46 protein-coding genes and 1 pseudogene (2 of these 47 only partly in view) are annotated in these 57,671 nt (G+C 61.9%); 34 read left to right on the top strand and 13 right to left on the bottom strand.

What is annotated here, in order from left to right; genetic code table 11:
* Both WKV53_RS04040 and WKV53_RS04035 read right to left on the bottom strand, forming a co-directional pair.
* Positions 1-2,027: the 5' portion of a serine/threonine protein kinase gene (locus tag WKV53_RS04040; protein WP_341403069.1), read on the bottom strand. 193 nt of this gene lie to the left of the window's left edge; the window shows 2,027 of its 2,220 coding nt (coding positions 1-2,027); its start codon is at positions 2,025-2,027; its stop codon lies off the left edge, out of view.
* Between the two features lie 12 nt (positions 2,028-2,039).
* The gene (locus WKV53_RS04035; RefSeq protein WP_341403068.1) at positions 2,040-2,591 is read right to left on the bottom strand and encodes an ECF-type sigma factor; all 552 of its coding nucleotides are present in this window, start codon (positions 2,589-2,591) and stop codon (positions 2,040-2,042) included.
* Positions 2,592-2,800: 209 nt separating this feature from the next.
* On the opposite strand from WKV53_RS04035, the gene WKV53_RS04030 reads away from it, so the two are divergent.
* On the top strand, positions 2,801-4,753 hold the full coding sequence (locus WKV53_RS04030) for a hypothetical protein (RefSeq protein ID WP_341403067.1): 1,953 nt from the start codon (positions 2,801-2,803) through the stop codon (positions 4,751-4,753).
* On the opposite strand, the gene WKV53_RS04025 is transcribed toward WKV53_RS04030, so the two are convergent.
* Together WKV53_RS04025 and WKV53_RS04020 are read right to left on the bottom strand one after the other, a co-directional pair.
* Positions 4,750-6,261: an FAD-dependent oxidoreductase gene (locus tag WKV53_RS04025; protein WP_341403066.1), complete on the bottom strand. Its 1,512-nt coding sequence runs from the start codon at positions 6,259-6,261 to the stop codon at positions 4,750-4,752. The two genes, WKV53_RS04030 and WKV53_RS04025, sit on opposite strands and share 4 nt — an antisense overlap.
* A gap of 125 nt (positions 6,262-6,386) precedes the next feature.
* Positions 6,387-8,603, bottom strand: coding sequence for a serine/threonine protein kinase (locus WKV53_RS04020; RefSeq protein ID WP_341403065.1), 2,217 nt, complete (start codon positions 8,601-8,603; stop codon positions 6,387-6,389).
* 475 nt (positions 8,604-9,078) lie between these two features.
* Between WKV53_RS04020 and WKV53_RS04015 the strand changes: the two genes are divergently transcribed.
* The 5 genes from WKV53_RS04015 (at position 9,079) to WKV53_RS03995 (ending at position 22,945) form a co-directional block, all read left to right on the top strand.
* Positions 9,079-9,219 carry a hypothetical protein gene (locus tag WKV53_RS04015; protein ID WP_341403064.1) on the top strand — a complete coding sequence of 47 codons (141 nt, stop codon included), beginning with the start codon at positions 9,079-9,081 and terminating at the stop codon, positions 9,217-9,219.
* A 103-nt stretch (positions 9,220-9,322) separates the two neighbouring features.
* Positions 9,323-13,870 carry a beta strand repeat-containing protein gene (locus WKV53_RS04010; RefSeq protein WP_341403063.1) on the top strand — a complete coding sequence of 1,516 codons (4,548 nt, stop codon included), beginning with the start codon at positions 9,323-9,325 and terminating at the stop codon, positions 13,868-13,870.
* A 431-nt stretch (positions 13,871-14,301) separates the two neighbouring features.
* Entirely contained in the window at positions 14,302-17,559 is a 3,258-nt protein-coding gene (locus WKV53_RS04005; protein WP_341403062.1) for a hypothetical protein, read from the top strand.
* A gap of 99 nt (positions 17,560-17,658) precedes the next feature.
* On the top strand, positions 17,659-22,362 hold the full coding sequence (locus WKV53_RS04000) for a PQQ-dependent sugar dehydrogenase (RefSeq protein WP_341403061.1): 4,704 nt from the start codon (positions 17,659-17,661) through the stop codon (positions 22,360-22,362).
* Positions 22,363-22,390: 28 nt separating this feature from the next.
* Entirely contained in the window at positions 22,391-22,945 is a 555-nt protein-coding gene (locus WKV53_RS03995; RefSeq protein ID WP_341403060.1) for an RNA polymerase sigma factor, read from the top strand.
* On the opposite strand, the gene WKV53_RS03990 is transcribed toward WKV53_RS03995, so the two are convergent.
* Together WKV53_RS03990 and WKV53_RS03985 are read right to left on the bottom strand one after the other, a co-directional pair.
* Positions 22,942-23,595: a DR2241 family protein gene (locus tag WKV53_RS03990; RefSeq protein WP_341403059.1), complete on the bottom strand. Its 654-nt coding sequence runs from the start codon at positions 23,593-23,595 to the stop codon at positions 22,942-22,944. The genes WKV53_RS03995 and WKV53_RS03990 overlap by 4 nt on opposite strands.
* Positions 23,582-24,403: a CbiX/SirB N-terminal domain-containing protein gene (locus WKV53_RS03985; RefSeq protein WP_341403058.1), complete on the bottom strand. Its 822-nt coding sequence runs from the start codon at positions 24,401-24,403 to the stop codon at positions 23,582-23,584. The genes WKV53_RS03990 and WKV53_RS03985 overlap by 14 nt, the downstream gene beginning before the upstream one ends.
* A gap of 89 nt (positions 24,404-24,492) precedes the next feature.
* Between WKV53_RS03985 and WKV53_RS03980 the strand changes: the two genes are divergently transcribed.
* Positions 24,493-25,134, top strand: a complete 642-nt coding sequence (locus WKV53_RS03980) for a lipoate--protein ligase family protein (RefSeq protein ID WP_341403057.1) — start codon at positions 24,493-24,495, stop codon at positions 25,132-25,134.
* A 46-nt stretch (positions 25,135-25,180) separates the two neighbouring features.
* Here WKV53_RS03980 and WKV53_RS03975 read toward each other — a convergent pair whose 3' ends face one another.
* On the bottom strand, positions 25,181-27,643 hold the full coding sequence (locus tag WKV53_RS03975) for an FtsK/SpoIIIE family DNA translocase (RefSeq protein ID WP_341403056.1): 2,463 nt from the start codon (positions 27,641-27,643) through the stop codon (positions 25,181-25,183).
* Between the two features lie 161 nt (positions 27,644-27,804).
* Between WKV53_RS03975 and WKV53_RS03970 the strand changes: the two genes are divergently transcribed.
* Positions 27,805-28,737, top strand: coding sequence for a type I phosphomannose isomerase catalytic subunit (locus tag WKV53_RS03970; protein WP_341403055.1), 933 nt, complete (start codon positions 27,805-27,807; stop codon positions 28,735-28,737).
* A 4-nt stretch (positions 28,738-28,741) separates the two neighbouring features.
* On the opposite strand, the gene WKV53_RS03965 is transcribed toward WKV53_RS03970, so the two are convergent.
* Positions 28,742-29,149: an HIT family protein gene (locus WKV53_RS03965; protein ID WP_341403054.1), complete on the bottom strand. Its 408-nt coding sequence runs from the start codon at positions 29,147-29,149 to the stop codon at positions 28,742-28,744.
* A gap of 91 nt (positions 29,150-29,240) precedes the next feature.
* On the opposite strand from WKV53_RS03965, the gene WKV53_RS03960 reads away from it, so the two are divergent.
* From WKV53_RS03960 to WKV53_RS03940, 5 genes are all read left to right on the top strand, one after another.
* Complete coding sequence (locus WKV53_RS03960; RefSeq protein ID WP_341403053.1) at positions 29,241-30,218, top strand: YheT family hydrolase; 978 nt, start codon at positions 29,241-29,243, stop codon at positions 30,216-30,218.
* Positions 30,219-30,228: 10 nt separating this feature from the next.
* Positions 30,229-30,738, top strand: a complete 510-nt coding sequence (locus WKV53_RS03955; RefSeq protein ID WP_341403052.1) for a TPR end-of-group domain-containing protein — start codon at positions 30,229-30,231, stop codon at positions 30,736-30,738.
* A 66-nt stretch (positions 30,739-30,804) separates the two neighbouring features.
* On the top strand, positions 30,805-31,743 hold the full coding sequence (locus WKV53_RS03950; RefSeq protein ID WP_341403051.1) for a beta-propeller domain-containing protein: 939 nt from the start codon (positions 30,805-30,807) through the stop codon (positions 31,741-31,743).
* A gap of 19 nt (positions 31,744-31,762) precedes the next feature.
* Complete coding sequence (locus tag WKV53_RS03945) at positions 31,763-32,167, top strand: DUF6157 family protein (RefSeq protein WP_341403050.1); 405 nt, start codon at positions 31,763-31,765, stop codon at positions 32,165-32,167.
* A complete protein-coding gene (locus tag WKV53_RS03940) occupies positions 32,164-32,595 on the top strand; it encodes a VOC family protein (RefSeq protein ID WP_341403049.1) in 432 nt (143 codons plus the stop codon). The genes WKV53_RS03945 and WKV53_RS03940 overlap by 4 nt, the downstream gene beginning before the upstream one ends.
* 8 nt (positions 32,596-32,603) lie before the next feature.
* Here the strand turns inward: WKV53_RS03940 and WKV53_RS03935 are convergent, their stop codons facing one another.
* Complete coding sequence (locus WKV53_RS03935) at positions 32,604-33,059, bottom strand: group III truncated hemoglobin (protein WP_341403048.1); 456 nt, start codon at positions 33,057-33,059, stop codon at positions 32,604-32,606.
* A 152-nt stretch (positions 33,060-33,211) separates the two neighbouring features.
* Between WKV53_RS03935 and WKV53_RS03930 the strand changes: the two genes are divergently transcribed.
* Positions 33,212-33,622, top strand: a complete 411-nt coding sequence (locus tag WKV53_RS03930) for an RrF2 family transcriptional regulator (RefSeq protein WP_341403047.1) — start codon at positions 33,212-33,214, stop codon at positions 33,620-33,622.
* A 17-nt stretch (positions 33,623-33,639) separates the two neighbouring features.
* On the opposite strand, the gene WKV53_RS03925 is transcribed toward WKV53_RS03930, so the two are convergent.
* A complete protein-coding gene (locus WKV53_RS03925) occupies positions 33,640-33,957 on the bottom strand; it encodes a UPF0158 family protein (protein WP_341403046.1) in 318 nt (105 codons plus the stop codon).
* Between the two features lie 22 nt (positions 33,958-33,979).
* Here WKV53_RS03925 and WKV53_RS28665 point away from each other — a divergent pair.
* Positions 33,980-34,086, top strand: a pseudogene (locus WKV53_RS28665) (SEC-C metal-binding domain-containing protein); the annotation flags it as partial.
* 63 nt (positions 34,087-34,149) lie between these two features.
* On the opposite strand, the gene WKV53_RS03920 reads toward WKV53_RS28665, so the two are convergent.
* Positions 34,150-35,352: a hypothetical protein gene (locus tag WKV53_RS03920; RefSeq protein ID WP_341403045.1), complete on the bottom strand. Its 1,203-nt coding sequence runs from the start codon at positions 35,350-35,352 to the stop codon at positions 34,150-34,152.
* A gap of 104 nt (positions 35,353-35,456) precedes the next feature.
* Between WKV53_RS03920 and WKV53_RS03915 the strand changes: the two genes are divergently transcribed.
* Positions 35,457-37,649 (top strand): excinuclease ABC subunit UvrB, encoded by a 2,193-nt coding sequence (locus WKV53_RS03915; protein WP_341403044.1) that lies wholly within the window; start codon positions 35,457-35,459, stop codon positions 37,647-37,649.
* On the opposite strand, the gene WKV53_RS03910 is transcribed toward WKV53_RS03915, so the two are convergent.
* On the bottom strand, positions 37,646-38,209 hold the full coding sequence (locus WKV53_RS03910; protein ID WP_341403043.1) for a shikimate kinase: 564 nt from the start codon (positions 38,207-38,209) through the stop codon (positions 37,646-37,648). The genes WKV53_RS03915 and WKV53_RS03910 overlap by 4 nt on opposite strands.
* Positions 38,210-38,308: 99 nt before the next feature.
* Between WKV53_RS03910 and WKV53_RS03905 the strand changes: the two genes are divergently transcribed.
* From WKV53_RS03905 to bioA, 6 genes are all read left to right on the top strand, one after another.
* Entirely contained in the window at positions 38,309-39,343 is a 1,035-nt protein-coding gene (locus WKV53_RS03905) for an L-threonylcarbamoyladenylate synthase (protein ID WP_341403042.1), read from the top strand.
* A gap of 58 nt (positions 39,344-39,401) precedes the next feature.
* Positions 39,402-40,019 carry a hypothetical protein gene (locus tag WKV53_RS03900; protein ID WP_341403041.1) on the top strand — a complete coding sequence of 206 codons (618 nt, stop codon included), beginning with the start codon at positions 39,402-39,404 and terminating at the stop codon, positions 40,017-40,019.
* A complete protein-coding gene (locus WKV53_RS03895) occupies positions 40,016-40,549 on the top strand; it encodes a type II secretion system protein (RefSeq protein ID WP_341403040.1) in 534 nt (177 codons plus the stop codon). The genes WKV53_RS03900 and WKV53_RS03895 overlap by 4 nt, the downstream gene beginning before the upstream one ends.
* 6 nt (positions 40,550-40,555) lie before the next feature.
* The gene (locus WKV53_RS03890) at positions 40,556-41,449 is read left to right on the top strand and encodes an ABC transporter ATP-binding protein (RefSeq protein ID WP_341403039.1); all 894 of its coding nucleotides are present in this window, start codon (positions 40,556-40,558) and stop codon (positions 41,447-41,449) included.
* A complete protein-coding gene (locus WKV53_RS03885; RefSeq protein ID WP_341403038.1) occupies positions 41,446-42,294 on the top strand; it encodes an ABC transporter permease in 849 nt (282 codons plus the stop codon). The genes WKV53_RS03890 and WKV53_RS03885 overlap by 4 nt, the downstream gene beginning before the upstream one ends.
* A 213-nt stretch (positions 42,295-42,507) precedes the next feature.
* On the top strand, positions 42,508-43,752 hold the full coding sequence (bioA, locus tag WKV53_RS03880; protein WP_341403037.1) for an adenosylmethionine--8-amino-7-oxononanoate transaminase: 1,245 nt from the start codon (positions 42,508-42,510) through the stop codon (positions 43,750-43,752).
* A gap of 3 nt (positions 43,753-43,755) precedes the next feature.
* Here bioA and WKV53_RS03875 read toward each other — a convergent pair whose 3' ends face one another.
* On the bottom strand, positions 43,756-45,057 hold the full coding sequence (locus WKV53_RS03875) for an NAD(P)/FAD-dependent oxidoreductase (RefSeq protein ID WP_341403036.1): 1,302 nt from the start codon (positions 45,055-45,057) through the stop codon (positions 43,756-43,758).
* Positions 45,058-45,142: 85 nt separating this feature from the next.
* On the opposite strand from WKV53_RS03875, the gene murI reads away from it, so the two are divergent.
* From murI to WKV53_RS03815, 12 genes are all read left to right on the top strand, one after another.
* The gene (gene murI / locus WKV53_RS03870; protein WP_341403035.1) at positions 45,143-45,940 is read left to right on the top strand and encodes a glutamate racemase; all 798 of its coding nucleotides are present in this window, start codon (positions 45,143-45,145) and stop codon (positions 45,938-45,940) included.
* Positions 45,941-45,998: 58 nt separating this feature from the next.
* The gene (gene deoC, locus WKV53_RS03865) at positions 45,999-46,922 is read left to right on the top strand and encodes a deoxyribose-phosphate aldolase (RefSeq protein WP_341403034.1); all 924 of its coding nucleotides are present in this window, start codon (positions 45,999-46,001) and stop codon (positions 46,920-46,922) included.
* Between the two features lie 15 nt (positions 46,923-46,937).
* Positions 46,938-47,324 carry a hypothetical protein gene (locus tag WKV53_RS03860; RefSeq protein ID WP_341403033.1) on the top strand — a complete coding sequence of 129 codons (387 nt, stop codon included), beginning with the start codon at positions 46,938-46,940 and terminating at the stop codon, positions 47,322-47,324.
* 37 nt (positions 47,325-47,361) lie between these two features.
* Complete coding sequence (locus WKV53_RS03855) at positions 47,362-48,840, top strand: aldehyde dehydrogenase family protein (protein WP_341403032.1); 1,479 nt, start codon at positions 47,362-47,364, stop codon at positions 48,838-48,840.
* A gap of 34 nt (positions 48,841-48,874) precedes the next feature.
* Positions 48,875-49,705, top strand: a complete 831-nt coding sequence (locus tag WKV53_RS03850; RefSeq protein ID WP_341403031.1) for an aldehyde dehydrogenase family protein — start codon at positions 48,875-48,877, stop codon at positions 49,703-49,705.
* A 40-nt stretch (positions 49,706-49,745) separates the two neighbouring features.
* A complete protein-coding gene (locus tag WKV53_RS03845; RefSeq protein ID WP_341403030.1) occupies positions 49,746-50,321 on the top strand; it encodes a hypothetical protein in 576 nt (191 codons plus the stop codon).
* A 507-nt stretch (positions 50,322-50,828) separates the two neighbouring features.
* Positions 50,829-51,938 carry a thrombospondin type 3 repeat-containing protein gene (locus WKV53_RS03840; protein ID WP_341403029.1) on the top strand — a complete coding sequence of 370 codons (1,110 nt, stop codon included), beginning with the start codon at positions 50,829-50,831 and terminating at the stop codon, positions 51,936-51,938.
* A 50-nt stretch (positions 51,939-51,988) separates the two neighbouring features.
* Positions 51,989-53,461 (top strand): hypothetical protein, encoded by a 1,473-nt coding sequence (locus WKV53_RS03835; protein ID WP_341403028.1) that lies wholly within the window; start codon positions 51,989-51,991, stop codon positions 53,459-53,461.
* A 260-nt stretch (positions 53,462-53,721) separates the two neighbouring features.
* A complete protein-coding gene (locus WKV53_RS03830; RefSeq protein WP_341403027.1) occupies positions 53,722-55,236 on the top strand; it encodes a ShlB/FhaC/HecB family hemolysin secretion/activation protein in 1,515 nt (504 codons plus the stop codon).
* 11 nt (positions 55,237-55,247) lie between these two features.
* Positions 55,248-57,074, top strand: coding sequence for a DUF2341 domain-containing protein (locus WKV53_RS03825; protein WP_341403026.1), 1,827 nt, complete (start codon positions 55,248-55,250; stop codon positions 57,072-57,074).
* 3 nt (positions 57,075-57,077) lie between these two features.
* On the top strand, positions 57,078-57,476 hold the full coding sequence (locus tag WKV53_RS03820) for an ExbD/TolR family protein (RefSeq protein ID WP_341403025.1): 399 nt from the start codon (positions 57,078-57,080) through the stop codon (positions 57,474-57,476).
* Positions 57,477-57,484: 8 nt separating this feature from the next.
* A protein-coding gene (locus WKV53_RS03815) for an ExbD/TolR family protein (RefSeq protein WP_341403024.1) crosses the window boundary here: on the top strand, positions 57,485-57,671 show its beginning. The gene runs 224 nt beyond the window's last position; 187 of the gene's 411 nt are visible here — the first part of the coding sequence; its start codon is at positions 57,485-57,487; the stop codon falls past the right edge of the window.

The raw sequence follows: 57,671 nt of genomic DNA, 5'->3' as shown, positions 1-57,671 counted from the left end.
GCGGCGACGGCTTCAAGGGATGCCTGGCAGGAGCTCTTGCACTCGGGGCTGGTGATGCCCATTTCGCAGGCATCAAGAGCCTCATCGTAGTCGCCGTTCCGGAGGCAATAGAGCGACAGTGATAGTGAAGACCAGGCAGGGCAGGGCGTTTTACGGGGATCGCCCATGGTGTCCACGTCCTTGCGTAGCTTCTCCAGAATGGCGGAGTCCGCAGGCTGGAGGAGGCAGACTTTCAGGAGGTGCTCCGCCTTCTGTTGCCCTTCGGCGGGAGTGTAGCGATCCATCATTTCATCGCGAAACTCCCGGTATTGTGCTGCATCTTCCCGCAGCAGTGCGGCGGAGATGGCCATGAGGTCGTCACCTTGCAGGATCTTCTGCGCGTTATCCTGGCGATTGGCCTGGCGAAGAAGCTGAAAGCATTGGTGGGATTGATTCCAGCGGCCGTGCTCGGAATTCCAGTCACCGAGGGAGCGGAAGACGGCGGCGGCTTCGAGCGAGGGCTCGATGGATTCGAGGGGGTAGTCTCGTCGCAGGGCGTCCGCCTCGTCGATGCGTCCCTGATCGAGTAGGAAGGCTGCACGGGCGACATTCGATCTGGCATCCGCCTGTTTGCGGAGCCGGCTTTCCTGATTGCGGGCGGCTTGGGCTTCGTTCTTCAGCCGGAGTTGTTCGATCGCGGTCTTTCGCTCGCTCTCGTACATGGCAGCCGTGATGGCGAGGCCGGTGATGAGTAGCATCACGAGCAGCACTCCGGCGCCGAAAGCGAAGCGATTGCGCTGAACGAACTTGGTCAGCACATAGGCACCCGAGGGTGGCCGCGCTGCGATGGGCTGATGGGTGAGGAAGCGCTTGATGTCGGTCGCAAGCCCGTTGGCGGTCTGATAGCGACGCATGCGGTTCTTCTCGAGCGCCATCATCACGATCCAGTCGAGATCGCCTTTCACGAAGCTCACTAGAGAGGAGGAGTCAGTGCTGCGCTCGGCGGCGAGCGTGCGCAGGTTCTCGGGCGGCAGCTTCGAGATGATCTCGGATGGCCGGAGCGTTTCCCACGTCAGCAGAGATTTCCGGATCTGTGAAAAAGTGGGTTCCGCGGTGGTGGAGCGATCGATGGGCGTGGCTCCTGTTAGTAGCTCGTAGAGCAGCACGCCGAGGCTGAAGATGTCGCTGCGGGTATCGACGTCGATGCCGGTCAGGGCGACCTGCTCGGGACTCATGTAGGCGGGAGTCCCGAAGAATTGGTCATGCGCCGTGATCGCTTCGCCTCGGGTGACGCCGGATGACTTGGCGATGCCGAAGTCGATGATCTTCGGGACGTGCGTGCCGTCCTGCAGGGTGACGAGAATATTCGACGGCTTGATGTCGCGGTGGATGACGCCTTTCTGGTGAGCGTGCTGGATGGCATTGCAGACGAGCACGAACAGCTCAAGGCGTGCGACGCAATCGAGCTTGTGGCGATTGCAATAGCGGACGATCGGCTCGCCGGTGACGAGTTCCATCGCGAAGAACGGTTTTCCCGACGGTGTGGTGCCGGCCTCGAAGACCTTGGCGATGTTCGGGTGATCCATCAACGCGAGCGCTTGCCGCTCGATGTCGAAGCGGACGAGCGCGCCCGGGTTCTCGGCATCCATGCGGACGATCTTCAGGGCGACCCGCCGGCGGATGGGATGTTCCTGCTCCGCCTCGTAGACCACACCGCCGCCGCCTTCGCCGAGGCGTGAGATCAGGCGATAGGGGCCGAGTTTCTCGGGCATGCTTTCCTCGTCGGGAAAGCGGGCTGGCAGCGTCGAGGGGGGCTTGGTTTCGGATAGGATATTCGCGGTGACCTGGGCTCGCTCTTCACGGGCTTCGAGGAAGAAGGTTGCCGCGCCATCGGTGGCTTCGAGGAGCCTCGTCATCTCGTGCCTGGCGGCATCACGGTTCTCGAAGACGCGATCGAGGAAAGCCCGGCGCGCATCCGGATCGTCCAACGAGAGGGCAACTTCCAGAATGGCGCTGCTGATTTCCTCGTCGTGGCCGTTCGCGTTCATGGGCACCGGAGGCTATTCCTTCTGCTGATCTTCCTGAATCAGGCGATAGAGCTTTGCCTTGGCGAACATCCATTGCCGTTCCACCGAGCGCATACTGCGGCCGGTGACCTCGCTGATCTCCTCGCTGCTCAGTCCGCCGTAGAACTTCAACAGCACGACCTTCGCGGAGTAGGGGTCGATCTTTTCCAACTTGGTCAGGCAGTCGTGGATCAGGAGGATGTGCGAGTCGTCTTCGAACACGCCGGCGTCCAGGTTCTCGGGGGGGCGTGTCCGCTTCTGCCGCGATTGGGCCCGGACGCGGTCCACGAGGATGCGTCTCATGGCCTGCGCGGCGGCATTGAAGAAGTGCTCCTTGCTCTGCCACATCTTCCCATCGATCTCGGAAAGCCGGATCCACGCCTCGTGGACGAGCGCGGTGGGCTGGAGCGTCTTGCTGGCGCTATCGCGATCCAGGCGGAACGCGGCCAAGCGCCGCAGCTCGTCGTATACGACGGGCAGCAATTCGGCGGAAGAGAAGCAAAACTCGTCCGCTCTGATTTCGGGACCTTGGGTCGTCGTTCCCATCCCTTGTTCGGGTAAGTCGCTGGGATTTCGGGCGCAAGCGGAATCGTAGCCCCGCTCGCGGGGAAGGGTTTAGTCGGGAAATTTCGTGCACTTCAGATTTTTTTGGCGGGTTTGGTAGCGGGATGGCGAAATCTTCTCATGGCCTGATGTCCGGGCCGGTCCGACGCGATGATCCCGAGTTTCCTGAAACCCCGTCTCTTGCCCCGCCCATGAATGGCAAGATTCTTTGTTCCGTGGCGATTTGCGGGGCTGGCCTTCCCTTGCAGGCGCAGCTGATCGGGACCGAGGCTTTCGCCTATCCCAATGGACCGATTGCCAATCGAGCGGGCGGCACCGGGTTCAATCGCGACCAGTTCGACAAGACGGTGACGGCGGGCACCTCGGACTGGGACAATGTCGTCGGCGTTCCGCTGGTCGTGGGCAACGTGCTCACAACCGAAAACAGCAGCGCGAAGCGCGAGTACAATGGCCCGGTGGAGGGCATCGGAAAGGGGGAGAACGATGGTCAGGATGATCACGAGCGCAGTGGTGCGATCCGGAACGTCGGCCGCGTCTTCTATCGCTTCACCATGACCCGCGGGCCGGAGACCACGTGGAGCGGTGCGAGCAGCTATGATTTTGGCGCCGAGAGGGTATTTTTCGGTGTGCCGGGAGGCAATGGTCCCACCACGGGATCCGTGGAATTCGGGTGTGTCGCGTGTGTCGGCAATGGAAACTACTACTTTACCGGGATCCCTGCCGACACGGCTCCGCACACGATCGTGACCGTGATCGATTTCGACCATGACTTCATCGGCATGTGGGTCGATCCCACTGCGACGGATTACTACGATTCGGTGGATGGCTCGAGCTCGGTGGATGCGGGTGGTCCCTATACCGCGGAGCTGTGGTCCACGGCGGTGCGACTCGGCTCGAGTCCCGGCGGTCCCACAGCGTGGGATGACCTTTCGGTAGCGCTTGATCCGATCTCGGTGGGTCTCAGGGATGGCAGCGATGTGGACGGAGACGGACTGCCTGCCTCATTCGAGGCTCTCCATGGTTTGGACGATCACGACGACGGGACCTCGGGGGAAAGCTCGCCCGGTGCGAAGGACGGCCCGAATGGTGCCTTGGGCGATCCCGATGGAGACAAAATCGGCAACCTGGTGGAATACGATGACGGCACCTTCCCGAACGAGGCTGATTCCGATTTGGACGGCTTGGACGATGCCCGCGAAAAGGCGTTGGGGACGGATCCGCTCAATCCGGACACCGACCGCGATGGGCTTACCGACAGCGACGAGGTCAATGTCCATGCGACCGACCCACTGCTCGCGGACAGCGATGGCGACGGCACCGCGGACTTCACTGCGATCGCATTGAAATTGGCACCGCGGAAGACGGGAGATGCTCCCGCGTCGCATGGGAACAAGGATCTCGTGGGGATCGAGTTCTTCGATGACTACACGGACGGGACGATTGCCGGTTTCTCGGGTGGCCGGGGCTGGGACTACGACAACGTCGCCCGTGATGAAACCTTCACCGGACATACCACTCTGAAGTCACCGTGGACCAACGTGGTCGGTGCTTCCGCCATCAAGTCGGGGGCCTTGTTGACTCGCACGGGTTCGGCGAAGCGCGCTTTTCATGGAGGCTCGGCCAACACGAAGGCGGTGGTAGGTGAAAGGTCCGGCTCGTGGCGGGAGGATGCCGCTGCCACAGGGATCAATGGAAGCAATGTGCTTTACGTGAAAGTGAGCCTCACGCGCCAAGAGGGAGTTTCGTGGAGCGGACTCAGCATTTACGAGTTCGAGAGGGAGCGGATTTTCCTCGGTGTGCCAGCGGCTGCCAATGTCCGGTCGGGCAAACAGGAATTTGCCATCGAGCAGACATCGACCGGGGCGCGTGCTTTCAGCGGAGTCGCCGCCGTCTTCGGGGCTCCCTTCACCCTTGTCGCCAAGCTCGATTTCGCGGACTCGCGGGTGGACCTCCGCATGGATCCCGATCTTTCGATTCCCGAGGCGTCTTCGCCCATTGCGGCCACGCTGCGAATCACACCGATACAGATGAATGCCACGGGTGTCCGTCTCGGGTCCGGTGGCACGGGCGCGGCCGTGTGGGATGAATTGGTGGTTGGGACGACTTGGGAGAGTCTGCGTGCGCAGCCTTCGGAGGGCGACTAAGCAACCTGCGATGTTGCGGCTGCCTGCCAATAGGCGGGGTCGTCAACGATCGCGAGCGCCTGTTCGGTGGTGAGTGACATTTGCACTGCCCGCTCGAGCCGTAGCTGGCGCTCTGCCCAGCGTTGGCGCTCCTGAGGTGAGACCGGTTGGTTTTTCCACGGCACGCGTTGTCCGACGAGTAGTGCCCACCAGCCTTCGATGCCGAATTGGGAGGCACGGGGCAGGAGCATATCGTGCGCGAATGAACTCGGGCCGTTCTCCTGGTAGAAGGTCACCATGCGGGCGGCGTCCGGCGACAGGGGTAGTTCATGGCAGTGCTTCCAGAACGGCGTGTCCATCAGCGTATTGAACTTGTAGTGGATCATCAGGAAGGAACGGATTTCCTCCCAGACGCTTGCAGAGAAACGGTTGTAGAGATCAGCCAAGGTTTGTCTCACTTCCAGCCGGCCCTCTAACAGACTGGCGGCCAGAGCGCGCAGCTCCATGCAGAGCACCATCAGCGCGGTGGCTTCCATGGGTTCCACAAATCCGGCGGAGTTGCCGACGGCGCAGACGTTTCCCACCCACGACCGTCGGTAATGACCGGAGATAAAGGGAACCACACGCGTCTGTTTCACCAAGGGATTCCGCTCCCGGAAGACGCGCTCGGCCTCCTCGTCGCTGGTGAAGGCGGAGGAGTAGACGTAGCCGCGGTTGACGTGGTGCCGGTGATCGATCCGCCAGCTCCATCCCGCGGGCATGGTCTCGGCCGTGGTGAATGGCTGGATGGGATCGCCCTCCTGACGTTCCCAACCGCCCACCACCGCACGGTCGCAGATCAGGCTGTCAGCGAAGGATTCGAAGGGCTCTTCCAAGATGCCGCGCAAGAGTTCGCTGCGGAAGCCTGAGGCATCCACGTAGAAGTCCGCCTGTACGGTGCCGCCATCTTCGAGCGTGAGATGAGTGATGTGTTCGCCATCCCGGGCAGCATCGGTGATTTCCGCATCGGTGATCGTCACGCCGGCCCGCTTGGCTTCGCCTTCCAGCCAAGCAACGAGGCGGGGATTCTCCAGATGAAAGCCGTATGAATCATCGATCCTGGGCTGGTTGTTTTCATCCGGCAGGAATACCTTTCGCTGCTGCATGAGACGGCCGATGAAGCCGGATTCGTAGGGCTTCTCCCACGAATAAAAGCCATTGGACCGGCTGAAGCCGGTGTCCGAGACGCTGTAGTGATTCCCGAAGGCATAGGGGAACTCACCGCGGGGTCCCCAGATGAAATGGATGCCGCGCTTCCAGACGGGATGCACTTCGCGAAAGAACCGCTCTTGATCGAGCTTCAGGTAGTCGAACAAAAAGGACGGGAAGTTCGGCGTGGTGCCTTCGCCGACGCCGATGATGCCGATGCGGGGACTGCGCAGAATCCGCACCGTCACCATTGCCGGCAGCTTCTTCTTCAAGGTCAAGGCGGCTAGCAGTCCTGCGGATCCCGCGCCCAGGACGACGATGGTGGAGATGGGTTTCTGCATGGCGTGCTACGGGAGGCGGCACGCCGGAGTCGCGGCAAGCACGGGAGGTGTGGGCTTCATGGGTTTATCGAAAAGAATCCGTCAATGGCGGGAGAAACCCGCCAAAGAATTTGCAATGATTCCGCTCAGCGCGAGAGAGCCTGAACCCTCAGGCCCGCTTCCTTGATCAACAGCTCCGCGATCTCCCAGTCGAACCAGCACGGGCCGACCGGCACTCCGCGCTGGAAGTCCTTGCCATCGCAGCGCTTCGCCAGATCGCGAGCGCGGGCGAATGCTTCCTTCGCCGGCCCGACGCTACCCATCCTCGCGAGGGTCAGGGCGGAGACTGCTTCGAGCGAGGCCTCGCACGAGCTCTTGCGTTCCGGGCTGGTTAGGCCGAACTGGCAGGTTCTGAGGGCATGGCCGCAGTCTCCGTTGCGGAGCTGGTACAGCGAGAGGGAGAGTGCCGTCCAAGCGGGGAATGTGGCGCTGCGTGGATCGCCCAGCGTGTCCACGTCGGGACGGAGAGCTCCGAGGATTCTTGAGTCCGCCTGATGAACCAGGCAGACCTTCAGCAGATGCTCCGCGTTGACGGTGCCAACGGCAGGCGCATAGGTCCTCAGCATTTCATCGCGAAACTCCGGATACCTGTTAGGCTCCTTCTTGAGCAGTGCCGCGGTGATGGCCATCAGATCCTGTCCGTTCAGGATCTTCTGAGGGGCCCCGGAAAGATTGGCCTGTCGCAGGAGCTGATAGCACTGGAGTGCCTGGGTCCAGCGGCCGTGCTCGGCGTTCCAGTCGCCGAGTGAGCGGAACACCGCCGCTGCTTCGAGCGATGGCTCGATCGAGGTGAGGGGATACCGCTGGCGCAGCGCGTCCGCTTCATCAATGAGGCCCTGATCGAGCAGGAAGGCAATGCGGGCGACATTCGACCTCGCATCCGCTTCAACGCGGAGGCGGCTTTCTTCATGGCGTGCCGCCTGGGCTTCGTTCTTGAGCCGGAGCTGCTCGACCGCGGCCGAGCGCTCGCGTTCATAGAGCGTGGCGGTGGTGGCGAGGCCTCCGACGAGCAAGGTCACGAGCAGAACCGAGGTGCCGAATGCCAGGCGATTCCGGCGGACGAACTTGGCGAGCACGTAGGTCTTCGATGGCGGATGCGCGGCGATCGGCTGTTGGGTCAGGAAGCGCTTGATATCGACGCCCAGGCCGTTGGCGGTCTGGTAGCGGCGCATCCGGTTCTTCTCGAGTGCCATCATCACGATCCAGTCGAGATCGCCTTTCACGTAGCCGGTGAGGCCAGCCGGCTGCGTGCCCCGCTCGTCCGCAAGCGAACGCAGCTTTTCCGGGGCGAGCTTCGCGAGGTGCTCGGAAGGGCGGAGCATTTCCCAAGTGAGCAGCGACTTGCGGATCTGGGAAAAGCTGAGGTCGGGACAGGTCGAGCGATCGAGCGGGGTGGAACCTGTTAGGAGCTCGTAGAGCAGGACGCCGAGGCTGAAAATGTCGCTCCGGGTGTCCACGTCGATGCCAGTGAGGGCCACCTGCTCGGGACTCATGTACGCCGGGGTTCCGAAGAACTGGTCGTGCGCGGTGATCGATTCGCCCGTCTCGGATTTGGCGATGCCGAAGTCGATGATCTTCGGGACGTGTACGCCGTCCTGAAGCGTGACGATAACGTTCGACGGCTTGATGTCGCGGTGGATGACGCCCTTCTGGTGAGCGTGCTGGATGGCATTGCAGACGAGAACGAAGAGTTCGAGACGAGCCACGCAATCCAGTTGGCGGTGGTTGCAGTAGTTCGTGATGGGCTCGCCGGTGACCAACTCCATCGCGAAGTAAGGCCTCCCCGAAGGCGTGGTGCCTGCGTCGAAGACCTTCGCGATGTTCGGGTGATCCATCATCGCGAGTGCCTGGCGCTCGATGTCGAAGCGTGCCAGCGCGCTCTTGTTCTCGACGTCCATGCGGACGATCTTGAGGGCGACACGCCGGCGGATCGGGTGTTCCTGCTCGGCCTCGTAGACCACGCCGCCGCCACCTTCACCGAGCCGGGCGATCAATCGGTAAGGGCCGAGTTTCTCCGGTGGCGCATCGCCATCGATGAAGCGGCGCGGTCCGGGTGGGCGACCTTGCTGTGTTTCGGAGAGGATCGTTGCGGTGAGGTTGGCCCGCTGTTCGCGAGCCTCGAGGAAGAACGTTGCCGCCTCGTCGGTCGCCTTGAGGAGGAGGGTCATTTCCTCCTTCTCAGCCTCGTTGTTCATGAAGACCCGCTCGAGGAAAGCCTGTCGCGCGGTCGGATCGTCCAGCGAGAGTGCGACCTCCATGATCGCCCCGCTGATCTCCTCGTCGTGATGGCTTTCTTCGTTCACGGGCTGCAAGCCGGGAATGGTTCCCTTTTTTCTGGGGTAGGCATCGGGGTTTCGTCGCGCAAGCTCAATCGACGGCGGCTCCGTTGATGACGAACCGTGGGGAGGAAAATTGTCAGCGCGGTGTTTTGTTGGCGGGAGATGCTGCCGGATGGCGGACTCATGGAGTAGATCCCCGGCGATCGCGTGGAAGCGGTATCGCTTTCGCGCGAGCGTCCGTGCACTGGATCACGAGTTTCCCGCGTCCGGCAAATTGGGTTCTGCCAGAGGTCGGGCGGATGCGCGGGCGGATCGGGTTTCCGCCCGCGCATTCACCTTCGGATTCCGCAAGGCGGAGGGTTTCTCAAAGTTCCCGCATTTTTTTGGCGGGGTTCTTTCCGAAACGTCGGACTTCGGAATGGACGCGCACGACCCATGCGCTTTCCCGGGCACGCGGAGACGCGTCTGGTCCGGGCCAACCCAAGTTGAACGAACCCAAGTGAAGAACCCTCAGCTCCCCACCTTGATCATCTCCGGCCTGCTGCCCGTGACGAGTCAGGCCGTGCCGTCTGCCACCGTGTTGGTGACGAGTGATCATGGCGCGCACCGCGGCCACATGGCCATGTGCCGGCGCATTTGAGCCGACTTTCCGTCACCGCTCCGCCGATCGCCCGCTTTGGGTGCGAAGGGTGGCGGTGGCTTTCCCTCTCTCTCCCAACCCCGACCCAGAACCTTTGAATCGCATGAAGCCCACGAAAATAAACCGCCGAGCAATCCTTTCCGCGTCCTCCGTCGCCATCATTTACACCGGGATCTCGGCACCCGTTGCCTTGGCTGCCAACTGGCTCAATACCGGCACCGCGGATTGGAACACGGCGACCAACTGGAGCACGGGCCGCGTGCCCATCAAGACCGGCTTCAACGATCAGGCGGTGATCATCACCAACACGGGTGCGATCGCCACCATTTCAGCGAACATTTCGGCAACCCCGACGGACATTCTGGTCGGCAACGGCGCCGGAATCAGTGGCCGGGTGGACCACACTGCAGGCACGGCGCAGAGCGGTACCGGGAACTGGATCAAAGTCGGCAACAATGGCGGCACCGGCGTTTACAACCTGGCCAATACCGCCGTGGTGGGTACGGGCATCTCCGGATTCGCCCAAGGCACCGGCAGCTTGACGGCGGGTGCCACCGGGAATTTCGGCCAGATCCGCGTGGGGGCGGGAGATGGTGGCACGGGCAATACCGGCACCTTCAACATGAACACTACCGGCTCCATCACCGCCGCTCAGGTCCATGTGGGTGCAACCACCAATAGCAATGGACGCTTCAATCTCGAAAGTGGCACGATCACCAGCAACGGCGATATTTATGTGGGCAATGCTAACGCCGGTGGCAGCGGAAGACTTGATATCTCGGCTGGCACCGTCACCAGCACCGGCTGGATGAAAGTGGGCCACAATGGTGGATCAGGCATCATCAACCTCGCCAACACCGGAACGACCGGCGGCACTCTCACGGGATTCGGCCTGAGCTCGGGAAGCATGAATGTCTCGGGGAACTACCGTCTCGGCGGTGGTGATGCCGGCTCGGGCGGCTCCGGGACGATGAACATGAACACTTCGGGAACGCTCACCGTCACCGGGCCGCTCCATGTCGGCACCCAGGCTAGCACCGGTGTGCTGAACCTCGATAGTGGCACGATTGCCGTCGCCAACTCATTCTTCATCGGCAACGCCGCCAGCGCGACCGGAACGGTCAACATCTCGGGTGGTACCCTGAACAAGACGAACAACGCCACTGCATTTGCGGTGGGGAACGGAGGTGGCGGCACCCTGAGCCAGACGGGCGGGGCGATCACCGTGAACGGCGAGTTCTGGGTGGGCTCCACCTCGACCGCCACCTACACCATGAGCGGAGGAACGCTCAGCTCCGACACGTGGTTCGTGGTCGGACGCAACGGAAGCGGCGTGGGAACCCTCAACATGAGCGGCGGGACGATCACCAAGGGTGGATCGAACAACGTGGTGATCGGTGCCGATAGCGCCACCGCCAATGGAACCGTCGCGATGACCGGCGGCCTGTTCAATGTGACCGGTGGTATCACGGTGGTCGGTAACAATGGCGGGATCGGAGCCTTGACCCTGTCGAACACGGCGGAGTTCCGCACCACCCAGCTGGTCCTTGCGACGGGCACTGGTACGGGCACGGCAAACTTCAACGGAGGCACCCTCGAGGTGGGCACGATTACCCGAACCGCCGGCACCGGAAATGCCTATTTCAACGGCACCAAGATCGTGCCCAAGGCGGACTCCGCCACTTTCATCAGCAACCTGTCCACCGCTGAAATCCAGGGCGGCGGCCTGAAGATCGACAGCAGCGGCAAGTCTCTCGTGGTTCCCCAGGAACTGAGCGGCACAGGAACTCTCATCAAGTCCGGCGCTGGTACCCTGGCACTCAGTGGTGTCAACGCGGCCTTTACCGGCAGCGTCTCGGTCAACGGTGGTACGCTGGCGATCGAAGCCGCCAAATACGGCGGTGCGAACTACACGGTCGCGGATTCGGCTGCACTCAAGGTTTCCTCCATCACCAATTTCGACGTTCGCGAATTGAACTCGCTGACCTTGGGCTCCAGTGGAGCTACCACGCTGAGCTTCGATCTCGGGAACGAACTCGACAATCCATACTATGCTCCGCTCAAGGTGGCATCGCTGGCTCTCAACGGCCCGGTCACGATCAATATCGCGGACAGCAACATCACCCTCGGCAGCATCCCGCTCGTGGAGTATACCTCCAAGTCCGGCTCCGGAAGCGTCTTGGTCACGCCCGGCTCTCTTCCCAATGGAGTCACGGCAACCGTGGTTGATAACGGCACGGGTCTGATTTCGCTGCAAGTCACCGGCCTCGCCCAGCCCAAATGGGATGCCACCGTCAACGGCATCTGGGACACCTCCACGGTCAACTGGCTCAACGCGGGAAGCCCGACGGCCTACACCAACGGACGGGTCACGCAGTTCGACGATGGTGTCACCGGCCTGACCCAAGGCGACGTGACCCTGAACATCGGCGTCACGCCGACGTCGCTGACCTTCGACAACACCCTGGTGCCCTACACGCTCAACGGCACTGGAAGCATCAACGGCACCACGGGAGTCCTGAAACGGGGAACCGCATCCCTGGTGCTCAATACCACCAACGGCTACACCGGCGTCACCGAGCTCAAGGGCGGCACCACCTCGATCAGCAGTATCGCCAACGCTGGCAGCCCGAGCTCCATCGGTGCGGCTTCCGCGAGCGCTGCCAACCTCCTCCTCACCGGAGGCAGCCTCACCTACACCGGTTCCTCCACCACCACCGATCGCGGCTTCACGCTCGGGGCGATCGACACGGCCATCACCACTACGGCTGACATCCGCTTCGATGGTGAGGTCGTTTCCAATCCGACCTCCAACCTGATCAAGACCGGCGCGGGCAAGCTCGGCTTCGGCGGCACCGCGGCGAAGGCCATCGGCACCGTCAACAAGGGTCTCCGGATCTATGAAGGCACGGTTTCCTTCACCGGTACCGGCGCGAACAGCGTGGCGGCCGAGCTGTGGCTCGGTAATCCGGCTTCCACGATCAACTCCGCGCTTGAGGTCACTAACTCGAACCTCACCACTGGAAACTGGATCGCCATTGGCATCGGAAACGGAAGCACTGGACTTCACTCTGATGTGACCTTTACCGGCTCCACCATCACCGCCAATGGCGGTGGCATTTCGCTCGGATACGACGGCGGGGTTGTTGGCTACTCGGCGATCTCCTCGCTGACGATGAACAATTCCACGTTCAGCGGGCCGACCGGAAACTTCGGCGAGAGCAATGGTGCCACGATCAACGTGACCCTGAACGGAACTTCCGCCCTCAACCTCCAGCAGGTGAACGTCGGCATCAACAGCGGCTCCATCGGAACGATGGTGATGAAGGACAGCTCCACGGCCACCGTCACGAACCGTGTGTATGTCGGAGGAAATGCCGGCTCGGTCGGCAATCTGACCGTGCAGGACTCGGCTTCGATCACTCTCCCAGGCGAGCAGGAATTCCGGGTCGGAAGCGGGGGTCAGGGAACCGTCACGCAGACCGGCGGCACAATCACCGGCAACGGCTGGATGGCCATCGGGCGCGTTGCTGGCGGCAGCGGCACGCTTTCGATTTCCGGCGGCACGTTCACACAGGCTGCGGCCGCTCGTTTCATGCACGTCGGCGAATTGGGAAGCGGCACGCTGACCATCTCGGGCACCGGTTCCTTTGTCGCGGCATCCACCACCGGTCTCCTGATCGGGGACGCAGCGGACAGCAGTGGCACCGTGAACCTCAACGGCGGCACGCTTACCGCCAATGCCATCCTCGACAGCGCCTCGGGCACCAGCGCCTTCAACTTCAATGGAGGACTGCTCAAGGCTGGCTCCGCGGCGAACGCCGTCTTCATGAATGGCGTCGACACCGTGACCGTCAAGTCCGGCGGCGGGGTCATCGACTCGGATGGCCATGACATCACCATTAATCCGTCACTGCTCGATGGCGGCACGGGTGGCGGGCTGACCAAGCAGGGGGCGGGCATCCTTTCCCTTGCTGGAACCAACACCTACACCGGGAACACCACCGTCAACGGTGGGACGCTCACCCTGTCTGCTTCAGGCCAGCTGCGATTTGTCATCGGGGCGAACGGCGTCAGCAACAAGGTGACGGGAACGGGTTCGGTGCAATTGGATGGCAGCTTCAACATCGACACCACCGCGGCCAACACGACCGCTGGCAACAGCTGGACGCTCGTGGACGTGGGATCGCTCACCGAAACCTACGGTGGCACCTTCAGCGTCGCTGGCTTCACTAATAGCTCCGGCGTCTGGACCAAGACTGCCGGTGGAAACCTGTGGACCTTCACCCAGAGCACTGGCGTCCTGACCGTCCAGGTGGCGACTGGCGGATACAGCTCATGGGCTGCGACCAATGCCGGTGGGCAGACGGAAAGCCAGGACTATGACGGCGACGGGGTGCAGAACGGCATCGAGTACTTCATGGGTCAAACGGGATCCGGGTTCACCGCGAATCCAAGCGTGGTGGCTGGTCAGATCACCTGGCCGAAGTCCGCGGGCTTCAGTGGCACCTACCGCGTCGAAACCTCCACCAATCTCACTAGCTGGACCGACGTGACCGGTTCCGCGGTGGATAATGGAAGCTCGGTTTCCTACACGCTGCCCACGGGCAACGCCAAGCTGTTCGTTCATCTCCTGGTGACTCCGAACTGAGCCGGTGTCTCTGCTCGAAGCCGGGCCGTCGCTGGCGGCCCGGCGTTAAGGCAAGGTGGATCATCATAAGTTTCCCGCTTCCGGCAAATTGGGTTCTGCCGGAGGTCGGAGCGGATGCGCGGGCGGATCGGGTTCCGCCCGCGCATTCACCGCTGAGCCTGCGGTTATGAGGGTTTAGCAAGTTCCTGATTTTTTTTGGCGGGGTTCGTTTCGAAACGTCGGACTCCGGATGGGAGACGCACGAACCCACGTGCCCTCCCCGGCATGTGGAGACGTGCCGGATCCGAGAAACCCATTCCGAACGAACCCGATGATGCGCCGTCGCGCCTGATCTTCCGTTTCCCTGCCACCGTGCGGTCGCCCTTTCCCGGCGCCGATGTCCGCGGTGGCTTTTCCCATTTCCTCCCAAAAAACCCCGAAACCCAAAACCCATGAAAAAAACGATCCTTCCCGTCCTCCTGTCAGGGGCGGCGGCCGTTCCACTCCACGCCCAGGTGGTCGGAACCGAGAACTTTACCTACGCCAACGGCAACATCGCCAACCAGACCGGAGGCACCGGCTTTGACTTCAACAACCTCACCAAAGCCCACACCACGATCAAGTCCGACTGGGACAACACCGGTGGAACGCCGACGGTCGCCTCGAATGCCCTGACCACCAACAACAGTGGAGCGAAGCGCGAATATAACGGCACGACCGAGGGCTCGGCTGGTGGTGATGGCAATGAGACCGAGCGGGCCGGTGCGGTGCGCGGTGCGGGCCGGGTCTTCTACCGCTTCACGCTGACCCGTGGCGCGGGTACGACTTGGGCCGGTGCCAGCAGCTACGACTTCGGCACCGAGCGGGCGTTCTTTGGATCACCCGGTGGAAACGGTGTCTCGGGGCAGATCGAATGGGGCTGCCAGATCGCCGGAAGCACGACTTATCGCAGCGGGATTCCTGCCGATAACCTGACCCATACCTTCGTCGCGGTCCTCGACTTTGATCGCGATTACATGGGCCTGTGGGTCGATCCTTCCGCCACGGACTACTACGATCCGGTGGATGGCTCCAACTCGGCCGATGCCGGCGGCGCCTACACGCCTAACAACTGGTCGACCGCGGTGCGCCTTGCTTCCAGCAATACCTGCACTTGGGACGATCTTACGGTGGCTCTCGATCCGGTGAGCATTGGCCTCAAGGATTTCGTGGATGCGGACCAGGATGGTCTGCCAGCATCGTGGGAAGCGCTCTACAACCTGGACGACCATGACAATGGGACCGTCGGGGAAACCTCGCCGGGTGCCAAGAATGGCCCGAATGGCGCCTTGGGCGATCCCGATAGCGATACGATCGCCAATTCGGTCGAGTTCACTGATGGGACATCTCCCACTGCCGGGGATACGGATGGAGACGGCTTGGACGACAAGAGGGAAAAGACCGCCGGCACCAACCCGACCCTCGCGGACACGGATCGCGACAATCTCACCGATGGTGAAGAGGTCGACGTGTATTTCACCAACCCCTTGAACGCCGATACCGACGGTGGCGGGACCGCCGACTCGACGGAGATCGCGCTCGGAACCTCGCCCTTGACGGGCCACGCCGGCGATGATCCGACGACGAATGGCAACATGGACCTGATCGCACTGGAGTTTTTCGACACCTACGCCGATGGCCCGGCCAATGGACTCTCCGATGGCTTGGGCTGGGACTACGACAACAGCGCGCTTGGTGAAACCTTCCTCGGTCACACCACGATGAGCAGCAGTTGGACCGCATTTGCCGGGAATCCGATGATCCAATCCGGCACGCTGCTGACCCAGGAGAGTTCCTTGAAGCGTGCCTTCCACGCCGGCTCTAACAGCAATCTGGCTGTGGTGGGGGAGAAGTCCGGCTACTACCGTGAAGACGCGGCCGCGACAGGAGTCAATGGCAGTGATGTGCTCTACGTGAAGGTGAACATCAACCGCCAGGCGGGTGCCTCGTGGAGCGGCTTGAGCCTTTTCGACTTCGGTGCTGAGAAGATCTTCCTCGGGGTGCCTAACGGAACGAGCCCGATCTCGGGAGTGCGTGAGTACGGCGTCGAGCAGACAGGAGTCGGCACGGTTTATTCCGGAGTCGCACCGATCACGGGAACCCCGGCGACGTTGGTCGCGCGATATGACTTCGTGGCGGACCGCGTGGACCTTTGGGTGAATCCCAATCTCAATCAGCCGCAGGCCTCCTCTCCGATCCTGGCCACCTTGAACGTGACGCCGGCCGGAATGAGGGCGACGGCCCTCCGCCTCGGCTCCGGTGGCACCGGGACGACCGGCTGGGACCAACTCGTGGTGGGTAACACCTGGAGCACGCTGACTTCGCTGCCTTCCGACAGCGATGGCGATGGCATGCCGGATGCCTACGAGATCCTGTGGGGCTTCGATCCCAACGTGAATGACGCTGGTGCGGATGCGGATTCAGACGGTAGCACGAACCTCCAGGAGTATGTGGCTCAAACCAATCCCACGGATGACGACAGCGATAACGACGGACTGAAAGACGGTGCTGAAGCCGCCGCGGGAACCTCTCCGCTGAATGCTGACACCGATGGCGACGGAGTGAACGACGGAGACGAAGTCCTCACCTACCACTCCGATCCATTGAAGGTGGATACCGACAATGACGGTCAGACCGATGGTGGCGAGGTCCAAGGAACCGGTGGCAATACCTCCAGCCCCACGAATCCGAACGCGACGATCGGCGCACCGCTGGGACTCATCGGAATCGAGAACTTCTCCTATTCGGATGGAGCTGTTGGTGGTCTCACCGGCGGCACCTATTTCGACTACGAGAACGCGGTCTTCAATGGACCCTTTTTCGGTCACGACTCGACCCCATCCGACTGGGATGGCACGGCGACAGTCACGGGGGGCAAACTGGTGACGCGCGAAACCAACGCGTATCGCGACTTCAATGGTCCGGAAGAAGGAGCAGGCTCCAATGCGTCTCCCACCGGAGCACGATTGGGCGCATTCATCGATGACGCGGCGAACTTCAAGTCCGCGGTCGTCTACTTCAAGACGACGATGACCCGGCGCGCGGGAGCGACGCTGAGTGTCTTCGGTCCCGATGACTTCAATCAGGAGCGCCTGGCCTTTGGCATCGTGGACAATGCAGGAGTCCCGCAGTGGGGTATCCGCGAAGGAGCGGCAGTGAGCACCGATGGTGGCGCGCTGGCGATTGCGACGGATCAAACCTACACGGTGGTGGGCAAGCTGGATCATCCCGGAAACATGCTGACCCTCTGGGTCAACCCGAGTCTGACAACACCAGAAGCGTCCAACGCTGCCCTGGTCACCCGAACCTATGCGGGCACCAACTGGGCCACGGGCATTCGCCTCACCTCCACGGGCACCGGCGACACCGAGTGGGATGACGTGGTGGTGGCGACGACCTGGGGGCAGTTGATTGGCGAGCCACCCAGCCCGGTCCATCTCTCGGTCGCAAACCTGAATGCTGGAGCCGGTACGATGAGCATCACGGCGACGGGTATCCCGGCGGGCAAGACCTACCATCTGAGCAGTTCCACGAACCTGCAGTCGTTCGTGCCGCTGGTCCCGGCCTTCAACTTCGACAGCACCACGCCGCAGCCGTTTGTGATTCCGGTGACTCCCGGCACGACGCCGAAGGTGTTCTTCCGCGCGGAAGACGGTCCGGCCTCGCCGTAATCAAAGCGAACGGTTACTTCATATGGCCCGCCTTGCTCGATGCAGGGCGGGCCTTTCGTCCAAACGTCACGTCTTCCCGATATGCCTTGCCTGCATCCGATGAGATTCCTTCTTTTGCCGCTGCTTGTTGCCGCGCCGGTTCACGCGCTCGAGATCGGCAAGGAGGATTTCGCCTATCCAGACAACAGCGCCATCGCGGGAAAGACCGGTGGCACGGGATTCAACCGTGATCTCTTTCAAGGAACTGCCACCGCGTTTCCGTCGGACTGGGACAATGTCGTCGGCGCGCCGGCCGTTGTTTCGGGAAAGCTCGTGACGGCGAATTCGGGAGCCAAGCGTGAGTATAACGGGACCATCGAAGGAGCAGGCAATGCTTCCAACGATGGCCAGGACAATCACGAGCGCAGCGGCGCGGTACGCGCGCAGGGGCGGGTGTTCTATCGCTTCAATCTGACGCGTGTTTCCGGTGGTTCGTGGAGCGGCGCCAGTTCGTATGACTTCGGCACGGAACGGGTTTTCTTCGGCGTTCCCAGCGGAGCCACGGAATATGGTTGCGAGATCACCGGGGCCGGGACGCGCTACTCCAGCGGCATTCCTGTCAGCAATACGACGCGCACCATCGTGACGGTGCTTGATTTCGACCGGGACTTCATCGGCCTGTGGGTTGATCCCGACGCGAACGACTTTTACACCGATGCGACGGGGGCCAACTCGTGCGACGCGGGTGGCGCGTACACGGGAACCAACTGGTCGACCGCTGTCCGTCTGGCCTCGGGCGGCACGTGCCAGTGGGACGATCTCACCGTGGCGACATCGTGGAATGATTTCCAGTTCACCGATCCTGATACGGATGATGATGGGATGCCGGATGCGTGGGAGGCCACGCATGGCCTGGTGGTGGGTACGAACGATTCGCTCCTCGATGCCGATTCGGACGGCCTTTCGAACATCGACGAGTATCTCCGCGGGACAGAGCCGCAGGACCCGGATTCCGATGACGACGGCTTCTCCGATGGAGCGGAGGTCACGGCCGGCACAAATCCGCTCAACCCGATCATGTACCCTGGTGCCGTCCATCCGCCGGGTCTCGTCGGCGGGGATCGGTTTGACTATGCCGATGGTCCGATCGCGGGGAAGAGCGGAGGGCTTTATTGGGATGCCGACAATTCCACCGAGAACGATCCCTTTCTCGGTCACGCGGGTGAGCCCTCTGATTGGGATGTCACTGCGGGTTCGCCACAGGTGACATCGGGGGTGCTTGTGACTCAGGAGAGCGGTGCGAAGCGGGAATACAATGGCCCGGTCGAAGGTGCTCAGGCGGGATCGGACGAACGCGCCGGTTCAGTGAACCAAGAGGGGAACTACGTGTCTCACGTGGTCTACTACAAGTTCGAGATGACCCGCTCGGCGGATACCACGTGGAGCGGTGCGAGCTCGTATGATTTCGGTACGGAGCGTTATCTCTTTGGGGTTCCCGGCGCGACGAACCCGGTCTCAGGTGTCCGCGAATTCGCGATTCACGATCTTAATACGAACCAGTGGTCTTACTCCGGCATCGCCCCCGTTCCCGGGGTGAAATACACGCTCGTGGGCAAGCTGGACTTCGACGCGAATGTGGCGGCGCTCTATTTGAATCCCAATCTCGACCAAGGAGAAGGATCGAACACTCCGATCGCGAGCTATCCTCATACGAGTGACAATTGGTCCTCAGCCATCCGGCTCGCTTCCGGGGGAACCGGGGCGGTGCAGTGGGACAATGTGCGCGTCGCCTACACGTGGGCGGACCTTAACGACGGTCCGCCGGTAGCGAATGACGACAGCGCCACGATGCATCACCTCGGCAAGGCGCGCTTTAAGGTGCTGGACAACGATACGGGTCTCATTGCGCGCCCCTCGCTCGCCATCGATTCGCCACCCGCGCACGGCACGGCCACAGTGAATTCTGACGGTACGATTCTCTATCAGCATCTCTCCGGGACGCCTGCGACGGATACATTCACCTACAAGATCCAAGGTGCGGGGAGCACGCTGACCGATACCGGCACGGTCACGATTCACTTCACCGCGAATCCCCGCTTCGATTCGGCATTCGTCTCGATGCCCTCCACTCCTCCGGTGGGTGAGCTGCGGCTGGTGGATGCTTTTCCGGGCATCACGTTCGATTCGCCGCATGGATTCAGCACGGTGCCGGGTGACAACAAGAAGCTGTTCGTTTCGGAAGGTGACGGCCGTGTTTTCCTGATTCCGGACATGGCGGCGCCGACCAAGGTGCAGGTGCTGGATATCAGCGCTTCGGTGAATCACGACAACAACGAGCAGGCCTTCAAGGGAATCGCCGTGCATCCGAACTGGGCAAGCAACGGGCAGATCTACGTCACCTACAATTCGAATGCCCACTCGGTGCGTTTGTCGCGCTTCACTTGCCAGACGACCGCTCCTTTCACTGCCGGTCCCGAGGAGATCATCATCGAGCAGGATTGCGACGATACGATTCACAACATCGGCAGCTGCGAGTTCGGTCCGGATGGCTACCTCTACGTCAGCTTCGGCGACGAGGGCACGCAAGAGGACGGCCACAATAATTCGCAGCACGTGGATCGAAACCTGTGGTCCTGCATCATCCGCATCGACGTGGACAAGCGTCCCGGAAGCCTGCCGCCGAATGCCGATCCGGGCGCGGACACGGATCCCAATGGAAACGACGCGGACCTGATGATTCCGCGGCCGGGTGGTGTTGCCCGCTATGCGGTGCCTCCCGACAATCCGTTGGTCGGTGCCACCACCTTCAATGGTATTGCTCTCAATCCCGGACAGGTTCGCACCGAGATTTTCGTGATGGGTCTTCGCAATCCGTGGCAATTCTCCGCCGAGGACAACAACGGCGACGGCAAGGTGGATGAAGTGTGGGTGGGGGATGTCGGCCGCAGCAACCGCGAGGAAGTCGATGTCTTCCATCCCGGCAACAATGGTGGCTGGGGCTGGCGCGAAGGCAGTGCAGCGGGGCAACGCGCGGGGGATCTCCTCAATGGCGCACCGGAGTCGGCTGCCACGATCACCCCGCCATTGTGGGACTACGGGCATGGTGGCGGCAGTTTGGAAGGGGCCTCGATCACGGGTGGTTTCGTCTATCGCGGCACCTCTCTGCCCGATCTAACAGGAAAGTACATCTGTGCCGACTACGTGTCCGGAAACATCTGGAGCGTGCAACGCACGTCCGGCGCACCGGTGATCAATCGCCTGGCCGGAGAGGTTGCCATTGTCGGACTGCTGCCCGATCCGCGCACCGGCGATATCTTGCTACTGGACCGTGGTAACAATGGCACCAACCAGGGCACCGGCGGGATCAAGCGCCTCACGATTGGAACCGACGACAGCAATCTTCCCCCGACGCTGGCTGCGACGAACTTCTTCGCCGACCTCACCGACTTGTCGCCGAACCCCGGCGGGCAATACTACCAGCCCAATCTCCGCTTCTGGTCGGACCGGGCAGAAAAGAGAAGGTGGTTCTTGGTCAACGATGCGACCAAGACCATTGGCTACTCGCAGGATAGCCCATGGAGTTTTCCCAGCGGGATGATCTGGGTGAAGCATTTCGACTATCCTGTCGCGTGGGAAACCTTCACCCGCACGATTGACGGTCAAAGCTACATTGACCGGCGTCCGGTCGCCGGTTCGCCACGCCGCCGGCTGGAGACGCGCTTTCTGGTGAAGAACGACAGCGGTGCCTACGGCATCTCGTATCGATGGAATGCCGTCAACGGCGGCAGTCAAACCGACGCGGTCCTTGCCAACGACAATGGTGAGAACGTGCCGGTGAGCATCACCCTCGACGGTGCGCCGACGAGCGTGACCTGGGAGATTCCCTCGCGTGCGGCGTGCATGACCTGTCATACGCCGGAGGCTGGTCATGCGCTTTCCTTCACCATGCGCCAGCTGAATGCCCCGGGAAGTATCTCAGGCGTGTCTGGCAATCTGCTCAGTGCGCTCTCGTCCACCGGTTACCTCACCGGCTTCAGCGGTAATCCCGCGAGCCTGCCGCGGCACTACCGGCCGGATGAGACCGCGCAGTCCCTTGAGACGCGGGTTCGCTCGTATCTTGATGTGAATTGCGCCTATTGCCACAAGGCCGGTGGGACGGGTGGGGGGAATTGGGACGGCAGGGCTCATCTGTCGCTGCTTGAGACGGGGCTGCTCAATGGCGCTACGGTGGATGCGCCCTTGCATCCCGACGACCGTCTCGTGGTAGCGGGCAACGTGCCTCATTCGATCATCTTCAACCGCATCACCGGAGCGAACGGCTACAGCCGCATGCCGCCGCTCGCGACGACGGTGCCGGATCTTGAAGCAGCGGAACTTGTGGCGGCATGGATCCACCAGGATGTCCATCCCTATGCGACTTATGAAGAGTGGCGTGAGGCGGAGTTTGGCAATGTGACCACACCACAAGGCGATCCTGCCGCGAACCCGGATGGCGATGGAATCGATAACCTCGGCGAGTGGGCTTTCGGCACCAATCCGGGGCTCGCGGATGACTCCCGCGCCACCCCTGTGCTGCTACAGGTGAAGCCTTCGGCAGGTCAGTTCCGTTTCAGTCACCGGCGGCTGCGCATGCATGGCACCGCGGGACTTCACTATGAATATCGCGGCAGCGAGAACCTGGTCGACTGGGTGCCGCTTTCCGTGACCGAGGAAGCCTCGGTCCCCGATGCGGATCCCGCTTACGAGACCGTCACGCTATCGATCAGCCCCGGTACCTTGGCCGGGAAGTCGAGGCTGTTCCTTCAGCTGAGAGTCCAGCCATGACATCACCCTTCTCCCGTTTTTTCTTTGCATGACCACTCACCCAGGTTGCCCGTCGACAACACCCGTCGAGTTTGAAGAGTTGCTCATTTCGCATCAGCGATCGCTCCTGCTTTACATCAAATCGCTGGTCACCAATCACCATGAAGCGGAGGACCTGTTGCAGAGAGCGAATATGATCCTTTGGCAAAAGAGGGCAAACTTCGAGGCGGGTTCGAATTTCAAGGCGTGGTCGTTCACCATCGCTCGTTTGGAAGTGCTCAACCAACTGAGGCAGCAGCGTCGTGATCAGCGGGTATTCTCCGACCGGCAGAACCTTGATCTATCACCGGTGTTCGACCCTGCTGCCGAGGTGGACGACGAGGCGATGCTCCATGTCTTGAAGGACTGTCTGGAGCGACTGTCATCGCGCGATCAGGAGCTGCTCTTCGTGAGGTATGCCACGGACAGGCCGCTGAAGGAGTATGCGGAGAATCTCAGCCGGAGTCCCGGCACGCTCAAGGCGCGCCTCTTTCAGATCCGCGAGAATCTGAGGAAGAGCATCGAGGCGCGATTGAGGGAGTCGGACATGGCAATGGTCCGTTAGCCAGTTGCCTTGGCGTCCTGCTCGGCTTTCGAGGCCTTGCGTGCTTCGGCTACGAAGTGATTGCAGGCCTCGCGACACAACAAGGGGATGGCTTGCGATCGATCGATGTCTCCGGTGACTCCGTCGAAGCGGCTGGCCTCGCTGTCTTCGAGTGGCGTGTTCGCGTCGAGTTGCCAGAGGATTTTTTTCACGCAGCAATGGCCCGGTCCGCAGACCTCGCTCACCAGTCGCTGGGCACCGGCATCGCTGAGGGTGCGGGCGAAGCGATACATGCCGGTCTGGCGGTTGAGCTTGTCGCGCAGGTGTTCGATTTCGAGGCGGCCGTCGTGCTGAGCAAACCATAGGCCGGCGGCGGCGGGGTAGAAGTGATCGAGCGCTTGCCGGAGTTCTTCGGATGAGGAGAGCTGGAGCAGCCAGCCGCGCTTGAGCGAGAGCTCGCCCTTGGTGAAGCGATAGTGGCCATCTTCCGCCCACGTGGAGAGATCGCGTGCAGTGGCAGAGCCCTCGAATTTTTCTAACAAGGAGGCGTCGCTGTTCTCGTCGTCGATGTGACACAGCAAGTAGACACCGTCCTGTGGACGGATGGCGATCTGACCGATGCGGCGGATGCCTCCGGCGACGGCGGCGGAAAGGCGTTCAGCGAGCTTCATGATATTTCGCGTCGAAATCGGCGACCTGATCGAGAATGACATCGGCAAGGTGCCGCTCGGTCCCGATGGCGGAAGAGTAGTAGAGGGTCTTGCCACGCACGTGATGTGGATTGTGGCGGAAGACCTCGCGCTGGCTGGCGGCTTCGCCGGGTTCTGCCTCGATGCCTAACAGCACGGGGATGTCCTGATAGCTGTGAAGGCCATCGGCGATGAAGAATGGCACGACGACGACATTCGGCGTGGTGGCGAGGGCGGCCCATTCGGCGATGAACGGCTGCTCTTCCATGTAGGCGTCGAGCACTTCGGCGTAACCCGCGCCAGAAGCCTTGATGAGTGCGGCCTGGTCTTTGATGGCCTTGGTCGAGTTCTGATTCAACCCGGTGCCGTGGCCGACGATGAAGAGGGTGGTCTGCGCGGGATCGGCATCGGGCGCGACTTCCCTGGCGCGGCGGAGAAGCAGGCCGGTCATCGAGGGATGCACGCCAACCGGCAACGTGTAGTGCCAGGTTTTTCCGGCGCGACTCGTGGTGGGGCCTTCGAGCTGCAGTTCCCGGGGAATGACGTCCTGGGTGAAGTAGCCCTCGCTGATGAAATCCGGCACCACATAGACCTCGTCGGCGTCGATGAGGTATTCCGCCTCACGCATGGAAGGCTCTTCCTTCCAAAAGCAGCAGTGGACTTCGCCGAAAGCACCCAGCCGGCGGATCTCGTCGGCGTGGTCGAAGTAGGGCGTGGAGGAATCCGGATTCTCGGTCGAGCCGTGGCCGACAATGAGCAGGGCGGCGTGCGGCTTGGGCGTGAAGGGCATGCCCCGAAGGGTGCGCGGGACGGGGCCTCAGGCAAGCCTGTGTTTCCTTGGCGCTTGGAAGTTCCCGCTGCGAGCCCCACGTTTCGCCCGTGCTTCCCCAGCTCCAGCTTTGGCTCGATCCCGTCCCGCGTGACGGGCCGGAAAACATGGCCGTGGATCAATGGTTGGCGGAGAACTGCGAGGTGCCGGTGCTGCGGAGCTACCGGTGGCTGCCGGGGTGGGGGAGCCTAGGCTACTTTGTGAAAACCGCTGATCTGCCAGCCTATGGGCTGCATTGGGTGCGGCGCTGGACGGGTGGCGGGATCGTCGATCACCGCGCGGATTGGACCTACACTTTATTCGTGCCGAGCGGGTTCGGTCTAGCGGAGGCACGGGGTGGGGAAAGTTACCGGGTCATCCATGCGGCGCTGGTTTCGGCGCTGCGGGATGCAGGGGTAGAGGCGCGGCTCTCCGGAGAGATGCCGCCGGCGATCGGGGGGGAATGTTTTCTCCAGCCGGTGGAGCACGATGTGATGGATGTGACGGGAAGGAAGATTGCCGGGGCTGGCCAGCGCCGGACTTCACGTGGCTTGCTACACCAAGGGTCGGTCATGGCGGAGGCTTGTCCGCGGGCTCTGGCAGCGGCGCTGGCGGAGCAGGTGGTGGAGGGAGAGCTTTTCCCGGAGGCTGCCTGGATCGCGGAGACGGCGGCGACGCGCTATGCCAGTGATGCGTGGCAGGAGCGGTGCTAAGGAGCATGGACGTGCCGCGTCGTGTCGACGGAACGTCGACACCCCCTTATTTAAGATACACTTCGCGGGGCTTGGCACCGTCGCCGGGGCCGACGACGCCGCGGGCCTCGAGGATGTCCACCATACGGGCGGCGCGGGTGTAGCCGAGGCGCAGGCGGCGCTGGAGGAGGGAGGTGCTGCACTTCTGCTCCTGACGTGCGACGTCGATGCACTTCATGATGAGCTCTTCATCGGCCGGTGAAATGTCGTCCTCGTCGTCGCCGTCGTCACCACCGTTGTCGATGGAGCGCTGGATATCGACCTCGAAGTTCGGTTCGGCCTGGGCGGCGCAGTGATTCACGAGTCGCTCGACTTCCTCGTCGGAAACGAAGGCGCCTTGCGAGCGCTCCAGTTTCGCGGAGCCGGGCGGGAGGTAGAGCATGTCGCCCTTGCCGACGAGCTTGTCTGCGCCCTTGGTGTCGAGGATGACGCGCGAGTCGAGCTGTGACGAAACCTGGAAGGCGATGCGGCAAGGGATGTTCGCCTTGATGATGCCGGTGACGACGTCGGCGCGTGGCGTCTGGGTCGCGATGATGAGGTGGATGCCGGCGGCACGCGCTTTTTGAGCGATACGCGCGATACACATTTCGACATCGGCCGGCGCGGTCTGCATGAGGTCCGCCAACTCGTCGATGAGCACGACGATGTAAGGATAGCGATCCGGGATCTTCTCTTCCTCGATCGGAAGCTCGTCTTCGTCCGCTTCGGGGCCGAGTTCGCCAGATTCGAGAGCTGAGGCGATGGACTCGATGGATTCCATGTCCACTTCCTCATCGGCATTCCAAGGAGGAGTGTCTTCCGCGGCCTCTTCGGCAGGGGTGTCGGTTTTCTCCGGGCGGACGCGGTTGTTGAAGGAGTCGAAATTCCGCACGCCGGTCTTGGCGAAGACGCGGTAGCGCTTCTCCATTTCATTCACCACCCACTTGAGGGCGGCGACGACTTTCTTCGGATCGGTGACGACCGGGACAACAAGGTGCGGCAGCTTGTTGTACATCTGCATCTCGACGACCTTCGGGTCGACCATGATGAAGCGCAGCTCATGCGGCCCGAACTTGAAGAGCATCGAGGCGATGATCGAGTTGATACAGACCGACTTGCCCGAACCGGTGGCACCGGCGACGAGCAAGTGGGGCATCGCGGCGAGGTCGCCAATGACGGTCTTGCCGTAGACATCCTTGCCGAGTGCGAGCGGGATCTTTTTCTTCGCCGAACTGAACTCCGGGTCTTCCAGGAGTTCGCGCAATGGGACGGAAACCTTCTGTGAGTTGGCGAGCTCGATGCCGACGGTGTCCTTACCGGGAATCGGGGCGAGGATATTGATGCGCTCGGCGCGGGTAGCGCGGGCGAGGTCGGCCTCAAGCTGCGAGATGCGTGAAACGCGCAGGCCGGTGGAGGGATAGATCTCGTAGCGGGTGATGGTCGGACCACGGGTGATGTCGCCCGCGGTCACCTCGATGCCGAAGGCGCGCAAGGTATCGACAATCGTGCGCTGGGTGGCGAGGAGCTCGTCGCGGTTCGTTTCGGGCGCTTCTTCTTCGGGAAGAGGATCCAGCAGATCGAAGCCGGGCCGGTCGTAGTCTTCGAAACCGGCGGTGGAGAGAGAGAGGTGACCGGCGGACTTGTGATCGAATGGCTTGGCACCCGGCTGGGTCGCTGCGATGCGGCGCTGGGAGGCATCGATGATCTGCGGAGCGGGTGTTTCGCGGAGCGGGAGTTCCGCTTGCGGGTTGGGCTCGGCTTCGGGTTCCGGTGCGGGCGCCGTCGTGTTGGACTTCGCGGCTTCACGTTCCTTGCGGCGGCGTTCGCGGTCACGCTCGCGCTCGGTGGTGCGGAGTTCTTCCTTGGCGGTTTCGAGGCTCGATTGCTGGCGCCGTTCGCGGAAGCGGGCGATGAGGTCGGCGAGCATGCGTGAGCAGCCCTTGACGAAGCCGATGGGTTTTTGGCCGGTGAGTAGAATCAGGGCTACTATGTAGGTGCCGCCGAGAAGGATCAGCGAGCCGACCTTTCCAATCAGCCGCAGGAACACGAACTCACCGAGCAGGTAGCCGGTGACGCCGCCGGGGCCGGTGAAGGGGCTCACCGCACCGTTGAGGACGTGCATGAAGGCGGCGCCGCTTAGGGCCAGCACGGCGAAGCCGAGCATCGTCCTAGGCCAAAGCCGGGCATCGAAGACCAGCTTCGCGATGCCGAACCAGATGAGTGCGAGGGGGACGACAAAGGCTGCAGAGCCGAACAAGCTCTTTTGCAGGAAGCCAAGCCCGACCCCCAGGCCTCCGATGAAATTGTGGCTCTTCTTGCCAAAAATATCGGTCCAACGTCCCCAGTCCGCCGGTAAATCCTCGGAGGTGTAGGAGATGACGGACAGGAAGGCGAGCAGCCCGGCGCAAATCAGGATGATCCCGATGACCTCATTGGACCATCGGGGGGCTTCGGGCACTTCGCCCCGCTTGCGGTTGTCACTCTTTGCCATTGCCAGATTTCTCCCCGCGCGAGCATCCCCCGCAAGGGACCGGGGGGCAAGATTGATTTCGTGGTCTGGAAAGTCTGGAAATCCTTAGTTTTGAGGCTGCTGACCCGTTTTGTGCACGACGTTCTTTGCGCCGGGGAGCTTGTCGGGGCATGGTCCGCGGCGTGGAACCGATCGTTTTCGAGCCCCTCTACATGCAGCGCGTCTGGGGCGGACGCGAACTGGAAAGGCAATATGGCCGGCATCTTCCGGACGATGCTCCCTACGGCGAGTCGTGGGAAATCGTGGATCGGGAGAAGGAGCAATCGGTGGTGAAGGGGGGCAGTTTTGCGGGAAAATCGCTGCATGAGCTGTGGACGGGGCACCGGGATGAGGTGTTCGGCGCCGGGTTGCCGGATAGCGATCGTTTTCCGTTGCTGATCAAGGTTTTGGATGCCCGGGATGACCTCTCGATTCAGGTTCATCCGCCGGTTCTCCTTGCGGCGGGGCTGGGTGGGGAGCCGAAGACGGAGATGTGGTACATCGCGGGGGCGGACGCAGGTGCGAAGCTCTACGTGGGGCTGAAGAGGGGCGCGACCCGGGGGAGCTTTGAAGAGGCGATCGAGAGCGGCGCGGTGGCCGGAAGCGTCCACGCGATCGAACCGAAGGCGGGGGATTCCATCTTTATTCCTTCCGGGCGGCTTCATGCGATCGGCGCGGGTTTTCTGATCCACGAGATCCAGCAGAACAGCGATACCACCTACCGGGTCTTTGATTGGAATCGTATGGGGCTGGATGGCAAGCCGCGGGAACTCCATGTGGCCGAGTCGCTGGCGAGCATCGATTTCGAGGACTTCGAGCCGGGGATGGACGAGCCGAATGGGACGGTTATCGCGGAGTGCGAATACTTCCGCGTGGAGAAGCTGACGCTGGCGACGAGTGAGACCGCGGGCAACCGGGATGTGAGCCGGTTCTCGATTTTCTCGGTGGCCGAGGGGGCGGTGATTTGTGAAGGAAGCCGGTTCTCCAAGGGGGACTTTTTCCTGCTGCCGAAGGGCGCGGGGCAGCTCCGGGCGGAGATCGACTCGGTGGTGCTGCGGACGACGCTGCCGTCCTGAGCGGTCACCCGACGTGCAGTTCCCAGGCGGCGCGGATCGTTTCCACTTCGGTGGGGCGGTAGGCCTTCTTCCCTTCGAAGCTCCAGACGACGCCGGGCCAGGCGGGATCGTCGGTCGAGCGGCCGACGACGTGGATGTGCATCTGGCGGACCTGATTGCCGATGCAGGCGACGTTGAGCTTTTCCGGGTGAAAGTGGTCGCTGACGAACTGCGAGACGAGACGGATGGCGATAGCGACGTCGCCGTATTGGTCGGGCGGGAGTTGGTGAAGATCTTCGATGCCTTCTTCCAGCTCCGGTACGATGAGGATCCACGGGAAGATCGCGTTGTTCTTCAGGAGCACGCGGCAGCCGAGAATCTCGCCCAGTTCGAAGGTGCCGGCTGCCAGGCGGGGGTGGAGGGTGAAGGACATGCGGAATCGAAACGCCCTGCGACGGCTCGCGGCAAGTCTGGCCCGGACCATTTTCATCGCGCTGGCTTCCTGGTTCCTCTAGATCCGCCGCGTGCCCGTCGTCCCGTCCAGCTATCGAGCCCCAGTCTGGCTTCGTGGCGGGCATCTGCAGACGATCGTGCCGGCCTTGTTCCGGCGGGTTCCGCAGGTCACGACGCGGCGGGAGCGCATCGAGCTTTCCGATGGCGATTTCCTGGATCTCGATTGGGCGACGAGTGGGAGTGATCGCCTCGTGATCCTCTCGCACGGGCTGGAGGCGAATTCGCAGGCCACCTATATCCAAGGGATGGCGGGTGCCTTGCAACGTCGTGGTTGGGACGTCCTGGCGTGGAATTACCGTGGCTGCGGTGGGGAATCGAACCGGCTGCTGAAATTCTATCACAGCGGGGCCTCGGATGATCTCGATCATGTCGTGCGGCACGCGCTCGAAGTGCATCCGGCGTCACAGGTTGACCTCGTTGGCTTCAGTTTGGGAGGCAATATGACGCTGAAGTATCTCGGTGAGCGCGAGGCTGTGCCGCGACTCCATCGGGCTGTGGCCTTCTCGGTGCCGTGTGATCTCGCCTGCTCGTCGGAGCGGTTGTCATCGCCGATCAATCGCAATCTCTACATGCGGCGCTTCCTGGTCTCGCTGAGAAGGAAGCTGGTGGAGAAGAGGCCGCGGTTTCCCGATCAGATCGACTTGCGTGGCGCCTGGCGGATCCGCGACTTCCGTGGCTTCGATGATCGCTTCACGGCACCCCTCCACGGTTTCAGGGATGCGGCTGATTACTGGGCTCGTAGTAGTTCGCGACCGTTTGTGAGTCGGATTCCGATCCCGGCGTTGCTGGTGAATGCGGCGAATGATCCTTTCCTCGGTCCAGGTTGCTTTCCCAGGGAGGAAGCTGAGAACAGTGCGCTCTTTCATCTGGAAGTCCCTGAAGGCGGTGGGCACTGCGGCTTTTCCAACGGGGGCGGGGAGAGCTGGGCAGAAGTTCGCGCCGCGGAGTTTCTCGCAGGCGATGCTTGGCCAAATCCGTTGAACGGGTGAAACTGCCATCGTGACCGACGACATCGATGCTGTGTGCCGCCGCGCCTTGGGTTTCCTGGAACTCGGGATGCCGGAAGATGCCTTGGCGGATCTCGATGAATTGACGGCTACGAATTCCATCGCCCTCCACCTGAGGGTCGACGCGCTCTTCCGCCTGCAGCGCTGGCAGGATGCCTCGGCGATTTGCCTGCCGATGACCGAGCAGGAGCCGTCCGATCCCGGCTGGTGGATCCAAGCTGCCTATGCCCAGCGAAGGGCGAGTTCGATCCAGGAAGCCGAGATGATCCTTCGCGCCGGACTCACCCGCCACCCGGCGAATGCGCTGATGTTCTACAATCTCGCCTGCTACTCGTGCGTCCAGCAGAAGATCGAGGAGGCGCTGCGGTTGCTAGGGAAGGCGGTGTCGATCGATCCTGAGACCATGCTGGCAATGGCCCGCACCGATTCCGACCTTGAAGTGCTCCGCCCGTGGATTCTCGAGCAGCAGGCGGCACGGCGGGAGCGTTCTGGTGCTTCCTAGCCATACTACTCAAACGGGACCTTGCTGAGGTCTGGAAGTGAAGTTAAAGGCGGGTTTGATCGTCTCATGAAAATCCACGCCGCCACTTTTTTCGTAGCCGTCGCCGGACTGTCATCAGCCTGGTCCCAAGCGGATCGCCATGACTTTTTCTATGCCGGGGAGGCCAAGACCCAGGACATGTATGTGGTGAAGGGTGGGAAGATTGCCTGGGAGTTTCACAACCCGGGCAGCCGCGGCGAGATCAGCGACGCGGTTTTGCTCTCGGATGGCAGCGTGCTCTTCGCCCATCAGTTCGGTATCACGTGGATCGATTCCGCGAAGAAGGTTCTGTGGAAATACGACGCCCCGGAAGGCTGCGAAACCCATACGGCCCAGCCGATCGGCAAGGAGCGCCTGGTCTTCATCCAGAATGGTCCCGAGCCGAAGGCCTGTGTATTGAACATCACCACCGGCAAGACCGAGCGTGAATTCCCGCTGGAAGTCGGCAACAAAAAGGGGACCCACGGCCAGTTCCGTCATGCCCGCCTGACCACTGCCGGGACCCTGCTGGTCGCGCACATGGACCTCGGGAAAGTCATCGAATACGACGAGAATGGCAAAGAGGTGTGGAGCGTGAAATTTCCGGGTGCCTGGTCGGCCTCGCGCCTGCCAAACGGCAACACGCTGATGTGTGCCTCCAAACTCGCCCGTGAGGTCAATCCGGCGGGTGAGACGGTGTGGGAATGCTTGCCAGGCGATCTGAAGGGTCAGGAGATCCGCAGCTTTCAGATCGCCACCCGATTGCCCAATGGCAGCACGCTGATCAACAACTGGGTCAATTCTTGGGATGGGCCGATCGATGTCGAGACCGCTCCGGCGCAGGCATTTGAGGTGACGCCGGCGAAGGAAATCACGTGGACGCTCCGCGAGTGGAAAGCCCCGCTCGCCCTGGGACCGTCGACCACCATCCAGTTTTTTGACAAGGCTGTCGTTCCTGAAGACGTGCATTTCGGCAGCATCCGGTGAAAGTGGGGAGGTCGTCCCGATGACCTTCCGCAATACATTCGTCCGCATCGCTGCCGATTGCCCGGAGAGCGCTGGCATCGAGCCGGCCTCTCGCGGGGGAAAGAAGCCGGTGCATCTCATCCAGCTGGAGCTGTTGCGGTCGGCACCGCATCACTTCACCCACGAGTCGTTGGTGGTGGAAAGCGAGCTGCTGCGGGAGCCACCGACCGGTGAGACCCGTGCGGAGATTCTTTCCCGCATCCGTTCGAAGCCATTGCCTTGCCTGCGTTGCTCGCCGCTCGCGAAGCGCTATGGCTGGGGATTTCACTTCGATGATGACGGGAAGATCGGGGTCCATTCCGCGGGTTCGGCTTCGTATGCAAAACTCGCTGCCGATTCGCGGCTGGATCAAGTGCTGGCCATGCGCAACAAGAGGGCCTCATGAATCGCCTCACTGCAGTCACCCTGGGCGTCGCCGATCTCGAAGCATCCGCCGGCTTTTACTCGGGGATCTTCGACACGCCGCCGAACCGTGACCACGACGGTGTCTGCTTTTTCCCGCTGCCGGGCTGCTGGATCTCGCTCTTTCCGCTGGGTCATCTCGCGGAAGACATTTCACCGGAAGTGCCGAAGACCCGCAGCGGCTTCAGCGGCGTGACCCTCGCCCACAACGTGAAGACGAAGGACGAGGTGATCGCGGTGCTCGAACGGGCGAGGGCTGCGGGTGCGGCGATCGTGAAGGAGGCTCAGGATACTTTCTGGGGCGGCTTCAGCGGCTACTTCGCCGATCCCGATGGCTATCATTGGGAAGTCGTCTGGGGGCCGATGTTTGACTTCACCGACGACGGGGCGCTGCTTTTTGGAAAGGGCTGAAGGGGCCTTCAAGGTGCCGCAGAACGATACGCGGCGTAGCGGGCGCGTTGCTCCGCGGTGATCTTCATAGGGTCGAAGCGTTCGTCGGGTACGGCATTGATCTTCGCGTGGATCACGTTTGCCATGTCAGCGGCGCAGCGCTTGATGTGGGCGGCATTTTCGCCGGTGAAGAGTTCATCCACGGTTTCTTCGAAGAGGGCGAGCCAGCAGTCGAACTGCTCGCGGCCCATGGCGGTGAGGGGGACGAGTCGGGCATGCTTGCCAATCGGGTCACCACGGAAGCCGCCGTCGCGAAAGAGCACCGTTTGCCAGAAGGCATACATCTTCGGCAGGTGTGAGGGCCAATCGATGGCGGCGACCTTGTCGAAGATGAAGCCGAGGGTTTCGTCCTCGCGGACCTTTTCGTAGAAGCGATCGACGAGGCGGACGATTTCCTCGCGGCCGAGGATGTCGGTGGTGGTCATGGCGATGGGAGCCGTGGTGGCTCGCTGACTCTTCTTAGCAAGGGTTACGACTTATTAAAGAATAAAGTTTCTTTATTTGGGAATTGAGTCGACCGAAGGCCGCTTTGCGCCAAGCATGGCGGACACGAGACCCGATGTTCGGCTACGGAAAAATGAGCGGTTGCGCAGTGGCGGCGATGAGTGCGCTGGCGGAATGCCATGCGGACGAACTGCAGCTCAGTTCCCACCAGATCGCCGAATCGCGGAATCTCTCGCAGCCGCTGGTGGCGAAGGTGCTGACAGTACTTTCCCAGGCTGGCTTGGTCCTAGGCACGCGCGGGCCCGGTGGTGGCTACCGGTTGGCGCGGGCGCCGCGGGAGATCACGTTGTTTGACGTGGTGGATTTGTTCGAGGGGCATCGGGACCCCAGCGCTTGCCCCTTCGGGCCGGGTTGGTGTGGGGTCGGCGATCCTTGTCCGATGCATCACTTGCTTGCCGACATGAGCGAGTCTGCGGCGAGCCAGCTCAAGGGAGCGAATTTCGGAGCCTTCGTGGGGCATGGAAAGCCTTTGGAGAAGGGATAGTTTTGCCGGTGGGAGAGTCAATTTTCCTTCGGCCACGAGACCTCTACCCATGGCACCTGGTTAGCTTCCAGGATCCGGATTGCCGCCTGGCGCTGGCGTTGGCCTTGAAAGGCGAGCCACGCTTCCCTCTCTTCGGGGAAATCAAACAGGGTGTCCTTGAACGAGCGAAAGGGCTTGGGCAGCCGCAGCACCCGGGCGAGGGCGCGGCCGGCCTCGCCTGCTGGCAGGCCAGCCACGTAGTCTTCCATCACTCGGAAGCCGTCGCGCGAGGAATGGGGCTCGATGTAGAGGAAGATCTCGAGCGGGCTCGGCGGTTTCGGCCCGACCGACTCCATCGGGGACTACCATGACCTTTTTGAAGGCCTTCCATCGCCGGCGAAGCCGCCAGCCGCGACCGGTAAAGTCGGGCGAAATGATCCGTGTCCCTGCGGGAGCGGAAAGAATACAAGAAGTGCTGTCTCTGACGACCGGGTCGGTGTCTCCCTGAGGATGGATACCGGCATGTACCTCCTGAAGGGACGGTCCGGCTAACGATCCTCCGGCAGGGCGGGAAAAGGATTGCGCCAGGTATAGGAGAAGCTGTCGCCTTGGGTTCCGCGGTCCGAATCCACCTCATAGCGCCCATCCCGAATGATCAGGTCGAAGCTGGTGGGCATGATGCGGGGACCGTACCATCCGATGTATCCGGTGACGGGAAAACGAGGAGGCGGTGCGGCCAGAACAAGCCCCTTGAGGTCGTGCGCGCTTTCGCGAAGCCCGGAGAGATCGTAGCTGAAAGAGATGGTTTGCACGTGAAGAGGCGGAGGATCTGCCTCAAGTGGCCACGATCCATCGACGGCATCCTCTTGGGAGTAGAGGTACCAAACGCTAAGGGTGGCGTCGATTTCCGGGACCTCCGCGATCCGCTCCAACTTGGCCGGTTCCGCTCCGGCGGGATGATATGTTTCACGGATCGACTCGAGGATCGCGGGTTTCCCTTCGATGATTGAAACCTTTGCGTTCCAGCGCGGACTCACGGGAGGCCTCCCGAATCCAGATGCCCCCACCATGCTGTCGGCGGGAAATACCATCACTTTCGACTTGGGGTAGCGGGGTGGGAACAAGGTCATGAATGCATCCAATGGGGCTTTTCCGCGACCTGCATGTTCCAATACGCTCGCCACATTGACCGCGTCCCGGATGGATCGTAACCGCTTCCACGATGGTGCCACTCCCTTGTAGGCTTCCGGTGGTATGGCTCCGGTCTCCCCCCAGATGACTTCGCGGTAGGTCGTGCCGTCCCGGAGATACATCGGTGATGCGATGACGATTCCCTTCGCTTCCGGCTTCCAGTCCTTCGCCGTGCCTTCCTGAAGCCGCACCGTCAGGCGAAACGGGGAGGGCGATTCGGAGCCTGTAGGCTGCTCGAATTCCTGACGCAGGGTCTGCCCTCCAGGCAGATCGAGAGGGACGGTGTCCTCCGGGCGCCACTGGGGTGTGCCATCCTTCCATTTTCCCCAGTAAACAAGCTGCGTCGAATAGTGGACGCAGCATCTCGGAGGATCGGTGCGTTTTGGGTAGTCATAGCCGGTGCACGAAAAGTTACGGTCCGAGCGATTGACGATGACGAGCTCATGCCGGCCTTCTTTTTTAGTGGACTTTTCAACCCGTAGGGTGACTGCCGCTTCCGGCGTTTCCGCGGCAAAGCTGGTTCCGAGCGACAGGCAAATGGACAGCAGGAATTTCTTCATGAAGAGAACCTCCTGACGGAAAAGCCGCCGGAAAGCCCGATTGTCGCCGATTTCGCGAACGGGCCGGTTGCGGGCCGGCGTCTCCGGGGCTACACCTCGGCCGGATGCCGTTCCAACTTTCCAGCGAATACTCTCCCCAAGGCGATCAGGCCCAGGCGATTGCAAAGCTTGTGAAATCGATTCGTGCCGGGAACACGCACCAAACCTTGCTGGGGGTGACGGGCTCAGGGAAAACCTTCACGATGGCGAACGTGATCGAGCAGATCGGGAAACCGACGCTGATCATGAGCCACAACAAGACGCTGGCGGCGCAGCTTTACTCGGAGTTCAAGAATTTCTTCCCGCACAATGCCGTCGAGTACTTCGTCAGCTACTTCGATTACTACCAGCCCGAGGCCTACATTCCGCGGACGGACACTTACATTGAGAAGGATTCGTCGATCAATGATGAGATCGAGCGCTTGCGGCTCTCGACGATGGGTTCGCTGCTGACGCGCGAGGACACGATCGTGATCGCTTCGGTGTCCTGCATCTACGGCTTGGGTTCGCCGGATGACTACGAGGGGATGATGGTGCCGGTGTGGGTGGGGCAGCAGATCAGGCGCGATGATTTGTTGCAGGCGCTGGTGGCGATTCTGTTCGAGCGGAATGACATCGCCTTTGGCCGCGGCAAGTTCCGGGTGCGTGGCGATGTGGTCGAGGTGCATCCGGCGTATCTCGATGAGACGGCGGTGCGGGTGGAGTTTTTCGGCGATGAGATCGACCGCATCACCACGATCGACACGCTGACGGGCAAGACGATCGATCGAGTGGACAAGCACACGTTTTTCCCAGCGAAGCAATTCGTGACGCCGGGGGACAAGATGAAGAAGGCGATCGTGGAGATCCGCAAGGAGGCGGAGGCGTCGGTCGCGGCCTTTGAAAAGGAAGGGAAGCTGATCGAGGCGCAGCGGCTGCGGATGCGGACCGACTACGACATCGAGATGATGCAGGAGATGGGCTTCTGCCAAGGGATCGAGAACTACTCGCGGCACCTGACGGGGCGTGCGCCGGGGTCGCGGCCCCACACGCTGCTGGATTTCTTTCCCGACGACTACTTGCTGATGATGGACGAGAGCCACGTCACCATCCCGCAGGTCGGCGGGATGTATGAGGGCGACAAGAGCCGGAAGACGGTGCTGGTGGAACACGGCTTCCGCCTGCCGAGTGCGCTCGATAACCGTCCGCTGCGCTTCGACGAGTTCATGCACATGACGAAGCAGCGGCTCTACGTTTCCGCGACGCCGGGGCCGTTCGAGATCGTCAATTCGCGGCCGGAGAACCGCCGCTTCATTCCGGTGAAGGGACGCGGTGATGATCGCGGCTTTACTCACATCGATCTGAAGCAGCTCCGCATCACTCCGAGTGGGAGTGCCGAGCCGGTGGGAAGCTTCGATCCCGAGAAGCCGGGAAAAGCATTGGTGGTCGAGCAGATCATCCGGCCGACGGGATTGCTGGATCCCACGCTGACACTGCGCCCGCTGAAGCATCAGATCGACGAGACGATCGAGCTGTGCCGCCAGCGGGTGGAGGCGGGCGAGCGGGTGCTGGTCACCACTCTAACAAAAAAGACCGCGGAAGATCTTTCCGAATACCTGCAAGGCACCGGCCTGAAGGTGCGCTACATCCATGCGGATATCGATACGGTGGAGCGGGTGGAGATTTTGAGGCAGTTGCGCGCTGCGATGTTCGACATTCTGGTGGGGATCAATTTGCTGCGGGAAGGGCTGGATTTGCCCGAGGTGTCGCTGGTGTGCATCCTCGATGCGGACAAGGAGGGCTTTCTGCGTAATGAGACCAGCCTGATCCAGACCGCGGGTCGCGCGGCGCGTCACCTCAATGGGCATTGCGTGCTCTTCTGCGACTCGGTGACCGATTCGATCCAGCGCCTGATCGACGTGACCGAGTATCGCCGCAGCCGGCAAATGGAGCACAATGAGAAGCACGGCATCACGCCACAGAGCGTGAAGCGCGCGGTGCAAGAGAGCCTGCAGCTTTACTCAAACCAACGGGAGCAGGCTGACAAGCTGGAGCGCTCGATGGTTTCCGAAGACGAGGCCGTCTACAACAAGGTCAAGGTCATCGCCGAGCTGGAGAAGGAGATGCTTGAAGCCTCGTCGAGACTGGAGTTCGAGCGCGCGGCTCACCTGCGCGACCAGATCAAGGCGCTGAAGGACGGAACGCCGGTGGCGGCTGGCGGAGGGGCCGAGCGGAAGCCGGTGAAGTATCCGAAGGGCGGCGGGCGACGGAAACGCTAGGCGTTCGCCTCGCGGTTGGCGGCGAAGTGGTAGCGCGCGCTTTCCAGGATACCGCAGGCGATTTCTTCGGTCTCCAGGCCCGCTGTCTCCAGCTCTAGATCGGCGATCTCGTGGTAGAGCGGGCTGCGGTCGGTGAGGAGCTTTTCGATTTTTTCGCGCGGATTTTCGGTCTGGAGCAGCGGGCGGTCGCGGTTCCGGGCGGTGCGCTGGAGGATGACGTCCACGGGTGCCTGGAGCCAGACGACGTAGCCCAGCTTCGAGAGCAGCTTGCGGTTGGCTCGGCGGCCGATGATGCCGCCGCCGGTGGCGATGATGCGACGCGGCGTATTCGGGGCGGAAAGCTCGTTGAGGACCGCGCTTTCCAGCTCGCGGAAGGACTGTTCGCCGCGCCGGGCGAAGATCTCGTTGATCGTCATCTCGGCCTTTTCCTCGATGAGGTGGTCGGTATCGACCAGCGGGTAGCCGAGCAGGCCCTGGAGTTTCCGGCCCACGGTGGTCTTCCCGCAGCCCATCAAGCCGATCAGCACGATGTTCTTGGGAAGGCCGTCGGCGGGTTGCATGGCAGAAGCGTAACCGTGGCGGGCGGGTGCGAAAAGGTCCAATCCTGCAAATGTAAATACGGGCTGGCCCGTCCCGCCGGTCGTTGCCAAGCTCGCGCCGTGCCCGAGACCCGCATCCTGTCCGTCGACGAAGAAGACATGAAGACCGCCGTGAGCGAGGCCGTCGCCTTGCTCGCCGCCGGAGAAATCGTCGCCGTGCCAACCGAGACCGTGTATGGCCTCGCGGCCGATGCCTTCAATCCGGACGCGGTGGCCAAGGTCTTCGCGGCCAAGGAGCGGCCGGCTTTTGACCCGCTGATCGTTCATATTTCGTCCCTTAAGGAGTTGGCCGAGGTGGCGGAGCTGCCGGAGGATATTGCCGCGGTGGTGAAAAGCCTGGCGGGAGCCTTTTGGCCGGGGCCGCTGACGATCGTGCTGCCGAAGACGGACAAGGTGCCGGATATCGTCACCAGCGGCTTGCCGACGGTGGCGGTGCGGCAGAGTGGCAGCGTGATTTTCCGCCAGATCGGCAAGGCTCTCGGCCGTCCGATCGCCGCGCCCAGTGCGAACCGCTTCGGCCGGATTTCACCGACGTCTGCGGGTGCGGTGATGAAGGAGCTGGATGGGCGCATTCCGCTAATCATCGATGGCGGTGCCTGTAGCGAAGGGCTGGAGAGCACGATCGTGAAGATCGAGTCGCGCGGTGAACAGCGTCCGCTGATTCACGTGCTGCGGGCGGGGCCGGTGACGAAGGAGGACCTGCAGAAATTCGGCAAGGTGGTCATCGAGAAAAAGCGGATCACCGATCAGCCGGATGCGCCGGGACAGCTCGAAAGCCACTACGCGCCGCTGACGCCGCTGCTGATGTTTGAAAAGCCGGAGGATTTCCGGCCCGAGCCAGGGAAGAGGTACGGGCTGCTCAGCTACCGGGGCGACCCGAAGGCCGGCTACATCGACCGCCACGAATGGGAGGTGGTGGAGGAGCTCAGTCCGGGCAGCGGCAAGCTGATCGAGGCGGCGGTGCGGCTGTTCTACGTGATGCGCCACCTGGACGAGCAGGGGCTGGATGCGATCGTGGCCGAGCCGGTCAGTGAGACCGGTCTCGGGGTGGCGATCATGGACCGGCTGAGGCGGGCTTCGTCTCCGCAGGCATAGTCTGAAAGGGTTGGCTGCTTGCGTGTGTTAGGATCCCGCCTAGGCTGTGATCCATTCCATGCGCCGCAACCGCATACTGCTCCAGACCGTCCTGCTGCTCGCCTTGATTTGGGGTGGTGTGGCCGCTTTGCGGGCTTTCGCAGGGTCGAAGCAGGTGACTGCGGAGAAGGTGGCCCATGAGATCGAAGCGGCCGGGTTAGATGACTGGTCGGGCCGGAGTGGGACGGATGCGAAGCGGGAGAAGAAGCTGCGCGAAATCGCGGGCCTCATCAACCGGCTCGATTTCGCAGAACGTCAGAAAACCCGGGATGACCAACCGACCGAGGAGCTTTTCCGCCGCTTGAGCGGGGATGAGAAGAAGCTGTTCATCGACCTCACGGTCCGCGAGTCGATGGGCAAGTTCATGGAGGCGATCGATGCGCTGCCGCCGGAGAAGCGGAAGGAATTCGTGCAACAAGGGCTGCGCGAGATCAAGAGCGGCAAGACCGGAGCGGATATGTCCAAGGCGCAAGAGCTGGGGGACGATCTGCTGGAGACGATCGCTGGCGAAGGCATGCGCGCGTATTTCGAAAAGGCCAGCGCCGACACCAAGCTGGATCTGGCACCGCTGATGGAGTCGATGAACGAGGTGATGCAGGGGCTGCGAGGGCAAGAATTCGGACAGCCGCCGCGATGAAGCTTTTCCCTCATCACCGGTGTCCGGGCTTCACTCTCACCGAGGTGCTGATCGTGCTCGCCATCATTGTGGCGCTTGCAGGCATCGCGGTTCCAGTCGGGAGATCGGTGATGGCGAGATCGCGCACCGCCACTTGCCTATCGAACCTCCGGCAGATCGGCACCGGACTGGAGACCTACTTGCAGGATCATGCGCAAACCATGCCGGAGATCGCTGCGGGGCGGAAGGGCAAGAACGAGGACACGCCGGTGCTGGAGACCGAGCTCGCGAGCTATCTTTCCAATCCGGAATCCTTTCATTGTCCTGCCGACGGCAAGTGCTTCGCGGCGTCCGGCTGCAGCTATATTTGGAACTCCAGCCAAAGCGGTCGCAATCGCTTGAAGCTCGCCTTCTTCGGCAAGGAGGGCGATGACCGGCGGATTCCGCTGGTCACTGACAAGGAGGCCTGGCATCCCGGTGAGTCGGGCGTGAATTTCCTCTATGCGGATCTTTCCGCATCCAGCAGGGTCGACTTCGGAGTGAATCGTTAGACGCTCATGCTCACTGTCACCGGACTTTGCAAATCCTTCGGCGGCAAGCCGGCGTTGCACGATGTCACCTTCGAGGTGAAGCGTGGCGAGATCCATGGATTGCTCGGCCACAATGGAGCGGGGAAGAGCACCACGCTCGGCATCATCCTCGGGATGGTAGAGCCGGATCGCGGCGAGGCGCGGATTGGCGGAGTGTCCGTGCAGGAGAATCATGCCGAGGCCTTGCGGCAAGTCGGCGCGATCTTTGAGAGTCCCGCATTTTATGACTACCTGAGTGGCTGGGAGAATCTTCGCATCCTAGCGGGTTACTCGGGGCGCTTCGATGAGAAGGCAGCCGTGGAGGTGGTGGAGCGCGTGGGGTTGACGAAACGCATCCGCTCAAAGGTCGGCAGCTATTCGCACGGGATGCGGCAGCGCTTGGCGCTTGCCCAAGCATTGCTGCCGGAGCCTAAGGTGCTGCTGCTGGACGAGCCGACCGATGGGCTTGATCCAGAGGGCATCAAGTGGTTCAGGGACTTCGTTCTCGATCTGCGCAAGGACCGGGGAATGACGGTGCTTTTCAATTCGCATCTGCTTGCCGAGGTCGAGCAGATGTGTGATCGCGTGACGATCCTCCGCGAGGGCCGCCTGGTGCACGAGGGATCACTGGATGAGCTGCGCGAGGAAGCGCCGGTGTATGAGGTGGATCTGGAGCCATGGGGGCACGCTAAGACCTTTCTGGAGCTGAATGGCGTGCAGATCCTTTCTCCGGGGCGCATCGCGTTGCCGTCTGATGCCGATCCGGCAGTAGTGGTCGCTGCTTTGGTTGGCTGTGGAATCCGCGTGTCCGCCTTCGCTCCGGTGCGCCGGTCTCTGGAGGATTTGTATTTGGAAATCACGATGAACCGCTCCGGCACATGAATTTTCTCCGTCAGCTCCGCGGCGAACTTTCCAAGCTTTTCGGGCGCCCGAGGACGTATCTCGGGTATGGGGTCTTTCTCGTGATGGAGGCGATCATCCTGTTCGTCTTCAAGTTGGAAGGCAGCCAGCGGAGCATGCGCGAACTCATTGAGCGGAATGGCTTCGGCTTCGATAGCTACTACAGTTCGCTGACCGTGACCTATATGGTGATGGGGCTGAGCATGTTCCTGCTCGGTTCGATTTACTTCGCTTTGGTGGCGGGGGACATCGTCGCCAAGGAGTCGGAGGATGGGAATTTGCGGCTCGTTCTCGCTCGGCCCGTTTCGCGGCTGCGCATCCTGCTGCTGAAGTATTGCGCAGTGTCGATCTATACGATGACCTTCGTGCTCTTCGTGGGGGTCACCGGATACGCCATGTCAGTGGCAGCGCTTGGCTGGGATGGCGGGCTTTTCGTGTGGAACTACAAGATGAAGGTGTTCTCGGCCTTTCCCACGTGGGGAGAGGGGATTGGGAGGATTGGGCTTTCGGCGGTGGGAATCGGGTTGAGCATGATCACGCTGTCGTCGATCGCCTTCATGTTCTCCTGCTTCAAGATGAAGCCTGCCGCGGCGACCATCATGGCTCTGAGCATTCTGTTCGTGGACATGGTCCTGCAGGAGTTTCCGTTCTTCAAACCGTACGAGCAGTACTTCGTCACGTGGCGGATGAGCTCGTGGGTCTACCTGCTGGAGAGTGTGATCTCGTGGCCGAAGCTGGCGGGGAGCTACGTTTTCCTCTTCGGCTTGAATGCCACGCTGTTCTTGATTGGCTACACGGCGTTCCGGCTGCGGGATTTCAAGACGTGACCCCGGAAAACACAGCGGGCGACCGGCATCCATCCTAGGGGTCGCCGTCCCTGGGAGTCGCCGATCGCCCGCAGAGAGGGAGATCTTTTTCCGAACTGGTTCGTTGCCGAACGTGGACAGATTCGCACGCTCCCCTGGTTTTCGATATTCCATGATCGCGTAGGTCCCGAACTTTGCTTTCCAGCCGGTCATTTGCGCCCGAAACTGGCGGCGATGCGCGACGACACCCGACGCTGGATCGAGGCCGACAAGAAGCACTGCTGGCATCCTTTCACGCCCCAACAAACGTGGGTGGAGGGCGAGCCGCTGGTGCTCGTGCGCGGCGAGGGCGCATGGCTGTGGGACTCGGAAGGGCGCAAGTATCTCGACGGGAATTCCTCCATCTGGACGAACATCCATGGCCACAACCATCCGGTGCTGAATGCGGCGATCGTCCGCCAGCTCGGTGAGGTGTCCCACACGTCTTATCTCGGTTTCGCCAATCCGCGGGCGAGCGAACTGGCGGAGCGGCTGTGTGGTTTCTTCCCGACTGGCACGCTGGAGCGCGTGTTCTTTTCCGACGACGGCTCCACGGCGATCGAGTGTGCGATGAAAATGGCGATCCAGTATCGCCAGCAGACGGGCGAGCCGGAGCGGATGGGATTCATCGCTTTCGATCAGGCCTACCACGGCGATACCATGGGCGCGGCATCGCTCGGTGGTGTATCACGCTTTCATGAGCGCTTCCGCCGCCATGGTGCGCCGGTGACATTTGTCTCCGGGATGGAAGCGTTGCGTCACTTGCCCGCGGAAACGATCAAGGACTCGGCAGCCGTAGTGATCGAGCCGCTGATCCAAGGGGTGAACGAGATGTGTCCGTGGCCGGCTGGCATGCTGCGGGAGCTGCGAGAATGGTGTGATGCCCAGGATGTCCACCTGATGCTGGACGAAGTGATGACCGGCTTCGGGCGCACGGGGAAAATGTTCGCGTGCCAGCATGAGGAGGTGATCCCGGATTTCCTGTGCCTCGCGAAAGGGCTGACCGGCGGCTATATGCCGATGGCGGCGACGCTGACGACTGCAGCAGTGTATGAAGCCTTCCTGGGCGAAGCTGACCGCGTCTTCTACTATGGACATAGTTACACGGCGAATCCGCTGGGGTGTGCGGTGGCGCTGGCGAGCCTCGATGTGTTCGAGGATGAGAAGACCTTGGAGCGTCTGCAGCCGAAGATTGCCTTGGTGGTGGAGCTGCTGGAGGAATTGAAAGCGACCAGTTCGAAGGTTCGGGCGGTGCGCCAGTGCGGCTTTGTTGCCGGGATCGAAGTGGACGACGGCGGTGCTCAGGTTTGTCTAGCCGCACGCGAGCACGGCCTGCTCACGCGGCCGATCCGTGACACGATCGTGCTGATGCCGCCGCTTTGCATCACGGAGGATGAATTACGCTTGGCGGTTCGCGCCATCGCGCTGGCGGCGGGGTAGTTGCTACCCGCGGATCGCGTAAGCTTCTGCCGGCTCCACGTCCCAGACGAGGTGCTTGAGAGAGAACTTCAGCAAGCTCCGTCCGTAGCGACTGCGTGTTGCCACGCCGGAGAGCAGGCGGGTGATCTGCGTGGTGAGATGGCGCTCCATCAGCCTTGGCAAGGCGGCTTCACCGTATTTCTCCGACAGCTGCACGCCCGCGGAATGAAGGGCGTACATCCGGCCATCGTAGAAATACTCGATGAGTTCAGCCCATGCTTCGTGCCAGTCCTGCAGCTCGGCGAAGACCTTGTCGAAGGCCTTCGCGAGCTTGGCTGGCTGGTCGAGTATGCCGGCTCCTTGAGAGAAGGCGTGCCGGTCGATGAGGTCCGCAGAATGCATGGCCATGAACAGGCCGGGCGAGAGCATCGGATCGACGAAGCCGAAGGCATCGCCGGTTGCCACCCAGCCGGGGCCGTGGCCGCGGTTGGAGATCAGCTGATAATTGGTATAGGTCATCACCGGGGTGACACGGCGGCGGCCTTTTCCGGCGGCGGCGAGGAGGGGTTCCTGGTCGATGATCGACTCCAGTCGTTCTTCCGGCGTGTCGCCGTGACCCTTGAGTGATGCTTTGTTCACCACCACACCGACCGAGAGGCGGCCGGGGAGGGGGATGCGCCAGCTCCAGCCGTGATTGAGGGTGGTGATGACGACCTGGCCTTCCTTCATCGCCTCCACGTCGAAATTCTCGAAATGGGCGAAGTAGGCGACGTCATTGCGGTTTCCCCGCTTGGCGCCGATGTCGAGGATCTTGGCAAATGAGCGTGCCCGGCCGGTGGAGTCGACCAGCAGCTTGGGATGCACGCCGCCGAGTTCGGGCACGGAGGCCAGACAGTCGGCGGTGAGCTGGATTTCCCGGCCATCGGTCCCGCGTTCGAGCTGGGCGCGGCCTTTCACGAAGGTCACACCGAGCTCCTCGGCGCGGGTACGGAGCAGGTTGTCGTACTCGGGGCGGGGAATGTTGTAGGCGTAGTTGGGCATCCCCTTGATCGCCTTCTGCGGGAAAAAGAAATCGAGGCGGCTGCCGTCGCGGGAAAGGAAGCCGACGCCGGGCTTGTGCTGCGAAAATTGCTTCACCCGGTCCTCGATGCCGAGGCGGCGCATCAGCTGGATGACTGTGGGCAGCAGGGATTCGCCGACCAGCAGCTCCGGGCGCTTGTCGTCGTCAAATACCAGGGCGCGGATGCCCCTGAGCGCGAGCAAGGCCGCCAAGGTGCAGCCGGCTGGTCCGCTGCCTACGATCGCCACTTCGATCTTTCCGTTCACGCGCCCTGATTAACCGGCCTTCCCCCGACGCGCAACGCCCTCTTTCCGCTTCCCGACATCGGTTTTCCCGTCTTTCCTCCCGGCCATGCGTAATGCCCCGTTGGGCTTCTTTGATTCTGGCGTCGGCGGGCTGACCGTCGTGCGTGCCGTGCAGCAGCTTTTGCCCGCCGAGGACATCGTGTATCTCGGCGACACAGCCCGTGTTCCGTATGGGTCGAAAAGCCCGGAAACGATCCGCCAATTCGCCCACGAGGACGTCCGGTTCCTGCTGGATCAAGGGGTGAAAATGGTGGTCGTAGCGTGCAATACCGCCACTGCCCATGCGCTACCGTCGCTGATGGAGCGCTACCAGATCCCGATTATCGGGGTGATCGAGCCCGGCGTGGAGGCGGTGCTGGCGGATCCGGGGGCGCAGCGGATCGGGATTATCGCCACCCGGGGCACGGTGCGGTCGCACGCCTACCAGCATGCGCTCGCCCTGCGGCGGACGGGCCTGATCATCCATGCGACCCCGGCTCCGCTGCTGGTGCCGCTGGTGGAGGAGGACTGGCTGGACCATCCCTCCACCCATGCCGCGCTGCACACTTATCTGGACCCGATGCTCGACCGCGGGATCGACACGCTGATGCTGGCCTGCACGCACTACCCGCTGCTGATCCCGGTGCTGAAGGCGTTTTTGCCGGACGGGGTGCGGCTGGTCGATTCGGCCACGACCTGCTCGGAGCTGGTGAAATCCCGTCTGACCGAGTTGGATCTGGTTTCGGAGAAGACGGACCCGGGATCGCTGCAAATCCACCTGACCGACCTTTCGGACCAATTCGAGGATCTCTCCCGGCGGTTCCTTTCCCGCTCGCCGGGGCGGATCCAGCGGGTCTCGCTCTAACGCAACAATCTTCATTCGAGGTTCGACGTCCGGCGTCGTTTGTTGGAGATTTCCTCCGATGACCGCCCCGGCCCTGCGTCGCCTGTTGGATGAGATCGGACCTGTCGATGCCGTTGGTGTCGAAGAGCGGGTCGCCAAATACACCACCCGCTCGATCAAGAAGGGCTCGAAGGTCTTCGGCCTGAAGCTGGCGGCGTCGATGGTCGATCTGACGACGCTTGAGGGGAAGGACACGCCGGGGAAGGTTGCCTCGCTCTGCCAGAAGGCGCTTTCTCCGCATGAGGGCGATGTCCCGCGAGTCGCTGCGGTCTGCGTTTACCCGTCGATGGTGAAGCATGCGGCGAAGCATGTGAAAGGCAGCGGGGTGAAGATCGCCAGCGTGGCGACCGCTTTCCCGTCCGGCCAAGCGCCCTTGAAAACGCGGCTCGCTGAAGTTCGTCAGGCCGTCCTCGATGGGGCGGATGAGATCGACATGGTGATCAACCGCGGCGCTTTTCTCGAAGGCGAGCTGGCGCTGGTGCAGGATGAAATTTCGCAAGTCGTGGAAGCCTGCGGCGAGGCCACGCTCAAGGTGATCCTGGAGACCAGCGAGCTGGAAACCTACGACAACATCCGCGCTGCCTCCTTCCTGGCGATGCGTGTGCTGCGGCGAGGCGATTTTATCAAGACCTCCACGGGCAAGACCAATGCCAATGCCACGCTCGGCAACAACCAGGTGATGATTGAGGCGATCCGCGACTTCTACCTGGCCACCGGCACGGAGATTGCGATGAAGCCCGCAGGTGGCATTCGTACGGCGAAGCAGGCGCTGCAATTTCTGATTGCAGTGAAGGAGACGCTCGGGGACGCGTGGCTGAACAACGCGCGCTACCGCTTCGGTGCTTCCTCGCTTTTGAATGACCTGCTGCGGCAGTTGGAGACGCAGCGGACTGGAGCTTACCAAGCTCCCTACACGTTCAGCGATGATTCCTCGGGCTACTAAACGCGATTCAAGCGAATGAAGAAAATCACGGACAAGCATTTCTCGTTCAAGTGTCCCATGGACTTCACGGCGATGGCGCCATCGGCGAACGGAGTCTTTTGCAGCAAATGCAGCAAGGAGGTGTTCGACCTGACCGATTGCTCGATCGATGACGTGATCGCCTTGCAGCGCAAGCATGGCCGCATTTGTGGGTCGATCCGGATCATGCCGCTTGCCGCGACGGCGGTGGCTCTGTCTGCGGCGGCGTGTTCTTCACCGGGATCTCTGGGCTCAGCACCGGTGTCCTGTCCTGCCGAGCCGACGGGAAACTACAGTGTCGATGCAGACGGCCACCGCAACTACGAAGGAGTGTCCGGAGGAGAAGTCTGCGATGCGTTTGAGTTGATCAAATCCCAACAGTAGTTGGCTCGCTTGTTGCCTGACCTATTTGCTCCCTACCATGCCCGCCAAGAAAGCTCCCGCCCGCCCCCGCGAACTCCTGTTCGGCGATCTTTGGGAATACGATCCTGCGCCCGAGTCCGCGGAGCCATTCCTCGACGCTCGCTACGGTCTTTTCATCGACGGCAAGTTCACCGCGCCGAAGTCGAAGAAGTATTTTGATACAATCGCGCCACGGAATGGAGAAAAACTGAGCGAGATCGCGCTGGCCAATGCTGCTGATGTCGATGCCGCCTATGCGGCGGCGGCAAAGGCGTTTCCCGCGTGGTCGAAGTTGCCGGGCAAGGAGCGCGGCAAGTATCTGTTCCGCATTGCCCGCCTGTTGCAAGACCGTGCGCGCGAGTTCGCGGTGGCCGAAACCCTCGACGGTGGCAAGCCGATCAAGGAGTCGCGCGACTTCGATCTGCCGATGGCGGCGGCGCATTTCTTCTATCACGCCGGTTGGGCGGACAAACTCAGCTACGTCACTCCGGGCCGCACGTTGTTGCCGCTGGGGGTAATCGGGCAGGTCATTCCGTGGAATTTCCCGCTGCTGATGCTGGCGTGGAAGATCGCGCCGGCGCTTGCGACCGGGAACACGGTGGTGCTCAAGCCGGCCGAGACCACCTCGATCACCGCGCTCAAGTTTGCCACGATTCTCCAACAGGCCGGGCTTCCGCCGGGCGTGGTCAATATCGTCACTGGCGCGGGTGAAACCGGGGCCGCGGTGGTCAACCACCCGACTGCCGCCAAGATCGCTTTCACGGGGTCGACCGAGGTCGGCAAGATCATCCAGCGTGCGCTCGCCGGGACCGGCAAGAAGCTCACGCTGGAGCTTGGTGGCAAGGCGGCGAACATTGTGTTCGAGGACGCTCCGCTCGATCAGGCGGTGGAGGGTATCGTCAATGGCATCTTCTTTAACCAGGGACACGTCTGCTGTGCCGGCTCGCGCTTGCTCGTGCAGGAGAGCGTGGCTGAGCTTGTCCTGGCGAAGCTCAAGCGCCGCCTGCAGGTTCTGCGCGTCGGCGATCCGCTCGACAAGAACACCGACGTCGGCGCGATCAACTCGGCCGAGCAACTCGCCAAGATCAAGAGTCTCGTTGCCAGTGGGGTGAAGGAAGGTGCGGAGCTGCACCAGCCTGTCTGCAAGCTGCCTGGGAGGGGCTTCTATTTCCCGCCGTCGCTGTTCACCAATGTGACGCAGAGCCACCGCATCGCCCGGGAAGAGATCTTCGGGCCGGTGCTTTCCATTCTCACCTTCCGCACACCGGAGGAAGCGATCGAGAAAGCCAACAATACGCCCTTCGGCCTCAGTGCCGGTGTATGGACCGACAAGGGCAGCCGCATCCTCAAGATGGCGAGCGAACTGAAGGCCGGTGTGGTGTGGGCGAATACCTACAACAAGTTCGACCCGAGCAGCCCCTTCGGCGGCTACAAGCAGAGCGGCTTCGGCCGCGAGGGCGGCAAGCAGGGGCTGCTGGACTACGCGCAGCTAGGCTGAACCACACCTAGAAACTATAAGACTTCTTGGACCCATGGCTTTGAAAATCACCAAGACCCCCAAGTGCTACGTCGGCGGCGCCTTCATCCGCTCCGAGTCCGGGCGCGTATACGAAATCCGCAGTAGCTCGGGCGAATTCTTCGCCAACGTGCCACGCTGCACGAAGAAGGACCTGCGCAATGCCGTGGAAGCCGCCGCCAAGGCCGGTGCCGGCTGGGCGAAGCGCACGCCCTACAATCGCGCGCAGATCCTTTATCGCCTCGCGGAGATGCTGGAAGCCCGTGCGCCAGAGATGGCAGAGGTCACCAGCGAGAAGGAAGTCCGCGCAACCATTGACCGCATCGTCCACTTCGCCGGGTGGGCCGACAAATACGAGCAGGTCCTTGGCAGCGTGAATCCGGTCGCGAGTCCTCATTTCAATTTTACGGTCACCGAGTCGATGGGCGTGGTCGGCATTCTCGCACCCGAGGAAGCGCCTTTGCTCGCGCTGATGACTTTGATCCTGCCCGCCATCACCGGTGGCAACAGCGTCGTGGCGCTTGCTTCGCAGTCTGCGCCTTACGCCTCCATCTTGCTCGGCGAGATGCTCGCGACCAGTGACCTCCCGGGCGGCGTGGTCAATCTGCTCACCGGGGAGCGGAAGGACATGCTTTCCACCTTTGCCACCCACGAGCACCTGCGCGCGGTTGCGGCGGTGGCATCGCAGGCGGAGGCTGTCACTCTGCAGCAGGGCGCTGCCGAAAGTGTGAAGCGGGTGAAGCTCCACGACCTGAAGAGCGACTGGTATTCCGACAAGCACGACAGTCCCTACGCCATCCGCGACTTCGTGGAGGCGAAGACCGTGTGGCATCCGATTGGCTCGTGAGGCGGTTGCCGTCTGGCGAAGAGGTGTCCATATTCTCCTCATGAAGGGGTGCTTGACGTTTCTCGTTGTCCTTGGTCTCGCTGCCACCGCTTTTGCCGGCCCGGACGAGCGGGTGGCGGAAATCCGGAAGTGGTACGACACCGTCCAGAAATCCAAGGCAGCCACCGAGCGGAAGATCGCCTTCGAAGCGGAGAGCGAGCCCATGAGTGGTGATCTCACCGTCCGTGATTTTGACGGCGGCTGGCAGACCCTCGTCGTCTCCTACGGAGGCGAGCACGTCGGGATCGACGAGCAGTACTACTTCAAGGATGGGGCGCTTTTCTTCGTCTATGTGGTGACGAGCTACTGGAGATTCCACCCGGATTCGACAGATGAGAAACCCAAGACCGTCGATACCCGGACGGAGGATCGTTACTATTTCGACGGCAAGACCTGTGTCCGTCGTCTGACGCGGAGTGCCACCGACGATGCGGAGAAGGTGCCAGCCGTGGTCGCGAAGCTGGAGCAGAAGCGGATCGAGCCGGGCAAGGAAGGGGAGACCCATCGCGAGCGTGCCGGGAAGCTTCTGGGCGCAAAGGCGGCGGCCGATGTGCTGGCCGCGTTCGGGGTCAAATGAGCCTGCGGGCAGGAGGGTATGGGCGGCAAATCGCACCGCTCCGAAAAAAGGCCTTGCAAACCCACCCCTAGTGGTATGAATTCCGCCCGCGGTCGTCAGGCCGCCCCGTTTACCCGCACCGAGGGCGATGGGAATCGACGGTGACCCCTTTCCAGGGGAGCCAGCATTTCGGGAATGGATGACCGTTCAACCGCGGAGTCCGGAGTTCCTGAAGCCAAGCCGAGACATTTTATCCTCCCGTCCGACGTCGTTCGTCGCCCGGTTGGGGTCTGAAAGCGTCTTGGAAACCCCGCTGAACCAACGATTCCAAGCATGAACCATCCCAAGCTCTCCTCCTCGCGGTCCGGTCGTGTCGCCCTTTTCGCGGCCTCCTGTTGTCGCTGAGTCCTCGCGCATTCGTCATCTGGTGCCCGCTTCTGCCGGGCTGTCGTTGACGATGGTCCCTCGTCTGAGCCCGTCCGGCTCGGCTCCCCTCGTGAGTCATTCTCTCCGCTTCTATTCTATACCATGAAATTCGCCTTTCCAAATCTTCTCCACTTTGCGGTCCCGGCGCTGGTTGCCGGGATTCTCGCCCCGGTGGCGAACGCGGCCCAAGTCGTCCAGGCGGCGCAGGGCAACGTGCTGCTTGCCTTCCGGGATACCTCGAACTCCTCCATCGGCTCTTACCTCGTGAACGTGGGAGCGGTTTCCCAGTTCGAGTCTGCTGCCGCCAACTCCACCACTGCGGTCGCGACCATCGGCGCTCTCGGCGGCGATCTCGATGCCTTCGATCTATTCGACGAAGAAACCCAGACGCTGAAGCATTGGTACGAACGCAGCCAGGTCGTCTGGGCCGGCTTCACCCGGAACGCCAACGACAACGATGCCGTTTACATCACTCGGCCGCGTCCCTCGATCGCCCAGCAGAGCACCCCATGGGGTGCCCGTACCGGTGCGGTCCAGAATACGGCCTCCAGTGAGATCGGTTCAGTCATCGTCAGTGGCTACAACGTGCTGACCTCGACCGTGGGTGTCTCAGGCTCCGCTTCGAACTCCCGCGGGGGCTTCCAGTTGGCCTCGGTGGACGGAAATATCAGCTACCGCTGGCAGGTCGCTTCGGAAGGTCGTCCGGACTTCGGCGTTTGGACCTCATCGGTCGAAAAGAGCTTCGCCACCGGCGCGGCCACTTCGGCGCTCGATCTCTACGTCCACCGGAAGATTGCAGGAGCTTCGCTCTCCGATCCCGGAACGGTGACTTATCTCGGCTACTTCTCCATCACCACGTCCGGCGTCGTGAGCTTCACCCGTGCAGGCACCAATCCCCTGGCGGACGACGATCACGACGGCTTCAACAATGGCGATGAGGCGCTTGCTGGAACCGATCCGAACAATCCCACGTCGTTCTTCAAAATCCCGGCTCCGGTGGTGGTGCCTGGGACTTCACGGACCTTCGGTTTTCCGACGATCGCTTCGCGGAAGTACACCATCGAATACAGCGCCAACCTGTCGGGCGCTTGGCAAGAAGTCTACGTGCACCTTTCGGGAGCTGGTGCCACGCCGCTCAACTGGGTCGATACCGATCCTGCCCGCGTCGCCCTGCCGCACGGCTTCTACCGCGCCAGCGTGACCAATCCCTGATTCCTCCCCATTCCGTTCAATCGATTCTCTAACAAAAATTTTCCGCTGATATGAAACTTTCCCAATCCGCCCTCCTTGGTTTCGCCAGCCTGGCCTCGATCCTCACCGTCAGTGCCGATCCCATCACCATTTACTTCTCCGCTTCGAACGGTGACCGCAATGCGACGCAGGTCGCCATCTCCCGCCTGCTTACCAGCTGGAGCTACCAAGGAACGAGCGGACGCTTCCCCGCAACCTCCGGCACGCTGAATCCCGATGGCAGCTACACGGGAACGGACAATACCTTCCGCCAGTCGAATTTCGGCACGTGGAATGGCACTTGGAACGGTCACAACGTCATCATCAAGACGAACTTCGCCGGCGCCCTTTCCGGTATCGCCGCCGTGGCCAACTCGACGGTGCAGGTGCGCTATGACGTGACCAACGGCCAAGGAACGACGACCGTGCCATCGAACCTGCTCACCGTCTCCGACACGAACCAGTTCGCCTTGCACAAGGTGGACTTCGGCTTGTCGACGAACTTCCAGACCACCTCGCCCTTCAACGGCGAATACAATGGCCTGCAGTACTCGACGATCAAGGAAGTGCCGGTGGGCATCTCGCAGCTCGGCTTCTATGGCAGCCCTGGCATTCCGATCGACAACATCACCAGCCAGCAGGCGAAGCAGCTGTATGATGCCGGCGCGCTGCCGCTCTCGTTCTTCACGGGTAACTGGACCAATGGTGACGAGCACAAGTGGATCTATGCCCTCGGCCGCAACACCGATGCAGGTCAACGCTTTGCCGCCCAGCTTGAAATCGGCCGCAGCGGTCTTGGTGATCAATATGCCTACAAGTCTGCCACCGAGCCGCTCACCGCGGGTGGAACTGGAAATGCGCCGCTGATTGAATCCCCGGCGGCCTCCGGAAACTGGATTGCGAACCCTTCCTACAATGCCGACAATTCGTATCAGATCGGTAGTTCGGTGATTGGCGGCAAGGTCTATTCCCACGCCAACTGGCCAACCGAAACGTGGTCCGGCATCACCTCCTCCGGTGGTCACACCAGTGGTGCCAACCTGGCCACCGCCCTGACCCGCACACTCGCGGATACTGCCTACAAGGCGGCGGACTCGAATGCGACCGCTGGCTGGTATGTCGGCTACGTGACGCCCGGCGACGCGGATGCGACGATCCTCGGCAATGGCCAGGGGCTTGCCCGTCCGGCCAATAGCAAAGGCGTCGCGCTCAAGTTCAATGGCATCGATAACACCGTGGCGAACGTGCAGAGCGGCCGCTACACGCTTTGGGTTTACAACCGCATCGTCGTGCCGCAGCCCTTGGACGGCCAAGGCACCTTCTCGGGCGTGGTCGACGTCTCCGGAGACCCGGCCGGATTCCGCGCCGCGTTTGTGGAAGCCCTTGCCAACAAGATCAAGACGGTCGTCGCTTCGCAGCAAGGCGTCGCGTTGGACTCCAGCTTGAAGGTTTACCGCCTGGCCGATGGCGGCACGGTTTACGCCGGCACCCTGCCAACAGACTGATCCTTATCTGATGCCCCGGGACCGGACCGCGCTGCACCTCTTCCTAGCGCGGACGTTCCCGGGGTTTTCCTCCCCCGGTATTTTCCGCGGTCCGCAAGGACCACCTATTTGTCCCATCTTACCCGCGAGCAGGAAGTTCTTCCGACCTCGGGGCAGCATCGAGACAGCCCATTGTGAAAACGTCCCCGTCATTTTTCCCCCCGCGCCTTTCCCGGCCGGCCCGTGTGGTCGTGCTGGGAATCTCGCTTGCTGTCGCTGGGATGCTTCCGGCGCTCGCTCAGCAGCAGACTTTGCTCGTCCGCGAGTATCGCGTGCAGGGATCGAAGCTGCTGTCGGCGCTGGAGATTGAAGATGCGGTGTATCCCTTCCTCGGTCCGGGCCGCACGGCGGCGGATGTGGAAAGCGCGCGTGCCTCTCTGGAGAAGACCTATCGCGACAAGGGCTATCAAACGGTGACGGTGCAGATTCCATCGCAGGATCCGCGTTCGGGCATCATCCGCTTGCAGGTGACGGAGGGAACGATCGGCAGGCTGCGCGTGACAGGAGCGCGCTATCATTTGCCGAGCAAGATCAAGGAGGAGATCCCGTCGCTCGCTGAGGGCAATGTGCCGGATTTCGAGAAGGTGAAGGCGGAGCTTGTCGCCCTGAACCGCCTGCCGGACCGCACCGTGAAGCCGCAGCTCCGGCCGGGTGCCGAGCCCGGCACCTATGACGTGGACCTTGAGGTCGAGGACGAGTCTCCGCTGCACGGCTCGCTGGAGGTGAACAATCGCTACAGTCCGAACACGACGCAATCGCGACTGAATGCCTCGATCAGCTATGGGAACATGTTCCAGCGCGGTCACACCCTCGGGCTGGATTTACAGATTGCGCCGGAGAATCCGGATGATGCGCTGGTCTACTCGGGCTACTACATGGCGCGTGTCTCGGACGGTGTCAGCCTGATGCTGCAGGCGACCAAGCAGGACAGCGACATTTCTACCCTGGGCGGTGCTGCTGTGGCGGGTCGCGGGGAGATCATCGGGCTGCGTGCCCTCTTCGATCTGCCTCGGACTGACACCCTCTATCAGACTTTTTCGCTCGGCATGGATTGGAAGTCCTTTGACGAGGATCTGACCACCGCCGGCGTTCCTACCAACACGCCGATCGAGTATTATCCGATCAGTGCGAATTACGGGGCGAACTGGGTTCACAAGAACTCATTCACCCAGGCGAACCTCTCGCTGAACCTCCATCTTCGCGGCATGGGCGGCGATGCGCGGGAGTTCGACAACAAGCGTTACCAGGCCGATGGCAGCTTCATCTACCTGCGCGGTGATGTTTCCCACACGCACGATCTGGAGAATGGCTCGCAGCTTTTTGGCAAGGTGCAGGGCCAGCTTTCCAGCCAGCCGCTGATCAACAGCGAGCAACTGAGCGGCGGCGGTCTCGGCAATGCGCGCGGCTACCTGGAAGCGACCGCGCTGGGCGACAATGGCCTCTTTGGCACGGCTGAGTATCGCACTCGCTCCTTCATCGGAAAGAGGGATGACAAGGGGAACCAGGCCGACGAGTGGCGCCTCCATGCCTTCGTCGATGGCGGCACGCTCACGGTGCTGAAGCCGCTGCCCTCGCAGAAGTCCTTCTACAATTTCTTCAGCGCCGGAGTGGGCACGCGCCTCCGCCTGCGCGACCACTACAACGGCTCGCTCGATATCGCCGTGCCCCTCACGAACCAGACCGACGCCGAGTCCGGCGAGGTCCGCGTCACCTTCCGCGGCTGGGCCGAATTCTAACAAACCTGACCATGATCGCACGTCACGTCATCGCCTCCCTCTTGCTCCTCGCTCCGCTTCACGCCGCTGAAGGCTGGTGGAACAAGGACTGGACCCATCGCCAGAAGATCACGATTAACACCGGCGCGGACGCCGCGAAGCTCTCCGGGCCGGTCGAGAATGCTGCGGTGCTGGTTCGTCTGCACGAGGGCAATTTCCAATTCGCTCATGCAGCCACGGATGGCAGCGACCTGCGCTTTGTTACGGATGACGGCACGGTGCTTCCGCACGAGATCGAGAAGTTCGATGGAATGGTCGATGGCGGATTCATCTGGGTGAAGGTGCCATCGCTGGCTGCGGGCAACACCACGGTGAATCTTTACTACGGTGCCGCGAATCCTTCCGCAGTGCCCGCGGCAAAGACGACTGATGTCCATGATGAAGCGCTGGTCTGGCACTTCGCCGACCGCGGTGCTGCGCCCGCGGATGCCACTGCGAATGGCAACAACGGCAGCATCGCGCTGACCACATCCGAAGGTGCGATCATCGGTAGCGGAGCGCGTTTGCTCGGCGCGGATCCGGTGACTGTGGTGGCTTCTCCTTCGCTGGACTTCGGTGGTGGTTTCACATGGTCGGCGTGGGTGAAGCCGAATGCCTTACAGGCTGGCGCGGAGATCTTCCGCCGGGGTGATTTTCGCATCGCGCTCGATCAGGGCGTGCCGGTCGTGACCGTGGGCGGGCAACGGAGCACGCCGGGCCAACCGGTGGCCCCGGCAAGCTGGACTCATCTCGCAGTGACGGCCGAGGCCGGAAAGGTGTCGCTGTTTGTGAATGGCGAGCCGGTCAGCCAGTTGGTTGCGGCCTTGCCAGTGCTCGATGGTCCGCTGACGATTGGTGGTGCTGAAGCCGGTTCTCGTTTCGTTGGGGAAATCGATGAGCTTGAGATCTCGAAAGGCGCGCGTTCTGCCGATTGGGTGAAGTTTGCCGCGATCAGTCAGGGTGGCACGGATGCGGGGCAGCGCACTGTCACCCTGGGCGAAGTGGAGGGCGGCGAAGGTGGCGGTGGTCACAGCAATGCGCTGGAGCACATGATGCTCTTCGGCGACATCGCGAAGAACATGATGTTCGACGGCTGGATCGCCATCGGTGTCTGCGTGATCATGATCGTGGTCGGCTGGACCGTCGCATTCCAGAAGTTCAATTACCTCAATACGGTTCAGAAGGGGACGCGAGCCTTCCTCCAGCAGTGGGAAGAACTTTCGGCGGATCTAACGGCCTTGGATCACAATGATCCTGCCGGGATCGAGTCATTGGAAGGAGGTGCTGACGACCGCACCCGCAACCTGATCAAGAGCTCGCCGCTTTATCAAATTTATCACATCGGCTCGAAGGAAATCCGGCATCGCCTGGACCGCGACAAGGATCGCACGAAGGGTCTTTCCGGGCGCTCGATTCAAGCGGTGCGGGCCGCGCTTGATCGCGGTCTGGTCCGCGAAACCCATCGCCTGACGAAAGGACTCGTGTATCTGACGATCAGTATCGCCGGTGGTCCTTATGTCGGCCTGCTTGGCACGGTGGTCGGGGTGATGATCACCTTCGCCATCATCTCGAAGAGTGGCGAAGTGGATGTGAACTCGATCGCGCCAGGCATTGCCTCCGCCTTGCTCGCCACCGTGGCCGGCCTGGTCGTCGCGATTCCCGCGCTGTTCATCTATAGCTACCTGAACAGTCGCATCAAGGAGACCACGAGCGACATGCACGTCTTCATCGACGAGTTCGTCGCGAAGATGGCCGAGTTTTATCCGCCAGCGGGGGAGTCTTCACCCTACGCGCCTACCAACAACGACAAGGCCGCCTGACCCATGGCTTCCGCCGACGACAAGTCCTACGACGACATCAACGTCACGCCGATGGTGGACCTCTACCTGGTGCTGCTGTTGATCTTCATCATCCTTACGACCGCAGGCGTGCAGGGGATGAAGGTGCAGTTGCCGAAGTCGGCGGCGGCGATGGATCTGTCGCAGCGGAAGATGCAGGCCATCACCGTGAATACCCAGGGCAAGATCGCCCTCAATACCTATCCCGTGAGCCTCGCCGAGCTGGAATCCAAGCTCGGCAAGCTGAAGGCCACGACCAAGGACCTGCCGGTCGTCATCCGTGGCGACCGCAAGAGCCAATACCAAGGAGTGATGGACGTGCTCGAAGTGCTCGGGCGCGTGGGCATCGATAACATCGGCCTCGCTGCCGAGGGATCCAACTGAATCCAGCCATGCAAGCCGGAGACGGAAAAGACTACGACGACATCAACGTCACGCCGATGGTGGATCTCTACCTGGTGCTGCTGTTGATCTTCATCATCATGACCACGGCCGCGGTGAAGGGGATGAAGGTGCAGCTTCCCAGTGCCAGCAAGAGTCCCGCTGCGGCGAATCCGAACGCACCGAAGGTCCAGGCCA

It is taken from the genome of Luteolibacter sp. Y139 (assembly GCF_038066715.1).
In the GTDB taxonomy this organism is placed as follows: domain Bacteria; phylum Verrucomicrobiota; class Verrucomicrobiia; order Verrucomicrobiales; family Akkermansiaceae; genus Haloferula; species Haloferula soli.
The sequence above is the reverse complement of the archived record's forward strand: the minus strand, read 5'-3'. Positions and strand labels throughout refer to the sequence as shown.

Bases quoted from the DNA above. Each gene is read 5' to 3' on its own strand.
- WKV53_RS04005 (WP_341403062.1), top strand. From the start codon at position 14,302: ATGAAAAAAACGATCCTTCCCGTCCTCCTGTCAGGGGCGGCGGCCGTT.
- WKV53_RS04025 (WP_341403066.1), bottom strand. From the start codon at position 6,261: ATGCAGAAACCCATCTCCACCATCGTCGTCCTGGGCGCGGGATCCGCA.
- WKV53_RS04030 (WP_341403067.1), top strand. From the start codon at position 2,801: ATGAATGGCAAGATTCTTTGTTCCGTGGCGATTTGCGGGGCTGGCCTT.
- WKV53_RS03945 (WP_341403050.1), top strand. From the start codon at position 31,763: ATGACCTTCCGCAATACATTCGTCCGCATCGCTGCCGATTGCCCGGAG.
- WKV53_RS03950 (WP_341403051.1), top strand. From the start codon at position 30,805: ATGAAAATCCACGCCGCCACTTTTTTCGTAGCCGTCGCCGGACTGTCA.
- WKV53_RS03835 (WP_341403028.1), top strand. From the start codon at position 51,989: ATGAAACTTTCCCAATCCGCCCTCCTTGGTTTCGCCAGCCTGGCCTCG.
- WKV53_RS03910 (WP_341403043.1), bottom strand. From the start codon at position 38,209: ATGCAACCCGCCGACGGCCTTCCCAAGAACATCGTGCTGATCGGCTTG.
- WKV53_RS03825 (WP_341403026.1), top strand. From the start codon at position 55,248: ATGATCGCACGTCACGTCATCGCCTCCCTCTTGCTCCTCGCTCCGCTT.
- WKV53_RS03925 (WP_341403046.1), bottom strand. From the start codon at position 33,957: ATGGAGTCGGTCGGGCCGAAACCGCCGAGCCCGCTCGAGATCTTCCTC.
- WKV53_RS03940 (WP_341403049.1), top strand. From the start codon at position 32,164: ATGAATCGCCTCACTGCAGTCACCCTGGGCGTCGCCGATCTCGAAGCA.
- WKV53_RS03985 (WP_341403058.1), bottom strand. From the start codon at position 24,403: ATGCCCTTCACGCCCAAGCCGCACGCCGCCCTGCTCATTGTCGGCCAC.
- WKV53_RS03860 (WP_341403033.1), top strand. From the start codon at position 46,938: ATGAAGAAAATCACGGACAAGCATTTCTCGTTCAAGTGTCCCATGGAC.
- WKV53_RS04000 (WP_341403061.1), top strand. From the start codon at position 17,659: ATGAGATTCCTTCTTTTGCCGCTGCTTGTTGCCGCGCCGGTTCACGCG.
- bioA (WP_341403037.1), top strand. From the start codon at position 42,508: ATGCGCGACGACACCCGACGCTGGATCGAGGCCGACAAGAAGCACTGC.
- WKV53_RS04035 (WP_341403068.1), bottom strand. From the start codon at position 2,591: ATGGGAACGACGACCCAAGGTCCCGAAATCAGAGCGGACGAGTTTTGC.
- WKV53_RS03850 (WP_341403031.1), top strand. From the start codon at position 48,875: ATGGCTTTGAAAATCACCAAGACCCCCAAGTGCTACGTCGGCGGCGCC.
- WKV53_RS03995 (WP_341403060.1), top strand. From the start codon at position 22,391: ATGACCACTCACCCAGGTTGCCCGTCGACAACACCCGTCGAGTTTGAA.
- WKV53_RS03820 (WP_341403025.1), top strand. From the start codon at position 57,078: ATGGCTTCCGCCGACGACAAGTCCTACGACGACATCAACGTCACGCCG.
- WKV53_RS03930 (WP_341403047.1), top strand. From the start codon at position 33,212: ATGAGCGGTTGCGCAGTGGCGGCGATGAGTGCGCTGGCGGAATGCCAT.
- WKV53_RS03990 (WP_341403059.1), bottom strand. From the start codon at position 23,595: ATGAAGCTCGCTGAACGCCTTTCCGCCGCCGTCGCCGGAGGCATCCGC.
- deoC (WP_341403034.1), top strand. From the start codon at position 45,999: ATGACCGCCCCGGCCCTGCGTCGCCTGTTGGATGAGATCGGACCTGTC.
- WKV53_RS03845 (WP_341403030.1), top strand. From the start codon at position 49,746: ATGAAGGGGTGCTTGACGTTTCTCGTTGTCCTTGGTCTCGCTGCCACC.
- WKV53_RS03855 (WP_341403032.1), top strand. From the start codon at position 47,362: ATGCCCGCCAAGAAAGCTCCCGCCCGCCCCCGCGAACTCCTGTTCGGC.
- WKV53_RS03900 (WP_341403041.1), top strand. From the start codon at position 39,402: ATGCGCCGCAACCGCATACTGCTCCAGACCGTCCTGCTGCTCGCCTTG.
- murI (WP_341403035.1), top strand. From the start codon at position 45,143: ATGCGTAATGCCCCGTTGGGCTTCTTTGATTCTGGCGTCGGCGGGCTG.
- WKV53_RS03830 (WP_341403027.1), top strand. From the start codon at position 53,722: ATGCTTCCGGCGCTCGCTCAGCAGCAGACTTTGCTCGTCCGCGAGTAT.
- WKV53_RS03975 (WP_341403056.1), bottom strand. From the start codon at position 27,643: ATGGCAAAGAGTGACAACCGCAAGCGGGGCGAAGTGCCCGAAGCCCCC.
- WKV53_RS03935 (WP_341403048.1), bottom strand. From the start codon at position 33,059: ATGACCACCACCGACATCCTCGGCCGCGAGGAAATCGTCCGCCTCGTC.
- WKV53_RS03965 (WP_341403054.1), bottom strand. From the start codon at position 29,149: ATGTCCTTCACCCTCCACCCCCGCCTGGCAGCCGGCACCTTCGAACTG.
- WKV53_RS03915 (WP_341403044.1), top strand. From the start codon at position 35,457: ATGCCGTTCCAACTTTCCAGCGAATACTCTCCCCAAGGCGATCAGGCC.
- WKV53_RS03840 (WP_341403029.1), top strand. From the start codon at position 50,829: ATGAAATTCGCCTTTCCAAATCTTCTCCACTTTGCGGTCCCGGCGCTG.
- WKV53_RS03895 (WP_341403040.1), top strand. From the start codon at position 40,016: ATGAAGCTTTTCCCTCATCACCGGTGTCCGGGCTTCACTCTCACCGAG.
- WKV53_RS03890 (WP_341403039.1), top strand. From the start codon at position 40,556: ATGCTCACTGTCACCGGACTTTGCAAATCCTTCGGCGGCAAGCCGGCG.
- WKV53_RS04010 (WP_341403063.1), top strand. From the start codon at position 9,323: ATGAAGCCCACGAAAATAAACCGCCGAGCAATCCTTTCCGCGTCCTCC.
- WKV53_RS03885 (WP_341403038.1), top strand. From the start codon at position 41,446: ATGAATTTTCTCCGTCAGCTCCGCGGCGAACTTTCCAAGCTTTTCGGG.
- WKV53_RS03920 (WP_341403045.1), bottom strand. From the start codon at position 35,352: ATGAAGAAATTCCTGCTGTCCATTTGCCTGTCGCTCGGAACCAGCTTT.